We start from the raw sequence: 56,242 nt of genomic DNA, 5'->3' as shown, positions 1-56,242 counted from the left end.
AGACCTCTTCCTCGTCGGCGAGGCCGAGATACACCATGGTCTTCTTCAGCGGGTTACCCATCGTGTCCTCCGGTTCGAACGTTCGGGCTGGTCTGGTTGAAAGGCTAACCCCGGTCGGGGCGCGGTCCTGTGATTGCGGAACCGATCCGCAGGTGTGTCGCGCCCGCGTCGATCGCCGCCTCGAAATCTCCGGTCATCCCGGCTGAGATCCAGGTGGCCGCGGGGGCGAGGGCACGCACGCGATCGGCGACGTCGCGCAGCCGTGCGAAGGCGCGAGACGGCTCCTCGTCGAGCGGGGCGACCGCCATGACGCCTCGGAGCCGGAGCGACGGGAGGGAGAGGACGTGCTCGGTCAGCGCCTCGGCGTCACCGAGCGCACTGCCGCCTCGGCCGGTGTCCTCGGTCAGGTTGACCTGCACGAGCACATCCAGTGGGTCTCCGTCGACATCGGCCCGATGCAGCGCGTCCGCGAGCTTCACGCGATCGACGGAGTGGACGACGTCCGCGTCCCGACGGATCGCTGCGGCCTTGTTCGTCTGCGCCTGGCCGATGAAGTGCCAGCGTACGCCGAGCCCGTCGAGAGCGGCACGCTTGGCCGTCGTCTCCTGCTGGCGGTTCTCGCCGACGTCGGTCACACCGAGCTCGTGCAGCTCACGCACCAGGGAGGCGGGGTGGAACTTCGTCACCACGATCCGGGTGATCTCACCCGGATCCCGGCCTGCCCGGCGCGCGGCGTCGGCGATGCGCTCGTCTATCGCCGACAGCCGCGCGCTGAGCGTCACTTCAGGAACTCGGGGATGTCGATGTCGTCGTCAGAGAACGCCGGCTCGATGCTGGATGCCACCGGCGCGGGCGTCGCAGCCGGCCTGGCCGGCTCGGGGCGCTCCTCGGCGGCCTTCTCGTCCAGGCGCACCTCAGGCAGCGGGTTGGCCGCCGGACGCTCCACGACCATCGGCTCCAGCCGCGCAGCGGGCTCGCCGCCGTCGAAGCCGGCGGCGATCACCGTGACGCGCACCTCGTCGCCGAGACTGTCGTCGATGACCGTTCCGAAGATGATGTTGGCCTCCGGGTGCGCGGCCTCCTTGACGAGGTCGGCTGCATCGTGGATCTCGAAGATGCCGAGGTTCGAGCCACCCTGGATCGACAGCAGCACACCGTGGGCGCCCTCGATCGAAGCCTCCAGCAGCGGGGACTCGACGGCGAGCTCGGCCGCCTTGATGGCACGGTCGGCGCCGCGCGCCGAGCCGATGCCCATGAGCGCGGAACCGGCTCCTTGCATGACCGACTTCACATCGGCGAAGTCGAGGTTGATCAGACCCGGGGTGGTGATGAGGTCGGTGATGCCCTGCACACCGGCGAGCAGCACCTGGTCGGCGGTTGCGAAGGCCTCGATCATGGAGATGCCGCGATCGCTGATCTCGAGGAGCCTGTCGTTCGGCACCACGATGAGGGTGTCGACCTCCTCCTTCAGCTTCGCGACGCCGGCCTCGGCCTGGCTCTGGCGGCGACGACCCTCGAACGAGAACGGCTTGGTCACGACGCCGATGGTCAGCGCGCCGATCGACTTCGCAATCCGCGCGACCACGGGTGCGCCGCCCGTGCCGGTGCCGCCGCCCTCTCCGGCGGTGACGAAGACCATGTCGGCGCCGGTGAGCGCCTGCTCGATCTCCTCGGCGTGGTCCTCGGCGGCCCGACGGCCCACCTCGGGATCGGCTCCGGCGCCGAGGCCGCGAGTGAGCTCACGGCCCACGTCGAGCTTGACGTCGGCGTCGCTCATCAGCAGCGCCTGGGCGTCGGTGTTGACGGCGATGAACTCGACTCCGCGGAGTCCGAGCTCGATCATGCGGTTGACGGCGTTGACGCCGCCACCGCCGACGCCGACGACCTTGATCACGGCGAGGTAGTTCTGGTTCTGGCTCATGGCCGGCCTCCGTTATTCGAGCCTGACGAGGGATAAACCTTAAACCTCAACGAGAGGGTTAAACTGTTTCCCGGTATTGCGTTCTCGTCAACGACGCTATGCGCAACACCGTCATGCGCGCGCACCGACACGGCGTGTCGCCGCGATCTGCCCTCAACCCACCACAGGAACGGTCGGAGACGACACGTCGAACGTGCTCGACTGGGGCGCGGCGGCGATCAGGCGAACCAGCACCGCGGCCTTGCGAGCCGAGTCCTGCTCACTCCCCCAGACGATCGTCTTGCCGTCGGCGAGGCTGAGCGTCACATCATCGCCGGAGGCCGCACGCACCTGAGTCACCGTCGCGCGCAGGTCGGCGGGCAGCGACCGCATGACCAGTCCCGCGCTGTGGAACGCGGCCGAGTCGAGACCGCCGGTGATGTCGAGCTCCGGAGTGCTCTCGGGCCGTTCCGCACTCGTCGAGAGCACCACGCCGGCGGCGTCGACCACCGAGTAGGCGTCGCCGTCGCGGATCGCTCCCACCGGTGTGCGCTCCACGATGCGCACCAGCAGCTCGCGCGGCGGGCGGACCTCAAGGGCGTAGGACTCGATGATCGGGAACTCCGCCAGCGCCGACGCCACGCGGTCCGCGTCGACCAGCGCGAGCGGCGCGCCGATCTGGTCGGACAGCGATCGCTGCACGGCGGCCGGATCGATGCTCGTCGCGCCGGCGACGGTGATCTTCTCCACCGAGAACAGCGGACTGTACGCCGCGATCATGCTGCCCAGGACGAGAGCGACCAGAGCGGCCGTCGATCCCCATACGGCGAGACGCCGCCGCCGGGAGCGCTGGGTGAATCGACGGATCTCGGCGCGCAGCGCCTTGCGCCGTGCGCGCGCGGCGCGCCAGACTTCGCTGCTGCGCATCGCGGGCTGCCCGGCATCGCGTTCGCCGTCCTCGATCACCGCGGTCACGGCGTACCCGTCGCTGTCGGAGCCCGAGACGGGCTTCACTCCAGAAGCGTCCGGATCAGCGGCATCCGGGGCGCCGACGTCGGGGGCTCCGACCCGCGTGCCGGCGTCGCGCTGCCCCGTCGCGCCGAAACGCAGCAGGGGGCGGCGACGGCGTTCGGGCGATGCGCTGTCGGCGACATCGTCCGGAGTCGGCTCCTCGGGCGAGACGGGAAGCGGTGCCGGGCGCCGCACGTCAGTCCTCGGCGGGGCGGCGCAGTGCGTCGAGCACCTGCGGGATGATCTGGTACACGTTTCCGCAGCCCAGTGTCACCACGCAGTCGCCCTCGCGGGCGATGCGGGCGGTGTAGTCCGCCGCCTGCTGCCAGTCGGGCACGTAGCGCACGTTCGCCTGGTCGGCGAAGGCCCCGCTGACCAGCTCTCCCGTCACCCCGGGCACCGGGTCCTCGCGCGCGCCGTAGACGTCGAGCATCACCGTGTGATCGGCGAGCTCCTCGAGCACAGCGGCGAACTCCCGGAACATGTGCTGCGTGCGCGAGTAGGTGTGCGGCTGCTGGATCGCGATCAGGCGACCGGAGCCCGCGACCCCGCGCATCGCCTCGAGAGCGGCGCGCACCTCGGTCGGATGGTGCGAGTAGTCGTCGTACACCTGCACGCCGCGCGCCTCGCCGTGCAGCTCGAGCCGGCGCACCGTCCCGGCGAATCCCTCCACCGCGCGCGCCGCCTCGGTCAGCCCGTAGCCGAGCGTGAGCAGCACCGCGACGACGCCGCCCGCGTTGATCGCATTGTGCGCGCCGGGGACGGCCAGCTGCATGCGCACCGACTCGCCCTTGTGCACCAGTGTCGCGGACGCGCCGCCGGTGGTGACGATGTCGTCGATGCGCAGATCGGCGTCCGCCGCGCGCCCGAACGTGACGACCGCGCGGTGGCTGAGGCCGGCACGCACCCGCTGCGCTCCGGGGTCGTCGCTCGAGATCACCACGGCCTGTCGCGCCTCGTCGCCGAAGCGGACGAAGGCGTCGTAGAACGCCTGCTCGGACCCGAAGAAGTCGAGATGGTCGGGATCGACGTTGGTGATCAGGGCGACGGCCGTGTCGTACAGCAGGAACGTGCCGTCTGACTCGTCGGCCTCGATCACGAACAGCTCGTCGGCCCCCGTGCCGCTCGAGACGCCGAGCTGCTCGATGACGCCGCCGTTGACGAAGCTCGGGTCGGCCCCCAGCGCCTGCAGAGCGGTGACGAGCATGCCGGTCGAGCTGGTCTTGCCGTGCGCACCGGCGACGGAGACGAGGCGGCGCCCGCCGATCAGCCAGTGCAGCGCCTGCGAGCGGTGGATCACGTGCAGACCGCGGTGCTTCGCGGTGACGAACTCGGGGTTCTCGGGCCAGATCGCCCCGGTGTGGATGACCGTGTCGGCGTCGCCGAGGTGCGCGGCGTCATGTCCGACGTGCACGGTGGCCCCCGCGGCAGCGAGTGCCCGCAGGTTGTCGCTGTCGGCCCGGTCTGAGCCGGAGACGCGGATGCCCGCATCGAGGAACATCTTCGCGAGCCCACTCATACCGGAACCACCGATGCCGATGAAGTGCGCGGAGGTGATGGTGTCGGGGATCGGAAGGGAGAGGTCGGGTCTGATCATGTCGTTCCCAGTCTACTTTTCAGCGAGCGCGCGATCGATCAGCGCGATGAGGTCCTCGGTGCCCGTGCGGGAGCCGATGCTCACGGCCGCGGCCGCCATCGCGTCGATGCGCGAGCGGTCGCGGAGGAGCGGGATGATCTTCTCGCGCACGACCTCGCCGTCGAAGGTCGCGTCGTCGAGCAGCACGGCGGCTCCCGCCGCGACGGCGGAGGCCGCGTTCAGTCGCTGCTCGCCGTTGCCGACCGCGTACGGCACGTACACCGCCGGGATGCCCAGGGCGCTGACCTCGCTGACCGTCGCCGAGCCCGAGCGCGACACGATCAGATCGGCGAGGGCGAACGCGAGATCCATCCGGTCGATGTACCGGCGCATGGCGTATCCGGGCACCCCCGGATCGACCAGGTCGCTGCGCTCGCCCGTGGCGTGCAGCAGCTGCCAGCCGGCGGAGAGCACGTCGCCCCACGAGTCCGCGATCGCCTCGTTGAGGCGCAGGGCGCCCAGCGACCCGCCGAAGACAAGCAGCACAGGACGCTCCGCGTCGAGGCCGAAGTGGGCGGCGGCCTCGGCCCGCGTCGCCCGGCGGTCGAGGTCGACGATCTCGCGGCGCAGCGGCATGCCGACGACCTCCCCGCGCTTCAGCGGCGTACCCGCGAATGCGACGCCCACAGCGGCCGCCGAGCGGGCGCCGAGCACGTTCGCCAGGCCCGGTCTGGCGTTCGCCTCGTGCACCACGAAGGGGATGCGTTCGCGCCGTGCGGCGACATAGGCGGGCGCAGAGGCGTAGCCGCCGAATCCGACGACGACATCCACGCCGCGGCTGCGGATGTGCTGACGCACCTGCGACACCGCACGCTGGAAGCGCGCGGGGAACACGACCGCCGCACCATCGGGACGACGCGGGAACGGCACCTTGTCGACGATGAGAAGCTCGTACCCCCGCTCGGGGACGAGGCGCGCCTCGAGCCCCTCCCTCGTGCCGAGCACCAGCACGTTGCCGTCGGCGCGATCACGCAGCTGGTCGGCGACGGCGAGCAGCGGATTGACGTGGCCGGCGGTGCCCCCGCCGGCGAGGAGATACGAAATCACTTCGTCGCGCTCCGCTCGCTCAGTACATCGCTCTTCGCGACCCTACCCTGCGTCGTCGCGACCCGCCGGCGCGTCGGGTGAGCGCGGTCATCGGACTCTGCGGCGGGGAGCGTGCGTGCGAAGGCCAGCAGCACACCGCATGCGGCGAGAACCGAGATGAGCGCGCTGCCGCCCTGCGACATGAACGGCAGCGGCACGCCCATCACCGGGAACACTCGCAGCACGACGCCGATGTTGATGAGCGCCTGCCCCAGGATCCACACCCCGATGCCGCCGGCGGCGACCCGCGCGAAGGGGTCGGCTGAGCGGCGCACGATGCGGAAGACGCCGATCGCGAACACCGCGAACAGCGCGAGCACCAGAACGCAGCCGATCAGGCCGAGCTCCTCGCCGACGATCGCGAAGATGTAGTCGTTCTCCGCGGCGGGCAGCCAGCCGTACTTCTCCTGCGAGTTGCCCAGGCCGACGCCGAAGATCCCGCCGTTGGCCATGCCCCACATCCCGTGCACCGCCTGGTAGCACTCCCTCGTCGGGTCGCAGGACTCGGGGTTGAACGCCGAGAGGATGCGCTTCATCCGGTTCTCGCTGGTGAGCGCGTAGCCGAGCACGGCCACGATGCCGCCGATCAGGGGAAGGATGAACAGTCGCAGCTTGACGCCGGCGAAGAACAGGGCCCCGAGCACGATCAGCACGAGGACCATCGCGGTGCCGAGGTCCTCCCCGCCGATCACGGTGCCGATGGCCATGATCGAGACCGGGACGACCGGGATGAACACGTGGTGCCAGATGCCCAGGCGCGCGCGTTTGCGCAGCAGCACGAACGCGATCCACAGGGCGAGGGCGAGCTTGAGGAATTCAGAGGGCTGCAGCTGGAAACCGGCGATGTTCACCCAGTTCGTGTTGCCGTACGACGACACGCGAAGGCCCGGCACGAACACGAGCAGCTGCAGCGCGGTCGCGCCGATCAGCGCGGGCCAGGCGATCCGTCCGAGGAAGGCGACGGGCATCCTGCTGATCAGCAGCATCAGCGGGATGCCGAGCATCGCGAAGATCCCCTGCTTGAGCGCGCCGTCCCACGGGTCGGGCCTCGCGCTGGTGGCGGAGAGCACCATCACCCATCCGAAGACGGTCAGCACCAGGGCGGTCGACGCGATGAGCACGAACTCCGTCGTCGGCGGCGTGAACCGTCTGCCGAGGGAGACGCGGGCGGCGAGACCGCGGTCGCCGGCGCTCGGAGGGCTGGTCGTCTGCGTCATCCGCCCTCTCCGTCTACGTTCCGGATCGCTCGATCCATCCGCGCACCGCCTGTGCGAAGCGCTCTCCTCGGTCCGCGTAACTCGAGAACTGGTCGAAGGATGCCGCGGCGGGGGCCAGCAACACCGTGCCCTCGCCGTCGATGATCCCGGCCGCCAGTTCCACGACGCGATCCATGACCTCCCCAGTCTCGCCGGGGATGACCTCGAAGACGGGCACCTGCGATGCGTGTCGCTCGAATGCCGCGAGAACCGGAGCGCGCTCCACGCCGATGACGATCGCCGCAGCGGCCGTGCGGCCGGCGTCGGCGACGAGCGCGGCGAGGTCGACGCCCTTCAGGTCGCCGCCGACGACCCACACGGCGCCCGGGTAGGCGCGCAGGGACGAGGCGGCGGCGTGCGGGTTGGTCGCCTTCGAGTCGTCGATCCAGCGGACACCGCGATGCTCGGCGATGACCTGGATGCGGTGCGCGTCCAGGGCGAAGCTCTGGAGGGCGTCGTGGATGTCGGAGGGCGCGACTCCGAGCGAGCGGGCGAGAGCGGATGCCGCGAGGATGTTCTGCACGATGTGCGGCGCGTCGAGCCCGACCGCGCGCAGCTCGGCGACCGTCGTGAGCTCGAGGGCGCTGTTGCGCCTGTCGTCGTGGAACGCCCGATCGACGAGGATCCCGTCGACGACGCCCAGATCACTGGGCCCGGGGGTGCCGAGATCGAAGCCGATCGCCCTGGCGCCCTCGATGACATCCGCCTCCTCGACCATGCGCAGGGTCGCGGCGTCGGCCTTGTTGTACACGCAGGCGACCTTCGTGTGGCGGTAGACGAACGACTTCGCCTCGCGATAGGCATCTGCGCTGCCGTGCCACACCAGGTGGTCGTCCGCCAGGTTCAGGCAGACCGCGGCGTGCGGCACGAGCTGCCCGGCCGCCGCCGACTGCCCGATGTACCAGAGCTGATGACTCGACAGCTCGACCACGAGGACGTCGAAGCCGCCGGGGTCGCGCACGGCGTCGAGCACCGGGACGCCGATGTTGCCGCAGGGCGCCGCGCGCAGCCCGCCGGCCTGCAGCAGCGTCGCAGCGAGCTGCGTCGTCGTGGTCTTGCCGTTGGTCCCGGTGATGAGCACCCATTCGGCCGGGGTGCCGTCGGCCCGCAGAACCTTGTCGCGCACCCGCCAGGCCAGCTCGACGTCACCCCAGAGGGCGATGTCGTTCTGCTGCGCCCAGCGGATCACCGGATGCGACGGCGCGAAGCCGGGCGAGGCGAGGACGACATCGGGAGCGAAGTCGCTCAGTGCCGCCGGCACCTCCGACAGCGAGCCGAGTTCCAGGCGCGCGCCGATCACGGGAACGAGGCGGGCGTACTCCTCCGAGGCCTCTTCCGAGAGCACGAGCACATCGGCGCCGAGCTCGGTGAGCGTGTCCGCCGCGGAGAACCCCGTCATCGACAGGCCGAGCACGGCGACGCGCAGCCCCGACCAGTCCGCGTGCCAGCTGGTGAGCGAGTCGAGTCGCGTGCTCATGCCTGGATCAGCCAGTCGACGTAGAAGAGTCCGACGGCGGACACGGCGAGGAGCCCGGCGATGATCCACAGCCGCACGACGATCGTCACCTCGGCCCAGCCGCGCATCTCGAGGTGGTGATGGAACGGACTCATCAGGAACAGGCGCTTGCCGCGGGTGACCTTGAAGTACAGGCGCTGCAGGATGACCGAGCCGGAGGAGATGACGAAGATGCCCGCGATGATGAACAGCAGCAGCTCGGTGCGGGTGAGGATCGCCATCGCCGTCACGACGCCTCCGATGGCCATCGATCCGACGTCGCCCATGAACACCTTCGCCTTGGGCGCGTTCCACCACAGGAACCCGACCAGTCCACCCGCGAACGCGGCCGCGACCGTCGCCAGGTTGAGGGGCTCGCGCACCTCGTAGCATCCGGCCTGCGCCAGCAGCGATCCCACGCACGACTGCTTGAACTGCCAGAACGCGATGAGGCTGTACGCGCCGACGACGAAGACGCCCGCGCCTGCCGCCAGACCGTCGAGCCCGTCGGTCAGGTTCACGCTGTTCGACGTGGCGACGCCGATCACGGCGACCCAGATCAGATAGAGGATCCAGCCGAGCACCGCCCCGAACGCGAACAGGTTGAGCCAGGGGATGTCGCGGAACAGCGAGACGTAGCCGCTGGCGGGATACTGCCCGAGGCGGTTGGGGAAGTTCAGCGCCACGATGCCGAACGGCACGAGCACGAGCAGCTGTCCGACGACCTTGCGCCAGCCCGAGAGCCCGAGACTGCGCTGACTGCGGACCTTCATGTAGTCGTCGATGAAGCCGACGACGCCGAAGCCGACCATCAGCCACAGCACGAGGATGGCCGACAGAGCGGGCGTCGTGCCGCCGAACAGGCTGCCGGCGAAGTAGCCCACGATCGTGCCGAGGATGAAGATCACGCCGCCCATCGTGGGCGTGCCCCGCTTGGCCTCGTGGCTCGGGTTGGCGATGTCGTCGGGGGTGCGGATGACCTGCCCCCAGCCGATCCGGCGGAACACCTTGAGGAAGACCGGGGTCAGGAAGAGCGAGAAGGCGAGCGAGATCGCGGTCGCCATCAACAAAGACCTCACGAGAACGATTCTCCCAGACGATCGCCGAGATGGCGGAGCCCGGCGGAGTTGGACGACTTCACGAGCACCCGATCCCCGTCCCGCAGCTCGTGTCTCAGGTACTCGAACGCCGCGTCCTGATCGGGCAGATGCACGGCCTCGCCGTCCCACGAGCCCTCGCCGACAGCCGCGAGGTACAGACGCCTCGCCTCAGGGCCGACGACCACGATCCGCTGGATGTTCAGCCGCACGGCGAGCAGACCGATGCGATCGTGCTCCTCCCCTGCCGTCTCGCCGAGCTCGCTCATCGCGCCGAGCACGGCGACCGTGCGCTCACCCGGCCCGGAGATCTGCGCGAGCGTGCGAAGAGCCGCGGCCATCGAGTCGGGGCTGGCGTTGTACGCGTCGTTGATGATGCGCACGCGGTCGGAGCCCATCGGCTGCATGCGCCAGCGCTCGGCGATCCGCACCGTCTCCAGGCGGCTGATCGAGTCCGCGACCGGCACGCCGAGCACGCGGGCGGCCGCGATCGCGGCGAGGGCGTTGTGCACGTGGTGCGCTCCGAGCACCTGCAGCCGCAGCGGCGTCTCCTCGCCGTCGACGATGATGGCCGCGGTCGTGCCGTCGGACGCCACCTCGATGCGGTCGGCGCGGACCTCGGCATCCGGATGCTGGCCGAAACCGACCACCGACATGCCCCGCTCCTCGGCGATGCGACGCATCGCCCAGACACGCGGGTCGTCGACGTTCAGCACGGCGGTCCCGTCTGCTCGTGCGGCGGAGACCAGCTCGGACTTCGCCAGCGCCGTCTGCTCGATGCCGCCGAATCCTCCGGCGTGCGCCAGACCGACCATCAGCACGACCGAGACGTCCGGCTCGACGAGACCGGCGAGACGCGCGATGCTGCCGCGCCCGGCGGCGCCGAACTCGCTGACCAGGTAGCGCGTGTCAGGGGTCACGCGAAGCATGGTCAGCGGTGCGCCGACCTCGTTGTTGTACGAGCGCACCGGCGCGACCGTCTCGCCCTCATCCGACAGGATGCGCGCGAGGAAGTTCTTCGTCGTCGTCTTGCCGTTCGAGCCGGTGATGCCCACGATCCGCAGTCGGCCTGCCGCGCGCACGCGCGCGACCACCTCTCGCGCAAGGTCGGCCAGAGCGGTGACGGCATCGGCGACGACGATCTGCGTGATCGGCGCCTCGACGGGGCGCTCCACGATGGCGAGCACAGCGCCCGCATCGGCGGCGGCCGGCACGAACCGGTGCCCGTCGGTGGTCTCGCCGGGCTTGGCGACGAAGATCGCTCCCGGGGTCATCTCCCTGGAGTCGGTGTCGACGACCCCGTCCACGACGGTGTCAGCCGTGTCGGAGGCGTGCAGGCGCAGCTCACCTCGGAGGATCTCGGCGATCTGACCGAGCGGAAGGGCGATCATGTGGCATCTCCTTGCGCGGCGGAGCGCCGGCTAGTCGAATTTCGGAAGCAGCTCGTCCATGGGCTGCGAAGAGGGAGCGACGCGGTAGGTCTTGAGCACCTGGGTGAGCGCCTTCTGCAGAGCAGGCGCGGTCGCCGCGGACGATGTAATCCTAGTCGGCTCGTCGAGGGTGACCATCACGACGTACTGCGGATCCTCGATCGGAGCGACGCCGAGGATGCTCGTGAAGTACACCCCTGCCTTGTACCCGCCGCGCCCGTCCGGCTTCTGCGCGGTGCCTGTCTTGGACCCGATCCGGTAGCCGGGGACGGCGATGGTGTCGGCGAGCCCGCCCTGCACCGCCACGTTCTCGAGCATGCGACGGACCTGGGAGGCGGTGTCGGCGGAGATGACCTGCTCGCGCTCGGCGCGGGTCCGGTGCACCGTGCCGTCGCTGTCGGTGCAGGATTCGATCAGGCTCAGGCCGATCCGTTCGCCGTCGTTCGCGAGGGTCTGGTAGGCGCGCACCACCTGCGCGGGCGTGACGGTGAACGCCTGACCGAAGGTGGTCGTGTACAGGGTCTGGTTGTCCCAGGTCTGCGGTGCCGCCACCCCGCCCGGCTCCTCCAGATACCAGCCGACATCGGTCTTCTCGCCCACGCCGAACTTCTTCAGGTACTCGTAGCGGGTCTGCGGTGACACCATCGTGCCGAACTTCGACAGCGCCACGTTCGACGAGTCGATGAGCGCGCCGGCGAGGGTGTAGTCGTAGCGGGGGTGCGAGAAGGCGTCGCCGATGTTCGCGCCGTTGGGGAAGCGCTCCCGGCTCTCCGCCGAGACGGTGGTCTCGGGTGTCACGGCCTTCTCCTCCAGCAGCGTCGCCGCGGTGATCGGCTTGAACGTCGATCCGGGTTCGTAGGTGTACGTGAAGATCTGCGAGTTCCACAGCCGGGCCGGCACGCTGTCGACGTCGTTCGGGTCGAGCGCCGGCCACTCCGCCATGGCGCGGATCTTCCCGGTCTTCACCTCGACGACGGTGACCGTGCCGCTCTGGGCGCCCTGCTTCTGCGCCTCTTCGGCGATCATCTGCTGCAGGTACCAGTTCAGGTCGCTGTTGATGGTGAGCTCGACCGTGCCGCCGTCGACGGCGGGCGTGATCTGCTCGCTGCCCGGGATCTTCACACCGCCCTGACCGCTGAGGTAGGTCATCTCGCCGTTCTCGGGCGTGAGGCACTCGTTCGCGATGCGCTCGACGCCGTACTGGGGGGCGCCGGATCCGTCGAGGAAGCCGAGCGTGCTGCCGGCGACCGCTCCGTTCGGGTACACCCGCACCGACCGCGGCTTCATGGCGATATAGGCGAGACCCTGATCGGCCTTCAGCGAGCGCAGCTCGAGGTACTGCTCGGTGCTCAATCCGCTCGCCAGTTCGAGGTACTGCGAATCCGGATCCTCGGCGAGCTTCTCGGTGAGGCGCTCGCGCAGGCCGTCGGCGCTGATGCCCGCGATGCGGGCGATGCGCTCGCTGGCCTCATCCCACGCGAGCTTCGGCTTCTTCCGCTCGTCGGTCTGCTCCTCGAACTGGCGGATGAGCACCGGGGACAGCTCGGCGTCGTAGACGAGCACGCTCGAGGCGAGTACGGTGCCGGTGGCGTCGGTGATGTCTCCGCGCGCCCCGGCGATCACCTGGGTCGATCCGAGATTCCCGGTGTTCACCCCCTCGGCGACGTGGTCGTCGGCGTGCACCACCTGGATGTCGACGAGGCGGAACACGAAGGCGCTGAGAACCGTGAGGATCACCGCGAGAGCGACGACCGTGCGTCGGCGCTGTGAACGAGTGGCTCGAGTCGTCATTCGCGTCTCCGTGACGTGGGCTATCGGGTGACGGGGGTGGGGAGGCCGCCGGTGACGACCGGAGGGGCGGCAGGCTCGGACGGGACGGCCACGGCGTCAGCTGCGACGTCGGCGGGGGCGGCGGCGTCCAGAACCGGCACGGTGTCGGCGGCGGGTGGTGGCGGCGGCGGTGCGAGCAGTGCGTTGCCGATCGCGGTTCCCCCGTTCGGGTTGACGGTGGATGCCCAGCTGGCGCTGTCTCCGGCGCCGAGGACCTGCCCGTCGCTGAGACGCAGGTACGACGCGGATCCTGCCACGACGAGCCCCAGGGCATCCGCCTTCTGCGCGAGCGACTGCGGCGAGCTGATGCCGATGAGCTGCTCGTGCAGCGACTGCTTCTGCAGCCCGAGCTCGTGCTGCTGGGTGTTCAGGCCCGCGAGAACGAACGCGTCCTGAGTGGTGGCGAGCGAGATGCCCATCTGCGCGGCACCGATCGCCAGTGCACCGCCGACGGCGAGGGCGGCGTACCCCAGGCGTGGCCGGCGTCTGGGCGCGGGCGCGGTGACCGGGGTCAGCCGCCGCGACGGCTCTGCGCGCGGTGCGTCCACGTGCGGTGCGGGGCGCGGCAGGGCGCGCGCGGTCTGGAGGCTCATGCCGACTCCCTCAGCTTCTCAGCGGCGCGCAGCCGCACGGGTATCGCGCGCGGGTTGCGCGCCTTCTCTTCGTCGCTCGCCAGTTCCGCACCCTTCGTCAGGGCGCGGAAGCGGGGAGCGTGCTCGGGCAGCTCCACGGGGAGGCCGGCGGGCGCCGTCGACCTGGATGCCGCCGCGAACGCCTGCTTGACGAGGCGGTCCTCCAGGGACTGGTACGCCATGACGGCGATCCGGCCGCCGACGACCAGGGCGTCCATCGCCGCGGGGATGGCGTCGGCGAGCACGCTGAGTTCGGAGTTCACCTCGATGCGCAGCGCCTGGAAGACGCGCTTGGCGGGGTGCCCGGCGCGCTGCGCCGCTGCGGGCGTGGCGGCGACGAGCAGGTCGACCAGCTCACCGGAACGGGTGAGCGGATGCTCTTCCCTGGCCGCCACGATGAACCGCGCGTACCGGCCAGCGAGCTTCTCCTCGCCGAAGCGCTCGAAGATGCGTCGCAGCTGCCCCTCGCTGTACTCGGCGAGGATGGTCGCCGCGGTGCGCCCCTTCGTCTGGTCCATCCGCATGTCGAGCGGCGCATCCTTCGAGTACGCGAAGCCGCGCTCCGCCTCGTCGAGCTGCAGCGAGGAGACGCCGAGGTCGAACAGGATCGCCGAGGCGCCCTGCGCGTGCAGGCCGATCTCGTCGTAGACGGTGTGCACGAGCGTGACGCGATCGCCGAAGGGCGCCAGCCGTTCGCCCGCGATCCGAAGGGCGTCGGTGTCGCGGTCGAGTCCGATCAGGCGGATGCCGGGAAAGCGCTCCAGGAAGGCCTCGGAGTGCCCTCCCATGCCGAGCGTGGCGTCGACGAGCACCGCGCCGTCCTGCTGCAGCGCCGGTGCGAGCAGCTCGATGCAGCGCTCCAGCAGCACGGGTGTGTGGATGTCGCGGATGCTCATGATGTTCTCCCGTGACCTCCGGCTCTGATTCCTCTCCGCTCGACCCGGCACCGGGGAAGTGTGTCGGGGCGGAGCGGCGAGGCATCACAGCCGTGGTCAGAACAAGCCGGGAATCACCTCCTGTTCCAGATCGGCGTAGGACTCTTCGTTGCTCTCGAGATAGTCGTTCCAGGCGGCGGCGTCCCAGATCTCGGCGTGAGCGCCGACTCCGGTCACGACCAGCTCCTTCTCCAGACCCGCGTACTGACGCAGGTGGGCCGGGATGGTGATGCGGTTCTGGCTGTCGGGCATCTCGGCGCTGGCTCCGGAGAGGAACATGCGCAGGAAGCTGCGCGCCTGCTTGTCGGTGAGCGGGGCCTGACGGATCCGCTCGTGCTTCGCCTCGAACTCGGCGGTGCTGAACACGTACAGGCATCGCTCCTGCCCGCGGGTGACCACGATGCCGCCGGCGAGGTCCTCGCGGAACTTCGCAGGAAGGATGACACGGCCCTTGTCGTCCAGCTTCGGCGTGTGAGTACCCAGCAGCACCGGTCATCACCCCCTCTGCGTCCGGCCAACCCGAGGTGCGCACCACTTTACTCCACTTCGCTCCACTTTCCTACGAGAATTCGGCGCGGTACGCGTCGGGGTTCGCCCGCCCGCGCGCGCAGCGCCCGTCATTCCGGCGAAGTGAGCGGGTGGAGCGCGGTGGAGGCTGAGTGGAGGGATTGGGGCGGGCGGTGGACCGGACGCCGTCACGAGGGCATGAAAAAACCCGGATGCTCGGCATCCGGGTCTCTCGGGGGGTCAGGGTCGACGGTGCGACTCAGCGGTCGTCCTGCCGCCGATCCCAGCGGTCGTTCATGCGATCCATGAACGAGGAGTCGCGCGGCTTCGCACTGCGAGTGCTCGTCGGCGCGGGGGCCTGCGCGGTGCGGCGCACCGGCGTGAACGCGAGGATCGCACCGCCCAGCATGGCGAGGAAGGCGACGACGCCGAGGATGATGCTGCCGACGACACCGAGCTGTTCACCTGCGGCGACCGCGGCGACGAGACCGCCGATGCCCGCGAGCAGCAGCAGAGCGCCGTAGACCAGGTTCCGGTAGCTGAGAGCCCGGTCGCCGGACGGCGCGGTGACGACATCGGCATCGTGCTGGAGGAGATGGCGTTCCATCTCATCGAGCATGCGCTGCTCTTGTTCGGAAAGAGGCATGTCCAACCCCCTCGGTTCGGTCATCCCAGTCTACCCGCGCGCGGCGCGGTCGGCTAGCCGAGCGGCGCCCGATTGTCTGCATCTAGGCTGGGAATCGTGTCTTCCTCCCTCGTCATCGACGCCGTCACAGCGAGACTCGACCGATTCGTGCAGAGCATCCGCTCGCAGAGCGCGGAGTACGGACCCGACGCCGAGCTGTTCCTGGACGCCGCCGTCGCCACGCTGCAGGGCGGAAAGCGTCTCCGCGCGCGCTTCGCGCATGCCGGCTGGCTCGCAGCCGCCGGCGAGAGCACGACGGCGGACCCCGCGCTGTGGGGTCTCGGCGCGGCGCTGGAGGTCTTCCAGTCCGCGGCCCTCGTGCACGATGACCTGATCGACAACTCCGACACGCGCCGTGGGCGCCCTGCCTCGCATCGCGCGCTGGAAGCCGCGCATCGCGAAGCCGGCTGGCACGGCGACGCCGAGACCTTCGGCCGCGCGACGGCGGTGCTGCTCGGTGACCTCCTCGTCGCCTGGAGCGACGATCTGCTCGAGGAGTGCCTCGCCGGGCATCCGCACGCCGCGCCCACCCGCGCCGAGTACGCCCGCATGCGGCGCGACGTCACCGTCGGCCAGATGCTGGACGTGACCGAGGAGTCGGCCTGGGGCGTCAACCCGCCAGCCTCGCTCATCGAACGGGCGCTGCGCGTGGCCGCGCTCAAGTCCGCGCGCTACAGCGTCGAGCAGCCGATCCTCCTCGGCGCGACCCTCGGCGGCGCGGACGGGCGGCTGCTCACGCAGCTGCGCGCGTTCGGGCATCCGGTCGGCATGGCCTTCCAGCTGCGCGACGACGTGCTCGGCGTCTTCGGCGATCCCGTCGTCACGGGCAAGCCCGCGGGCGACGATCTTCGCGAGGGCAAGCGCACCGCGCTCATCGCGATCGCGCGCGAGGCACTGACTGCGGATGCCCGCGCTCATCTCGATGCGCGCATCGGCGATCCCGACCTCAGCGCCGACGAGGTCGCTCGTCTGCAGGAGCTGATCCACGAGACGGGCGCGGCAGCGCGCGTCGAGCAGATGATCGCCGACTACAGCGATGCGGCCGTGCGAGCGCTCCGCGACGCGGATCTGAACGAGACCGCGGCGCGGACGCTGCAGGGTCTGGCCGAGGCCGCGATCACCCGGTCGGCCTGAGCCGCTCCGGCAGCCCGGTCGGGCTGCACGCAGCCGTCATGCGGGCACACCGCCGGACGGACGGGCCCTCAGGCGAGGGTTCGGGCCACGCGGCGGACCTCGCTCTTGTGCCCGGCGAGAAGCGCGGCGATCGGCGAGCGGCCGAGCGTCTCCTCCTCCGCGAGCAGCCAGTCGATGATCTCGTCGTCCGAGAACGAGGCGTCCTGCAGTGCCATGATCGTGCCGCGCAGCGACGGCAGCGGCCGGCCCTCGACGACGAACACGGCGGGCACCGCGAACGAGCCGTGCCGACGCGAGCCGATCAGGTAGTGCTCGTCGAGCAGACGGCGGACGCGGCCAGGCGTCTCGTGAAGCGCCTCGGCGAGCTCGGGAATCGTCAGCCAGGCGGAGGGATCAGCAGCGTTCTCAGACACCCTCCCACTATCTCATCCGCAGCCGACCGCGGCGTCTCAGATCACATGAGCCACGCGAGTCACACTGTTCCCATCTGTTGACATCCGTTTACATGCGTGTCAGCGTTTCTGTGGATCGAAGCGCCTCTGGGAACCGGGCGCACCTGGGGACCACGGGAGAGAGACGACATGAACATGACCAACCCGCGCACCGCGGCCGTGCGGATCGCGGCACCGGCCGCCGTCGTCGGCACCCTGGCGGCCGCCCTCACCGCCGCGCCCGCCGGCGCCGCGGAGGTCCGCTCCGCCGCGGCGGCGAGCCACGCGCCGAGCGTGCGCACCGTGCCGACCGCCGCCAGCGCCCCGCGCACCGTCGTCCGCCCTGTCGTCGCGCGGCCGTCCGGCTACACGATCCGACCGGGTGACACCGTCTCGTCGGTGGCCGCGAGACACGGTGTCGCCACAGCCGACCTGCTCGCCTGGAACGGCCTGGGCTGGCGATCGGTGATCTTCCCCGGCCAGAAGCTGCGCCTCTCCCCCGCATCCGCACCGTCGACCACCGCACCGCCGGCTGCCGCGCCGGCCGCCACGCACACGGTCGTGCCCGGAGACACCGTGTTCGCCATCGCGAAGCGATACGGCACGACGGTCTCGGCGATCATGTCGATCAACGGCATCGCCGGCTCGGCCATCATCACCCCGGGCCAGACGCTGCGCGTCGCCGCCGGCTCGACACCGGCCCCCGCGCCCGTCTCCGCCGTGGCGCCCGCCGCTCCGCCCGCTGCCGCGGCGCCCGCCTCGCACACCGTCGCCGCGGGCGACACCCTCTTCGCGATCGCCCGGAAGTACGCCACGAGCGTCTCCCACCTGCTGCAGGTGAACGGCCTCGGCGAGGGCAGCATCATCTACCCGGGACAGGCGCTTCGGCTCACCGCCCCGGCGCCGGCGCCGGCCGCGGCGGCGACGGCCGCGGCGGCGACGGCACCGCAGCGCTCGGCTGCGCTGGATGCCACCCAGACCGCGCATGCGGCTCACATCGTCCGCGTCGGACGCGAGCTCGGCGTGCCCGATCGCGGCATCGCGATCGCGCTGGCCACGGCGATGGTCGAGTCGTCGATGCGCAACCTCGACCACGGCGACCGCGACTCCCTCGGCCTGTTCCAGCAGCGCCCGAGTCAGGGGTGGGGCACGACGGCGCAGGCGCTGGATGCCGACCGCAGCATCCGCGTGTTCTACGGCGGCGCCGACGACCCCAACGGCTCCGCGACCCGGGGGCTGCTCGACATCCCGGGGTGGCAGGACATGCCGTTCACCGCTGCCGCCCAGGCCGTGCAGGTGTCGGCGTACCCGGATCGCTACGGAATGTGGGAGCGGCAGGCGAATCAGTGGCTCGCCACGCTGCGATGACGCGCCCATCGTCACCGGATCGAAACCCGCCTGCGGTGCGCCGTTGCCTGTTCACCCAGCCTGTTCTTCATAGACTCGACCTGTGAACACTCCGCAGGCCGACCCGCTCATCGGGCGGCTTGTCGACGGCAGGTATCGTGTTCGCGCGCGGATCGCCCGTGGCGGCATGGCGACCGTCTACGTGGCCACCGACATGCGACTCGAGCGGCGCATCGCGCTCAAGGTGATGCACGCGCATCTCAGCGACGACTCGGCGTTCCAGAGCCGTTTCATCCAAGAGGCCAGAGCCGCCGCGCGGCTGGCCGATCCGCACGTCGTGAACGTGTTCGACCAGGGTCAGGACGGCGAGCTCGCCTACCTGGTGATGGAGTACCTGCCCGGCATCACCCTGCGCGAGCTGATGCGCGAGCAGAAGCGGCTCACGATCACGCAGACGATCACCATCATGGACGCGATCCTCTCTGGTCTCGCCGCCGCCCACGCCGCCGGGATCGTGCACCGCGATGTGAAGCCCGAGAATGTCCTGCTGGCCGAGGACGGCCGCATCAAGATCGGCGACTTCGGACTGGCCAGGGCGACGACGGCGAACACGGCCACCGGCGCCCAGCTGCTCGGCACGATCGCCTACCTCGCCCCCGAGCTCGTGACCCGCGGCACGGCGGACGCGCGCAGCGACATCTACGCCCTCGGCATCATGCTGTACGAGATGCTCGTCGGCGAGCAGCCGTACAAGGGCGAGCAGCCGATGCAGATCGCCTTCCAGCACGCCACCGAGCAGGTACCGCGACCGAGCGCGCGCAACCCGTCGGTTCCCGAGCCGCTCGACGAGCTGGTGCTCTGGGCCACGGAGAAGTCCCCCGATGATCGTCCCCTCGACGCGAAGGCGATGCTCACGCGACTGCGCGAGATCGAGCGCGAGATCGGCGTCGCCCCCGCCCCCACCGCGACCGATGCGCCGGCACGCGAATACGACTCCGGATCAGTCACGAAGATCCTGCCGGGCACCGCGCTGCTGCCGACCCCCGTCGAGGAGACGGAGGAGTCGGTCGACAACGCCACCCGGCTGCGTCGCCGGACCGCACGCCGTCGCTCCACCGGCGCGGCGCTGCTCACCGTCGTGCTGCTGCTCGCGGTTCTCGCGGGAGGTGTCGGATGGTGGTTCGGATCCGGCCCCGGCTCGCTCATCGCCGTTCCGACTGTCGCGGGGATGACCTACGAGGACGCCGCTGCCGCGGTCACCTCCGAGGGGCTCGTTCCCGAGCGGGCCGAGAAGTCGTCGATCGACGTCGACGCGGGGCTCATCATCGAATCCGCGCCCGGCGAAGGCGAGCGGGTCGAGAAGGACAGCACGGTGACGCTGGTCGTCTCGACCGGCCCCGCCAGGCACGACCTGCCGGCTCTGCGCGGCAAGAGCGCCGACGAGGTGCGCGCCATCCTCACCGAGAACGGCGTGAACGTCGCCGATGACGTCGAGGAGTACTTCGACGAGCTCGGGAAGGACCTGGTCCTCAATGTGCGCGTCACTCCGCGCGACCAGGGCGAGGCGTACGCCTGCGCCGACGGCTGCGAGGTGTTCGAGGACGACACGGCGCTCATCCAGCTCTCGCTCGGCCCGGTTCCCGACGTCACCGGGCGACCCGTCGACGAGGCGGTGCGCCAGCTCGAGGACGCCCGCCTGCAGGTCGCAGACGAGCGCCCGGAGGACTGGAGCGACTCGGTCGCCAGGGGGTCGGTCATCGCCCAGAGCGCTGAGCGTGCAGACGGAGGCCCCTGGCGCCCCGGCGACACCGTGACGCTGACCGTCTCGAAGGGACCGCAGCCGCTGCCGATCCCCGATGTGAAGGGCAAGACCGTGCGGCAGGCGGTCGACGCGATGCAGGGCGCCGGGTTCAAGGTGAATCCCACGATCGAGGACATCGAGCTGCCCCTCGGCGGCAAGTACTGGGACGTCTACAAGGTGTGCAGCTACGACCCGAACGGCAGCGCCGCGCGCGGCACGACGGTGACGCTCACGCCCGGGTTCTTCTGCTGACCGGACGTCTCCCGACATGACGAGAGCGGCCGCCCCGGGGGGCGGGCGGGCCGCTCTCGTCATGCTCGCGGGCTCAGCGCTTCTCGAGCTCCTCCGCGACGAGGAAGGCCAGCTCGAGACTCTGCATGTGGTTCAGACGAGGGTCGCACAGGCTCTCGTAGCGGGTCGCGAGGCCGGCCTCATCGATCTGCTCCGAGCCGCCGAGGCACTCGGTGACGTCATCGCCGGTGAGTTCGACGTGGATGCCACCGGGGAACGTGCCCACCGCGCGGTGCGCCTCGAAGAAGCCGCGGACCTCGTCGACGACGTCGTCGAAGCGCCGCGTCTTGTAGCCGCTGGGCGTCGTGATGCCGTTGCCGTGCATGGGGTCGGTGACCCAGAGCGGCACGGCACCGGAGTCCTTGACCGCCTCGAGCAGCGGCGGAAGGGCATCCCGGATCTTTCCCGCACCCATCCGCGTGATGAAGGTGAGCCGGCCCGGCTCGCGATTCGGGTCGAGCTTGTCGATCAGCGCGAGCGCGGTGTCGGGGGTCGTCGTCGGGCCGAGCTTCACGCCGATGGGGTTGCGGATGCGCGAGAAGTAGTCGACATGCGCGCCGTCGAGCTCACGCGTGCGCTCCCCCACCCAGAGGAAGTGCGCCGACGTGTTGTACGGAGTGCCCGTGCGCGAGTCGATGCGGGTCATCGGGCTCTCGTAGTCCATCAGCAGACCCTCATGGCCCGTGAAGAACTCGACGCGCTTGAGCTCCTCGAAGTCGGCGCCGGCCGCCTCCATGAACTTGATCGCCCGGTCGATCTCGGCGGCCATCCGCTCGTAGCGCTGGTTCGCCGGGTTCTGCGCGAAGCCCTTGTTCCACGAGTGCACCTCGCGGAGGTCGGCGAAACCACCCTGCGTGAACGCACGGATCAGGTTCAGGGTCGACGCCGCCATGTGGTAGCCCTGCAGCAGCCGACCGGGGTCGGCCTGGCGCGAGTTCTCGGTGAAGTCGTAGCCGTTGACGATGTCACCGCGGTACGCGGGCAGCGTGACCTCGCCCCGGGTCTCGGTGTCGCTGGAGCGCGGCTTGGCGAACTGACCGGCCATGCGGCCCATCTTCACGACCGGCATCGACGCACCGTAGGTGAGCACGACCGCCATCTGCAGCACGGTCTTGATCCGGTTGCGGATCTGGTCTGCGGTGGCACCGGCGAACGTCTCGGCGCAGTCGCCTCCCTGCAGCAGGAAGGCGTTTCCGGATGCGGCCCGGGCGAGCCGCGCGCGCAGGTTGTCGACCTCACCCGCGAACACCAGCGGCGGGAGCGCCGCGAGCTGGGTCGACACCTCGGCGACTCGCTCGGCGTCGGGCCACTGCGGCTGCTGCTTGATGGGAAGGGATCGCCACGCGTCGAGTTCGGGGTGCGAGGGAAGCATGTCCTCAAGCTTAGTGTCCGCTGACAGCGCCGATCGGCCCTGTGACGAGGGGGCGGCTGAACCGCCGGAGGTCAGGGACGCCCGGGTGCGCCCGGTGGCAGACGATCCTTCACGGTGGAGGCGTACACGTCGTCGTAGCGCTGTGCACCCAGGCGCTGCAGCGCGATCATGATCTCGTCGGTCACGGACCTGAGGATGTAGCGGTCGTTCTCCATGCCCTCATAGCGCGAGAAGTCCAGCGGTTCGCCGATCACGATGCCGACGCGCATGATGTTGGGGATCCGCTGGCCGATCGGCATGGCCGTGTCGGTGTCGACCATGACCACCGGGATCACCGGGACCTTCGCCTCCAGCGCCATGCGCGCGATCCCGGTCCGCCCGCGGTAGAGGCGCCCGTCAGGACTGCGGGTTCCCTCGGGATAGATCCCGAGCAGATCGCCGCGGCCGAGGATCTGCAGGCCGGTGTTGAGCGAGGCCTCGGATGCCTTGCCTCCGGAGCGGTCGATCGGGATCTGGCCCGTGCCCTTCATGAAGAGCCTGGTCGCCCAGCCCTTCGGACCGCGGCCGGTGAAGTAGTCGCTCTTGGCCAGGAACGACATGGGCCGGTCGATGAGCAGCGGCAGGAAGATCGAGTCGGCGAAGGACAGATGATTGCTCGCCAGAATGGCCGCGCCGCTGGTGGGGACGTTGTCGCGCCCCACGATCCAGGGTCGGAAGATCGCCTTGACCAGCGGACCGATCGCGATGTACTTCATCAGCCAGTAGAACATCGTGGGAAGTCTAGCGCCGAGGTGACATCGGCGACCGAGTTTCTCTCAATCTGCGACTGAGTCTCATGGCATAGACTTTAGGGACACCCGTCCGATCGGTGCCGAAGGAGCTGCCGTGGCCCAGTTCGAAGTCCCCGCAATCGTCCCTGCCGACCCGGAGGGGAACGTCAGCGATCTGCTCGCCGACCGGGTGAAGAAGACCCCCGATCTCGCGTTGTTCAGCGTGCCCGAGGGCGACGGATGGCGCGACATCTCCGCGAAGGATTTCGAGACCGCGGTGATCGCTCTGGCCAAGGGGTTCGTCGCCGCCGGCATCCAGCCAGGCGAGAAGATCGGCTTCATCGCGAAGACGACCTACGACTGGACCCTCATCGACTTCGCGCTGTTCTACGCCGGCGCCGTGATGGTCCCCATCTACGAGACGAGCTCCCCCGCGCAGATCCAGTGGATCATGGAGGACTCCGGAGCGACCGCGCTGATCGTCGAGTCCGCCGAGCACTTCACGCGTGCAGACGAGGTGCGCGGCGATCTGCCGCTCGTGCGCGAGATCTGGCAGCTGCACCTCGGCGCGATCGACACCCTCACCGCACGCGGGGCCGAGGTCGATGACGCTGAGATCGAGCGCCGTCGCGGCATCGCCGTGGGCTCCGACATCGCCACGCTGATCTACACGTCGGGCTCGACCGGGCGCCCGAAGGGCTGCGTGCTGACGCACAGCAACTTCGTCGAGCTCTCGCGCAACTCCGCGAAGGCCCTCGACGAGGTCGTCTCGGCACCGGGCGCCTCGACGCTGCTGTTCATCACGACCGCGCACGTGTTCGCGCGGTTCATCTCGATTCTCGCCGTGCACTCCGGTGTGCGCACCGGGCATCAGCCCGACACGAAGCAGCTGCTCCCCGCGCTGGGCTCGTTCAAGCCGACCTTCCTGCTCGCGGTGCCCCGCGTGTTCGAGAAGGTCTACAACTCCGCCGAGCAGAAGGCGGAGGCCGGAGGCAAGGGCAAGATCTTCCGTGCCGCGGCTGCAGCGGCCATCGAGCACTCCACCCTGCTCGAAGAGGGCAAGCCGATCCCGTTCGGCCTGCGGATGAAGTTCGCCCTCTTCAACAAGCTCGTCTACAGCAAGCTGCGCGAGGCGATGGGCGGCAACGTGTCCTACGCCGTGTCCGGCTCGGCTCCTCTCGGCGCCCGACTCGGTCACTTCTTCCACAGCCTCGGTGTGGTGATCCTCGAGGGCTACGGCCTGACCGAGACGACCGCGCCCGCGACGGTGAACCTCGCTCACAAGTCGAAGATCGGCACGGTGGGCCCGGCCCTTCCCGGTGTGGGCGTGCGCCTCGCCGACGACGGTGAGATCGAGGTCAGGGGCATCAACGTCTTCAAGGAGTACTGGAACAACCCCGAGGCGACCGCGGCCGCGTTCGACGACGGCTGGTTCCGCACCGGCGATCTCGGCAGCTTCGACTCCGAGGGCTTCCTGACCATCACCGGCCGCAAGAAGGAGATCATCGTCACGGCCGGCGGCAAGAACGTCGCGCCGGCCATGCTCGAGGACCCCATCCGCTCGAACCCGATCGTCGGTCAGGTCGTCGTGCTCGGCGATCAGAAGCCGTTCATCTCAGCCCTGGTCACGCTCGACAGCGAGATGCTGCCCACCTGGCTGGCGAACAACGGGCTCCCGGCAGACATGTCGCTGAGCGAGGCGAGCCGCCACCCCGCCGTCCGCGAGGAGGTGCAGCGAGCGGTCGACCGCGCCAACAAGACGGTCTCCCGCGCCGAGTCGATCCGCAAGTTCATCATCCTCCCCGTGGAGTGGACCGAGGCGAGCGGGCATCTGACCCCGAAGATGTCGATCAAGCGCAACGTCATCCTCGACGACTTCGCCGACGCGGTCACCGAGATCTACGACGCTCCGGTGCAGACGACCACCACTCCGCTCGGCTGAGCACACGACGAAGGGCCCGCGCCCCGCGCGGGCCCTTCGTGTTCGTGGAGACGCCCGTCGAGAACGGGGGGCGCCCGCCGGAGGCGTACGGGGTCAGAACCAGTCGCTCTCGCGCACCTGACGCATGGCCAGCTTGCGGGTCTCCCCCTCCAGCCGGCTCAGGTAGACGCGCCCGTCGAGGTGGTCCGTCTCGTGCTGCAGCGCCTGTGCGAGCAGGCCATCCCCCTCGAGCACCACCGGTTCGCCGTCGAGGTCGATTCCCTCGACGCGGGCCCACGGATGGCGCGGGGTGTCGTGCCACAGACCGGGTACCGACAGGCACCCCTCGCCCGTCGGCACGGCCTCGCCGCGAACCTCGGTGAGCACGGGATTGATGACGTAGCCGATCTCACCGTCGACGTTGTAGCTGAAGGCGCGCAGGGCGAAGCCGATCTGATTCGCCGCCACGCCGGCGCGACCGGGGAGCTCGACGGTGTCGATCAGGTCGGCGATCAGCGCGCGCACCCCGTCGTCGATGTCGCCGATCGGCTCGCAGACGGTGCGCAGCACGGGGTCGCCGTACAGCCGGATCTCGCGGACGGTCATCAGGCCGCCTTCTCCCGCAGGCCCTCGACGAGGACCGCGGCGATCTCGCGAGCCGCCCGCCGGGTGGCCGGCTGCAGGCTGCCGAAGTCGATCGCGCCTCCCCCGGCGATCTGCGGGTCGTACGGGATGCGCAGAACGTGCGCGGCGCGGGAGGAGAAGTGTGCCTCGAGCTCGTCGAGGCGCACCAGCGGCGCACCGGGGTTCGACTGGTTCAGCACGACGATCGCCTCGCGGGCGAGTGCGGCGTGGCCGTTCGCCTCGAGCCAGGTGATGGTCTCGGATGCCAGTCGCGCCTCGTCGACACTCAGCCCCGACACGATGACCAGCTGGTCGGCGAGGTCGAGGGTGGCGTTCATCACGGAGTGCACGATGCCGGTGCCGGAGTCGGTGAGCACCAGCGAGTAGTACTGCGCGGCGACGGCGGCGACATCGCGGTAGTCGGCGTCGCCGAATGCCTCGGAGACATGCGGGTCGGCGTCGGATGCGAGCACGTCGAGGCGGGTCTCGTCGCGCGCGACGAGGGCCGAGACGTCGTGGAACCCGCGGATGTCGCGCTGCGCGCGCACGAGGTCGCGGACGGACCTGGTGTGCGAGCCCACCACGCGCTCGGCGAGGGTGCCGCGATCGGGATTGGCGTCGACGGCGATGACGCGGTCATCGCGCGCGTCTGCCAGCGCCATGCCAAGCAGCGCGGTGACGGTCGTCTTGCCCACGCCGCCCTTGCGGGAGAGGACGGGCACGAAGCGCGCGGTGCCTGCGAGCGGCGCGGCGATCCGAGCGCTCAGCTGCTTGCGCTCGCGTGCCGTGCGGCTGTCGCCGACGTTGATGCGGCCGCCGGAGAGGGAGTAGAGCAGGTGGCTCCAGGTGCCCTCGGGCTCGGGCTTGGCGACGCGTGCGGGGTCGAGCAGCCGGTCTGCGGTGAGCAGGTCGGCGCTCTCGCTGGTGGCCGCGGCACCGAGGTCGTCGAGACGCTTCGAGGTCAGTGCGACCTCGGCCGGCTGTGGCGCAGGCGACCGCGGCGCAGGTGCAGGTGCAGGGACAGCCACGGGATCGGCCTCCTCGGCGGGTTCGGGGAGTCGGGGCGGATCGACCCGGGCGGGCGGGCTCGCCGGCGCCGGAGCGGGGAGGACGGAGTCCGAACTCTCCTGTTCGACGTCGATGATGTCCGCACTCAGGTCGATGAGGCCGTCGTCGGCGTCGTCCTCGTCATCGTCGTGGACGTGGTCGGCATCGTCGACGTCTTCGCCTTCGTCTTCTTCGTCGTCGTCGTCATCGTCGTCATCGTCGTCATCGTCATCGTCATCATCGTCGTCGTCATCGTCATCGTCGTCGTCATCATCATCGTCATCGTCGACGTCGTCGCTCCCGACGGCGATGACGCTCACATCAGGCTCGAGAGCCTCGGACGCGGCCTCGGCCTCCGCATCCGCCTCGGTCTCGGAGACCTGCTCGTCGATGATCTCCGCGACGACCGCGGCCTCATCCGCTGCAGGCGACTCCGACTCGGCGCCGCCTGGCGCCTCCGGAGCGGCGGACGGGAGGTCTTCGGCCGGCAGCTCGATGATCACGTCCGGCGCGTCCTGCTGGATCCGCGCGAGCACCTCGGCGTCGGCGACGGCCGACGTGTCGATGATCAGGTCGGTGACCACCGCGGCCACCTCGCCGCCGACGACCTCGTCGTCCACGGCCTCGTCGTCGGCGTCGTCGTCGTACGTGCCGGTGGGGAGGATGACGTCGACGTGCGCGGTGCTGCCGATCAGGCCGATTCCCGTGGTGTCCGATGACGGGGTGTCGTCGAGGACGCCCAGCGAGTCGTCATCCTCGGGATCGACGTTGTTCTTCGGGTTCACGGTTCACTCCCAGCTCGCGCCCCTGTGGGCGCCCGACAAGGTTAGTGCTCCCGCATGATCGCGAGCAAAAGGGCGCCCGGTGCGAACGCACCGCCCGACGCTGAGCGCCGCCCGAAGGAGCGCACGGTAACGTGTAGGACGTGCACGTACTCAGCGTCAGCTCCCTCAAGGGAGGCGTCGGCAAGACGACCGTGACTCTCGGTCTCGCCTCCGCCGCCTTCGCCCGTGGCATCCGGACCCTCGTCGTCGACCTCGACCCGCAGTCCGATGTGTCCACCGGCATGGACCTCCAGATCGCCGGACGGCTGAACATCGCCGACGTCCTCGGCAACCCCAAGGAGAAGGTGGTGCGCCAGGCGATCACCACCAGCGGGTGGGCGAAGGTGCACCCCGGCACGATCGACGTGCTCATCGGCAGCCCCTCCGCCATCAACTTCGACGGCCCGCACCCGAGCGTGCGGGACGTCTGGAAGCTGGAAGAGGCGCTCGCGACCGTCGAGAGCGAGTACGACCTCGTGCTCATCGACTGCGCCCCGTCGCTGAACGCACTCACGCGCACCGCATGGGCCGCCAGCGACCGCGTGATGGTCGTGACCGAGCCGGGTCTCTTCTCGGTCGCCGCGGCCGACCGCGCCCTGCGCGCCATCGAGGAGATCCGTCGCGGCCTCTCACCCCGCCTGCAGCCGCTCGGGATCGTCGTGAACCGCGTGCGTCCGCAGTCGATCGAGCACCAGTTCCGCATCAAGGAGCTGCGCGACATGTTCGGTCCGCTCGTGCTCTCGCCCCAGCTGCCCGAGCGCACGTCGCTGCAGCAGGCGCAGGGTGCCGCGAAGCCGCTGCACATCTGGCCAGGAGACTCCGCGCAGGAGCTCGCGGCCGACTTCGACGCGCTGCTCGACCGCGTCATCCGCACCGGCCGCGTGCCTGTGCCCGAAGGCGGCGCGACGGCCTGAGCACCGCACCTGCGCACAAGAGAGAAGCCGCCCCTCGGGGCGGCTTTCTTCGTCTGTGCCCGGGATCTTCCGGGGCTGATGCTCAGGCGGTGCGCTTGGAACGGCGGGCCGCGAGCTCGTCGACGGGGTCGGGAGCCGTCGGGTCGAATTCGACGAGCGTCGACTCGACCTCGCGCAGCACCTTGCCGACCGCGATGCCGAACACGCCCTGCCCGCGGCTGACGAGGTCGATGACCTCATCGTTCGACGTGCACAGGTAGACCGAGGCGCCGTCGCTCATCAGCGTGGTTCCGGCGAGATCCCGGATGCCCGCTGCGCGGAGCTGCTCGACCGCGGTGCGGATCTGCTGCAGGGAGATCCCGGTGTCGAGAAGTCGCTTGACGAGCTTGAGGACGAGGATGTCGCGGAAGCCGTACAGCCGCTGCGAACCGGAGCCGGAGGCGCCGCGCACGGTCGGGACGACCAGCTCGGTGCGCGCCCAGTAGTCGAGCTGGCGGTACGTGATGCCCGCAGCTCGAGCGGCGACCGCACCGCGGTAGCCGACCTCGTCGTCCATTGCCGGCAGACCGTCGGTGAACAGAAGCTCGGTCACGAACCGCGGGTCGCCTGCACGCCCATCCGCACTCATATTCTGTCCCTCCTGAACGGCTTATTCCCCACGGTAGAGCAGGACCCCTGCCCCGGCAATGACATCCGACCCGCAGGGGAGGTGTGTCGCAACCCGTTCGTTACGTAAGCACGCGCTCGAGCGATTGCGCGACGAGCTGACGTCGCACCTCGTCGATGTGCGAGGCGAGTTCGGGGGCGAGCTCTGCCGCTCTGCCGCGCGATGCGGCATCGGTGCGGCGCAGCAGCGTCGACAGCGCCGACTCGATCAGCGCCGCCTCGCGCTCGGCGTTCTGACGCATGCTGCGCAGGTGACGCGGTTCGATGCCGTGCCGCGCGAGCGCCACCAGCCCGGACAGCATCGTGGCCGCCTGGTCGGTGTAGTGCTCGGCTCCCACGATCAGTCCCGCGCTGATGGCGTCGTTGAGCAGCTGCGGCGTCGCGCCGGTGTGCAGCAGCAGCTCGTCGCGTCGACGGCGTCGGGCCGCCGGGGAGATCGACGGAGGGGCGATGCTGCCCCACCCTTCGCCCTTCGCCTCGGCTTCGTCGAGCTGCTCGCGGATCACGCTGAGCGGCAGGTAGTGGTCGCGCTGCAGGGTGAGCCCGGCTCGCAGACGCTCGACGTCGGAGGCCGAGAACTTCCGGTAGCCGGATTCCGTGCGCGACGGGGTGACGATGCCCTGCACCTCGAGGAAGCGGAGCTTGCTGGAGGTGAGCTGCGGGAACTCGGGGGTGAGGCGGGCGAGAACCTGACCGATGCTCAGGAGACCCGGCGATGCGGAGCGGTCCCTGGCGGCGCCGGCCGCCGCCATCAGTCGGTCGCCGTCGCGAGATCGATCGGCGACGCGAAGAAGTTCATCCGGAACTTGCCGATGCGCAGTTCGTAGCCGTTGGCCAGCTCGCTGCGATCGACCCTCTCCCCGTTGACATAGGTGCCGTTCAGCGAGCGCTGATCGACGATCTCGAACGCCGTTCCCGAGCGGGTGATCTCGGCGTGACGGCGCGAGACGGTGACGTCGTCGAAGAAGATGTCCGCCTCGGGGTGTCGCCCGACGGTGGTCACATCGGAGTCGAGCAGGTAGCGCGCACCCGCCAGCGCACCGGCGCGCACGAGCAGCAGCGCGGACCCGGAAGGCAGTGCGGAGATCGCTGCCGCCTCGGGCTCGGTGAGGTCGGCGCCGAAGGGCACGAAGGAGAGATCGGAGTCATGTCCGAACGTCTGTGTCACGTCGTGGCGCTTCTCGCCGCTGCTGCGGTGGATCGCGCCTCCGGCGCCGATGCTGTCGTCTGTCACGGTTCTCCCTCCTCCGGCATTCCAGACTATCTGATGAGCGGGTGCGGGAGGAGGCCCGATACAGGCTCGCCCGCCGCTTTCTGTCGGATCCCGCGCCCGCGCCCACCGTCGCCCAGGGATTAGGCTGTGGGCATGCCACACTACGATGTCGTCATCCTCGGCGCGGGCCCGGGCGGATACGTCGCCGCCGTCCGCAGCTCCCAGCTCGGCCTGTCCACCGCGATCATCGAGGAGAAGTACTGGGGCGGTGTGTGTCTGAACGTCGGATGCATCCCCTCCAAGTCGCTCCTCAAGAACGCCGAGGTCGCCCACACATTCACGCACAAGGCCGAGTTCTTCGGCATCTCCGGTGACGTGAGCTTCGACTTCGGAGCGGCGTTCGACCGCAGCCGCAAGGTGGCGGAGACGCACGTCAAGGGCATCCACTTCCTGATGAAGAAGAACAAGGTGACCGAGTACGAGGGTCGCGGCACCTTCACCGGCCCGAAGGCGATCACCGTCGCGAAGAGCGACGGATCGTCCGAGGAGATCACCTTCGACAACGCGATCATCGCCACCGGTTCGACGGTGCGTCTGCTGCCGGGCGTCGAGCTCAGCGACAACGTCGTCACCTACGAGGAGCAGATCCTCTCGCGTGAGCTTCCCGAGTCGATCGTCATCGTCGGCGCCGGTGCCATCGGCATGGAGTTCGGCTACGTCATGACGAACTACGGCGTCAAGGTCACCATCATCGAGTTCCTCGACCGCGCCCTCCCCAACGAGGACCCCGAGGTCTCGAAGGAGATCCAGAAGCAGTACAAGAAGCTCGGCGTCGACATCCTCACCTCCACCGCGGTGAAGACCGTGACCGACAACGGCTCGTCCGTGCGCGTCACGTACGAGACCCGTGACGGCCAGCCGGGCGAGATCACCGCGGGCAAGGTGCTCATGTCGGTCGGCTTCGCACCGAACATCGAGGGCTTCGGCCTCGACAAGACCGGCGTGAAGCTCACCGAGCGCGGTGCGATCGACATCGACGACCACATGCGCACCAACGTCGAGGGCATCTACGCGATCGGCGATGTCACGGCGAAGCTGCAGCTGGCCCACGTGGCCGAGGCCCAGGGCGTCGTCGCGGCGGAGACCATCGGCAAGGCCGAGACCCAGACGCTGGGCGACTATCGGATGATGCCGCGCGCCACGTTCTGCCAGCCGCAGGTCGCGAGCTTCGGGCTCACCGAGGAGCAGGCCAAGGCCGAGGGCCGCGAGATCAAGGTCGCGAAGTTCCCGTTCAGCGCGAACGGCAAGGCCAATGGGCTGGGCGAGCCGGTCGGCTTCGTCAAGCTGATCGCCGACGCCGAGCACCTGGAGCTCATCGGCGGTCACCTGATCGGACCGGACGTGTCGGAGCTGCTGCCCGAGCTGACCCTGGCGCAGAAGTGGGACCTCACCGCCCTCGAGGCAGCACGCAACGTGCACACCCACCCGACGCTGTCGGAGGCGCTGCAGGAGGCCTTCCACGGTCTCACCGGTCACATGATCAACATGTGACATCCCGTCTCGAGAAGGGGGCCCGGTCCGCATGGACCGAGCCCCCTTCCGCGTTCGGCGGCGGCGCTGTCAGATCACGTGACCCTCGTGCACCAGCAGCAGACGCGACGGGAAGCCGCGCTGAACCCGCCACTGCGACGGCGGCGCCTCGGCAGCCAGCTCGGCTGCGGTGTACGAGCGGCGGATGCTGATCAGCCCGTCCTCGCGGATGAACGAGCTCTTCAGCAGGGTGCCGGCGATCGGCCGGGTGAGCGCATCGAAGAGCGCGTACGCGGTGCGGCTTCGGGCGATGTCGCTGTGCACCGCGATCCCCCCGGGTGCGGTCAGACGCGCGGAGTCGTCGAGCAGGCCGGCCAGCTGGGCGGAGGTGAGATGGTGCAGCACGTGGTTGGAGAGCACGACGTCGAACTGCTCCCCCTCCGAGACGAGCTGGGCGCTCGACGCGCAGCGCCACCGCACGAGGCCGTCGTCATCGGCATCCGACGCCCAGCGCACCGCCCTCGGGTCGATGTCCGCGCCGACCACCTCGGCGCGGATGCCGTCTCTGCGCAGTCGCCGGGCCACGTATCTGGCGATGTCTCCCCCGCCGCAGCCGATGTCGAGCACCCGGATCCGGCCGTGCCTGGCGCGCGGGTCGATCTCTCGGCGGTGCACGCCGCTGCGCCCAGACAGGATCGCGTTGACCTGTTCGAAGCGGGCGTAGGTGCGCGCGAGCATCTCGGGGTCGGCGTCGTCGGCATCCATCCGCTCGGGCAGATCGACGGCGCGCCGACGCAGATCCACCCCGCGGCGGCGCTCAGCGCTCATCGTCGCGACCGGCGACGGTGAGCAGCGCGCTCTCTGCCGTGAGCCCGGGTCCGAACGCCATCGCGGCGACGCGCTCTCCCGACCGCGGTCCCTCGTGCTCGAGGATGCGCTGCAGCACGAACAGCACGGTGGCGCTGGACATGTTGCCGTGGGTGCGCAGGACCTCGCGCGCCGGCCGCAGCTGCGCGTCATCGAGCGCGAGACGCTCCTGCACCCGATCGAGGATGCTGCGCCCACCGGGGTGGATCGCCCAGTGCTGGACGATCTCGCCGATGGACTGCCCGTCGAGCCGGCCGGCGATGTCGGCGTCCCCCTGCCACAGGTCGCCCAGCGCATCGTGGATGTGCATGCCGATCAGCTGCGGCACGCGCGTGGAGAGCACCATCTCGAAACCGGTGTCGCCCACCGTCCACGCCATGTCGCCCTCCCCGTCCGGGATGAGTGCGGTGTGGAACGCGTCGATGACGAGACCGGGGACGGCGGTGGGCAGGCGACGAGCGGTGACGAGAGCCGCGGCAGCGCCGTCGGCGAACAGCGAGGACGCGATGATCGCGTCCGGGTCGTCCGACGAGCGCAGGTGCAGGGTGCACAGCTCCACGCTCGCCACCAGGACGACCGCGTCGGGGTCGGCCCGGCAGAACTGGGCGGCGGCGCGCAGCGCCGGCAACGCGGCGTAGCAGCCCATGAAGCCGAGATGGTAGCGCTGCACGGCGGCGGGGAGTCCCAGCCCCCGCACGACGGCGTAGTCGGGCCCCGGGGCGTGGAAGCCGGTGCAGGACACGGTGACGACGTGTGTGATGTCGGATGCCGAGATGTCGGGGTCGGCGTCGAGGCTGCGCCGGGCGACCTCGACGAAGAGCCGGTCGGCCTCTCTGGCGTAGATGTCGTTGCGGGCGGCGGTGCCGGGCTCGAGCAGTGCTCCGGTGGTGCGATCGAGGAACTGCGGCGCGTCGATCTCCGCCGTCGGGTCGAGCTCGTCGAGCACCGTGTGTCGCGTCTCGACCCCGGCGCCGTCGAACGACGTGGCGATGAGCCGTCGAGCGAGCCGGGAGAGGCCGGGCTGCGCGGCGAACATGTCGCGGACCGTGTGCTGCTCGAGTGTCGCGTCGGGTACGAGCGTCTGGATGGATCGCAGCTGCACGGCGGGGTTCATGGTGCGACCCAATCATGTCCGGCGCAGCGGATGAAAGGGGTTGCGCCGTCGACGGTGTTCGGGTCAGAGACCGAGGGCCCTGGCGAGCTTCGACCCCGACGAGGGCTCACGACCTCCGGCCGCGAACACGGCCGTCTCGACGGCGGTGAAGAAGGCCGCACGCTGAGCGGCGTCGGCCGGCGCGGCGGGTCCGAGCTCCATCTCCCACTCGCGCCATTCGCGGCGCGTGCCGGTGCGCAGGTCCGTCGCCCGCACGTGGTCGTCCACGAACTCGGCGATCACGCCGTCCGCACCCTGCAGGTAGAAGGCCGTGCGGGAGTTCTCGATGCGCGCGAGCGGGTGCAGCTCGGCATCCGTCCACTGCGCGACGGTCTCGGCGACCGCCTCGGGCATCTGGTCGGTCTCGCCGAGCGGCCAGCCCAGTTCGAGGCGTCCGTCACCCTGCCGCGGTCCTTTGATGTGCCAGCCGGCGTCGGGGCCGCCGGCGCGCCGGCGCAGGGCGACACCGTGGCGTGCGAGCGCGGCATCCGCCGTGTCGAAGTAGCGCGCGTCGAGCTCTCTCGGATCGCCGTCGCTCACCGCGACGACGCCGGGGATCCCCGACCAGTCGGGGAGGCGCGTGTCGGCATCCGCGTCGTACTTGCGCTCGACCTCGAAGGAGCGCTGCGGTTCTGCACTCACGTGCGTCGCGCGGTCAGTCGTCGCCGGGGCTGATGTCGTCGCCCGACTCGACGAACGAGAAGACGGCCTCGGTGGGCCCGTCGTGCTCGCCGGTATGGGACGGCTCTCCCTCGCGCCGGTAGGTGAGCTGGGTCTCGCTGTAGGGCAGGATCAGCGAATCCTGATCCGCGTCGTCGAGCGGGATGATCTGCCCGTCGAGCGGGCCGCCGTGAAGTCGTGCGATTGCCATGTGCTCACCCTATCCCCACCCGCCGACCGCACGTCCGACGCGCTCAGGCGAGCCCGATCGCCAGGACGGCCCCGATGATCATCCACGGCCCGAACGCGATGCGCGTGTGCCTGGTGGCCCGCCGGAGCGCCATCAGCACCAGGGCGTGCAGAGCACCGAGCAGGAAGGCCGCGGCGGCGCCGAGCAGGAGGTGCGACCAGCCGTGCCAGGCCAGCACCAGCCCGATCGCCGCGGCGAGCTTCACATCGCCCCCGCCCATCCCTCGTCGCGACGAGAGCCGCAGCACGGCGAAGAACGCCCCGAGCGCGAGACCGCCCAGCAGGGAACGGGTCAGCCGCTCCCCGCTGCCCGTCGCCAGGGCCTCGATGATCAGGATCACGATCAGGGCGCCCAGCGCGGGCAGCACGATGCGGTTCGGCAGGCGGTGCGTGCGCGCATCGATCGCGATGAGCCAGGCGCCGACCACGGCGAGCGCGAGGTGCGCGATCAGCACGGCGACGGAGTGGGGTGTCACGCTCGCAGGCTAGGCGAAAAGCGCTGCGCGCCGTCGGTGCCTGTGGAGAACCTCGCTCACCGGGCACGACGCGGTCGAACAGGACGAGACCGGCGATGTCGGATGTCCGAATTAGCATCGCAGGACGACTTGAAGTGTTCGAAGATCTATTCGAGGATGGATGCATGGGGATCAGAACGACCGCGGCACTCTCCCCTGCCGACGAACGGGCAGGGGACATTCTGCGCCTGCGCCGCGAGATCGGCCGCATGCAGCGCCGTCGCAGCGACGACGCGCATCTGCCGATGCCGGCCGCGCTGCAGGATCTGCTGCCCCAGGGCGGGCTGCAGACGGGCGCCGTGTACTCGGTGTCGCCTTCGCCGAGCCTGATCTTCGCGCTGATGAGTGCGCTCTCGCAGCGCGGCGGCTGGTGCGCCGCCGTCGGCATGCCCACCCTCGGCCTCGAGGCGGCGACCGCCTTCGGCATCGATCTGTCGAGGTTGATCCTCGTGCCCGAGCCCGGCGAGCGCTGGCTCGCCGTCGTCTCGGCGCTGGCCGAGGTGGTGCCGCTGATCGCGATGAATCCCGGTTCCCGCGTGCGGGATGCCGATGCCGCACGCCTCGCGGCCCGATTGCGCGACCGCGGCTGCACGCTGCTCACCACCTCGCCCTGGCCGCAGGGCGAGGGGCTGATCACCCTGCACGACCCGCACTGGGAGGGGCTCGGCGAGGGGTGGGGGCTGCTGTCGGATCGCACGGTGACGGTGACCGCGCAGACCCGCTCCACGCCGGTGCCGAAGAGCCTGCGGGTGCGGCTGCCCGACGATCTCGGGCGCATCGACACCGCAGCCGAGCCCGCGCTCGATCCGCGTGAGGCGCTGCCCAGCCACCCGAGCTGGGCGGTGGCGTCATGAGTGCGGCCGAGCCCACCCCGAGCGAGGCGATGCGCGTGCACGTGCTGTGGTTCCCCGACTGGCCGCTGCGGGCCGCGCTGGGCACCGCTCCCCCGCATCCGCCCACCGCTCTCGTGCGCGCCGGCGTCGTCTCGGCGTGCACCGACTCCGCCCGGGCGCACGGCGTGCGGGTCGGGCAGCGCAAGCGGCAGGCGCAGAGCAGCCTGCCGTCGCTGCGGATCCTGCCGCACGACGAGACGGCGGACGAGCGCGCCTTCCTGCCCGTGCTGCGGCTGATCGAGGCGCACGCACCCGGCGTGCATCTGCTGCGCCCAGGGCTCGCCGCGCTGCGCTCTCGGGGCATCTCCCGCTACCACGACGGCGAGGTGGGCGCGGCAGCAGCTCTCGTGCGGATGCTCGCGGATGCCGGATTCGGCGACGTGCGCATCGGCGTGGGCGACGGCATGTTCACCGCCGAGCTCGCCGCGCGTGCGGCTCGGCCCGGTGGCGACGGGGCCGAGCCATGGGCGGTGATCCCGCCGGGGTCGTCCCGCGAGTTCCTCGCCCCGCTCCCCCTGCACGTGCTCGGCGAGCCCGACCTCGCCGACCTGCTGCGGCGGCTGGGGGTGTCGACCCTCGGCGAGTTCGCCGCACTCGACGCCCTGTCGGTGCGCTCGCGGTTCGGCGAGCACGGGGCGCGGCTGCACGACCTGGCATCCGGAGCCGACTCCCGGCCGCTCACGCCCCGCCCGCCCGACCCGCAGCTGGCGCGCGAGGTGCAGTTCGAGACCCCGCTCGGGCAGTCCGACCAGATCGCGTTCGCCGTGCGGCAGACGGCGGATGCCGTGCTGCTCGCGCTGGCCGACGTCTCGGCCGTGTGCACCGAGGTGCGCATCGACCTCACCGACGACGACGGGGCGGTCTTCTCACGCAGCTGGCTGCATCCGACCTGCTTCGACGCCGGCGACCTGGTCGACCGGGTGCGCTGGCAGCTCGAGACGATCGTCGACGACGCGCCAGACGATGCCGCGCACGCCTTCCGCGGCATCGTCGGGGTGCGGCTCGCTCCGGTCGCCGTCGACGACGCCGCCCATCATCAGCCCGGTCTGTTCGGCTCGGGCACCGACGAGCGGCTGCACCATGCCGTCTCGCGTGTGCAGACGCTGCTCGGGCACCGCGGGGTGAGCACGGCGGCGATGGCGGGCGGGCGGATGCTGGCCGACCGTCAGGTGCTCACGCCGTGGGGCGAGCGGCCTCTCGTGCAGCGCGATCCCTCGCAGCCGTGGCCGGGCAGCCTGCCGGATCCGCTGCCGACCGAGGTGTACACGCCCATGCGCCCGGTGCGGGTGAGCGGTGCGATGGGCGCCGAGATCCGCATCGACGAGCGCGGTGCCCTGTCGACACCGCCCGCGCTGATCGAAGACAGCGAGGTGGTCGGCTGGGCGGGTCCGTGGCCGGTGCACGAGCACCGGTGGGATGCCGAGCGCGCCCGCTCGGGGCATCGCTTCCAGCTGCTCGATGCTGGGCACCGCGCCTGGCTGGTGTTCCATTCCTCAGGCGGCTGGTGGGCCGAGGGGCGGTACCGCTGATGGGCTTCAGCAACCCGCCGCAGACCTGGAAGGACCTCGAGCGCACCCTCAACATCGACGGCCCTGCTCCGGTGCAGGGCGAGCCGGTGCGTCCTCGCGCCGATCCGGGTCCGGTGAGCCGACGTCGCCGCACGTCGGCTCTTCTCGGGGTGCAGCGGCCGACCGATGCCGTGCCCTACGCCGAGCTGCACGCGCACTCGTGGTACTCGTTCCTCGACGGCGCCTCCTCACCCGAAGACCTGCTGGCCGAGGCCGAGCGGCTGGGCCTCAGTGCCCTCGCGATCACCGATCACGACGGCTTCTACGGGGCATCGCGCTTCGCCGAGGTGGCCGAGGCGATGGATGCCGGGGTGCAGACCGTGTACGGCGCCGAGCTCTCGCTCGGCATCGCCGACGACCCGCCTGGTGCCCGATCCCGCGTCCGGGCCGGCACCCCCGACCCGGAGGGCGATCATCTGCTCGTGCTGGCCCGCGGCGCCGAGGGCTATCACCGCCTCTCCGGAGCCATCTCCGCCGCCCAGCTGCGCGGTGGCGAGAAGGGCCGTCCGGTGTACGACCTCGATGAGCTGGCCGCGCGGGCGGACGGGCACTGGACGGTGCTGAGCGGATGCCGCAAGGGAGCCGTGCGCCGCGGCCTGGAGGCCGGAGACGCCCGGGCCCCGCTGCAGCGGCTCGTCGACCTGTTCGGGCACGACCGGGTGGCGGTGGAGCTGTTCGATCACGGCGATCCGCTCGACACCCGCCGCAACGACGCCCTCGCCGATCTCGCCGCGCGCATGCGACTGCCGGTGGTGGCGACGAGCAACGCGCACTACGCCTCACCCCAGACCGCCCGTCTGGCCGAGGCGGTGGCCGCCGTGCGGGCGGTGCGCAGCATGGACGACCTCGATGGCTGGCTGCCCGCGCACGGCGGGGCGCATCTGCGCAGCGGCGCCGAGATGGCGGCGCGGTTCCGCCGCTACCCCGGCGCGATCGAGCACGGACTGCGGCTGGCATCCGAGTGCGCCTTCCCGCTGCGATCCGCCCGCCCCGCGCTGCCGAAGCAGGAGGTGCCCGACGGGCACACGCCGATGACGTGGCTGCGCCACCTCGTGTGGCACGCGGTTCCCGAACGGTATCCGCGTCTCGACGCGGCAGGACGCGCCAGGATCGAGCGCGAGCTCGATGTCATCGACGAAAAGGACTTCCCCGGCTACTTCCTCATCGTGCACGGCATCGTGCAAGAGGCCAGGCGCCGGGGCATCCTGTGCCAGGGGCGGGGGTCGGCCGCGGCGAGCGCGGTCTGCTATCTGCTGGGCATCACCGCGGTCGATCCGATCCTGTACGGGCTGCCGTTCGAGCGCTTCCTCGCGACCACCCGCACCGAGGAGCCCGACATCGACGTGGATTTCGACTCCGACCGCCGTGAGGAGATCATCCAGTGGGTGTACGAGACCTACGGCCGCGAGCGCGCCGCCCAGGTCGCGAACGTGATCCAGTATCGACCGAAGAACGCCGTGCGCGACATGGCGCGGGCGCTGGGATACTCCCCCGGTCAGCAGGATGCCTGGTCGAAGCAGGTCGACGGGTGGAGCTCGGGACTGCAGCCGGTGGAGGGCCACGACATCCCCGACGACGTGCTGGGCTACGCCGATGACCTGCTGCGAGCGCCGCGGCATCTCGGCATCCACTCCGGCGGGATGGTGCTCACCGACCGCCCGGTCGGCGAGGTGGTGCCGGTCGAGCACGCCCGCATGGAGAAGCGCACGGTGATCCAGTGGGACAAGGACGACGCGGCGTCGATGGGTCTGGTGAAGTTCGACCTGCTGGGGCTCGGGATGCTCGCAGCCCTCCAGCACTGCTTCGACCTCATCCGGGCATCCACCGGTGAGCACTGGACGCTCGAGACGATCCCCAAGGAGGAGCCGGGGGTGTACGACATGCTCTGCCGGGCCGATTCGATCGGGGTGTTCCAGGTCGAGTCGCGCGCGCAGATGGGGCTGCTGCCCCGGCTGCAGCCGCGCTGCTTCTACGACCTCGCCATCCAGATCGCCCTCATCCGCCCCGGTCCCATCCAGGGCGGGGCGGTGCATCCGTTCGTGCGCCGCAAGCTCGAGAAAGACAGGGTGGATGCCGAGAACCGCGAGCGGCTGCGTCGGGGCGAGCAGCCGGTGCCGTTCGACATCCCCTATCCGCACCGCGACCTGGAGCCGATCCTGAAGCGCACGCTGGGGGTGCCGATCTTCCAGGAGCAGCTGATCCAGATGGCCACCGCGATCGGCGACTGCACCGCCGACGAGGCGGACCTGCTGCGCCGGGCGATGGGATCGAAGCGCGGGCTGGAGAAGATCGAGAAGGTCAGAGCGAAGCTGTACGCGGGGATGAGCAGGAGAGGGCTGAGCGCAGAGGTCTCGGATCGCATCTACGCGCAGATCCAGGCGTTCTCGAACTTCGGCTTCGCCGAATCGCATTCGCTGTCGTTCGCACTGCTGGTCTACGCCAGCTCGTGGATCAAGCTGCACTACCCGGCGGCGTTCCTGGCAGGGCTCCTTCGGGCGCAGCCCATGGGGTTCTACTCTGCGGCCTCCCTCACCGCGGATGCCCGCCACCACGGCGTGCAGGTGCGCCGACCCGACCTGCATGCCTCCGGGGTGATGGACGGGCTCGAGCCGATCGACGCGGACGCGGGTTCAGACGGCGACGCGGGGCCGACCGGCAGGGAGTCCTGTGCGGCGTTCGACCAGCCGGCCCCTCTGCGGTTCGACATCTCCGCCCCGGATGAGTCGGCCGAGCACCGCCGCGACGGCCGGTTCGCCGTGCGGCTCGGGCTCTCCGGGGTGCGCGGGATCGGGGTGAAGCTGGCCGAGCGGATCGTGGCGTCGCGCGCCGAGCACGGCCCGTTCCGCGACCTGCACGATCTGGTGCGACGCACCGACGCGACGACGGCGCAGATCGAGGCGCTGGCGACGGCCGGGGCCGTCGAGTGCCTGGGGCTCAGCAGACGCGAGGCCATCTGGCTGGCAGGCGCCGCAGCCGAAGACCGGGCGCGCTTCCTGCCCGGCACTGCTCTGTCGGTGCAGCCGCCGCTGTTCTCCGATCAGTCCGGCTACGAGCGGCTGGCAGCCGACCTGTGGGCGACGGGCGTCTCGATCGACGATCACCCGATGTCGCACCTGCGGGCCGCGCTCGACGAACGAGGTGTGCTGACCTCCGCCCGGCTGCGCACCCACGAGACGGGACGGCGCATCGAGGTCGCCGGAGTGGTCACGCATCGCCAGCGCCCGGCGACGGCCAGCGGCGTCACCTTCCTGAACCTGGAGGACGAGCACGGTCTGGTGAACATCATCTGCACGACGGGCGTCTGGGCCCGCTACCGTCGGGTGGCCCGCGACTCCCCCGCACTCATCGTGCGCGGGCTCCTGGAGCGCTCCCCGGAAGGCGTCACCAACGTGCTCGCCGATGCATTCGAAGATCTGCGCACCGGTCTCGCGCACCGCTCGCGCGACTTCCGCTGAGCGTGCGCTCCATGCCCATCACCAGAACCGCTCGGGCGCCTCGGTGGGCTGTCTGTCGGCACCGCCCCAGCGATCGGACTCCGCCTTGGCCGCGGCAGCTGCGGCATCCGCCTCGCTGAGCGCCTCCTCGGCCGCCGAGGCCGCATCCGAGAACCCGACGACGAGTACCGTGCGCGGCTCACGCGCCGTCTCGGTCACGCGGCAGTCGCGTACGACCGCTCGCCAGATGTCGAGCTGTTCGCGCGTCGTGTCTCGCACCTCGTACTGGATGCCCCGGTCGAGGTCGCGCACGGCGATGACCGTCCCGTCGGCGGCCTGAGCGATCTCGACGTGATTGCCTCTCGGCACCGGAGCGGATGCCGCGATGACGAGTGTTCTCTGCATGCCCTCATGCTAGGCCTGTCAAGTCCTCGGTCGACCTTTCTCCTGCCCGGTACCGTTGTTCTGACGAGAGGACCCCGATGAACACGCGAGCGCAGCTCCGCCAGCAGCAGCAGCAGAAGAAGAAGCCGAAGACGCTGTTGCGCGTACTGATCTCGTCCGCGCTCATCCTCCTCTGGCTCACCGGCGCGGGGCTCGGCGGACCGCTGTTCGGCAAGATCGACGAGGTCTCCTCGAACGACCGCACGGCCTACCTGCCCGACTCGGCCGACGCGACCGAGGTGCAGTCCGCGCTCGACGATTTCCTCGGCTCCGATTCGATCCCGGCGGTGGTGGTCTTCGACTCCGACGACGAGATCGACGACGCACTGCGGGACGACCTGGCATCCGCGCTCGAGGATGCGACGACCGCCGAGGGTGTGAAAGACGGCTCCTCCCCCGTGATCGTCTCCGACGATGGCCTCGCCGCACAGGCGTTCGTGCCGATCGACGCCGACGCCGACATCGGCGAGATCTCGACCGCGCTGTCGACCGACCTGCGCGAGAGCGTGCCCGACGGCGTCGACGTGTACATCACCGGGCCCGCCGGCTTCACCGCCGATCTCGTCGCCGGATTCGCCGGCATCGACGGCATCCTCCTGCTCGTCGCCCTCGCAGCCGTGCTCGTCATCCTCGTGATCGTGTACCGCTCGCTGCTGCTGCCCGTGGTCGTGCTCAGCACCAGCCTGTTCGCGCTGTGCGTGGCGCTGCTGGTCGTGTGGTGGGCGGCGAAGCTCGGCATCCTGCTGCTGAGCGGTCAGACCCAGGGCATCCTGTTCATCCTCGTCATCGGCGCCGCGACGGATTATTCGCTGCTGATGGTCGCGCGCTTCCGGGAAGAGCTGCAGATCACCGAGAACCGGTGGACGGCTGTGGCTTCGGCCTGGCGCGGTTCGTTCGAGCCGATCCTCGCCTCGGGCGGCACCGTGATCGCTGGCCTGCTGTGCCTGCTGCTGAGCGACCTGAAGTCGAACAGCACGCTGGGCCCGGTGGCGGCGATCGGCATCGTCTTCGCGATGCTCGCCGCGCTCACGCTGCTTCCCGCCCTGCTCGGTCTGTTCGGCCGGGCGGCGTTCTGGCCCAGGCGTCCGAAGTACGAGCCCCGGCGGGTCGCCGACGCGAGCCCGCTGGAGGGACGCGGCCTGTGGCCGCGACTCGCGCGCAGCATCCGGCGGCGCCCTCGCCTGATCTGGATCTCCACGGCCATCGTGCTTGCGGTCGCCGCCGTCGGCGTCGTGCAGCTGGATGCCAAGGGTGTGCCGCAGTCGGATCTCGTGCTCGGCGCCTCGGAGGCGCGCGACGGCCAGAAGGTGCTCGGCGAGCACTTCCCCGGAGGGTCGGGCAGCCCCGCGTACGTGCTCGTCGACGAGAGCCGACTGCAGGATGCCGCCGATGTGCTGCTCGCCGATGACGGCGTCGACGGCGTCAGCGTGACCGCCGAGGACTCCCCCTCGGGCAGCGCGCCGGTCACCGAAGACGGCATCACCGCGTTCGGCCCTCCCGGCACCCCGGCACCCGAGCCCACGGTCGTCGACGGGCGTGTGCTGCTGCAGGGCACGCTCACCGACGCCGCCGACTCGGCGGATGCCGAGGCGACGGTCGACCGGCTGCGCGGCGAGCTCGATGCGACGGGCGCCAAGGTCGGCGGCGTGACGGCCACCGCGGTAGACACGAACACGGCGTCGATCCACGACCGAAACCTGATCATCCCGGTGATCCTCGTCGTGATCCTCATGATCCTCATGCTGCTGCTGCGGGCGGTGCTCGCCCCCGTGCTGCTGATCCTGACCACCGTGCTGTCGTTCGGCTCGGCGATGGGCGTGGCCGCACTGCTGTTCAACGGCGTCTTCCAGTTCCCGGGCGCCGACCCGGCGGTGCCGCTGTTCGGCTTCGTGTTCCTGGTCGCGCTCGGCATCGACTACAACATCTTCCTGATGACCCGCGTGCGCGAGGAGTCGAAGCGCCACGGCACGCGCGAGGGCATCCTCCGCGGTCTTGCGGTGACCGGCGGCGTGATCACCTCCGCCGGACTCGTGCTGGCCGCGACGTTCGCGGCGCTGTCGGTGATCCCCATCCTGTTCCTCGTGCAGCTGGCGTTCATCGTCGCCTTCGGTGTGCTGCTCGACACGTTCGTCGTCCGCTCGCTGCTCGTGCCGGCGCTCAGCTACGACATCGGCCGGGCGATCTGGTGGCCGTCGAAGCTCAGCCGGAGCGATGCCGAGCCGGCGGCGGCGCCCGTGGCCGCGCCGGCCGCCTCGAGCTCGGAGGACCCGGGCCGCGGGTGAGGATCTGGTCGCTGCACCCCGCGCACCTCGATCGGGCAGCTCTCGTCGCCTGCTGGCGCGAGACGCTGCTCGCGCAGGCGGTGCTCGCGGGGCGCACGAAGGGGTACACCAGGCATCCGCAGCTCGAGCGGTTCCGCGCGCAGGCCGACCCGCTCGCATCGATCGGGGCGTACCTGTCATCCGTCGCGGATGAGGCGGATGCGCGCGGCTACCGCTTCGATCGCACGCGAATCCTGCGTCCCGGCTCGGCCGTGCTCGTCATCCCGGTGACCGAAGGACAGCTGGCGCTGGAGTGGCAGCATCTGGGTGCGAAGCTCGAGCAGCGCAGCCCGTCCGACGCGACCCGCTGGCGTGCGGCGACGCCCACCCCGCATCCCCTCTTCACCGTCGTGGCCGGCGGTGTGGAGCCGTGGGAGCGGGCCGTCTGACGCCGCGGTCGAAGAACCCCTCGCCGTGGGGCGGCGACGAGCGTACCGTCGAGATATGACCATCGACGCATCGGATCGCGCGGCCGTCGCGCACTTCGTCCGTGTGTGCGGATCGGGCGTGGTGGCCACGGTCGGACGTGACGGTGCGCCCCAGGTCGCCCACATCGCGCTCACCGCCACAGACGAGGGCATGCTCGTCTTCGATGCGGCGAGCGATTCACGGGAGGCGCGCAGCATCCGCGAGCGCCCGCACGTCGCCGTGGCGGTCACCGGAGCGGACACGTCGGTGCAGCTCGAAGGCCGCGCCCGCATCACCCACGATGAGGAGCGGTGGCGGCTGGGTGAGGCGTGCAGCGAGCGCTTCCCCGGCTCACGGGCGCTGGATGCCGGGTTCGAGATCATCGCCGTCGACGTGCACGGGGTGCGAATCCACGACGCGAGCGAGCATCCGCCGCGCGTCATCGACGCAGCCTGGACCTGAGGCGACGAGCCCGGCCGGGTTCGTGTCAAGGCCGTTCGATCGGTCCAGCGCCGTGGGTATGGTCTCCTCGAGTCGCAGTGAGCGACGTCCGACGACCCGAGGAGGCGGCCATGCCGGGCCAACCAGAGCTCAAGGACGAAGAGCTGTACGAGAAGCTGCGCGACGACGGCGCATCGAAGGAGAAGGCGGCGCGCATCTCGAACGCCGCCGCCCGCGACGGCCGCTCGGCGGTCGGGCGCCGCGGGGGAAGGTCGGGTGACTACGACGACTGGACGGTGGCCGAGCTGCGCAAGCGCGCGAAGGAGCTCGGCCTCGAGGGGTACTCCCGCAAGCGCAAGGCCGAGCTCATCGCCATGCTGCGCGAGCACTGAGCGCTCGGCGCCGGCGCCGTCGGGCGGCCGTACGATGACGGGGTGACTGTCACCTCCCCCATCCGGACGCTCGGCATCATCGGCGCCGGTCGGCTGGGACGGGTGCTGGCGGCACTCGCGGTCGCTGCCGGCTACCGGGTGGTCGTCGCGCGATCAGGGGATCCCGCGCCCATCGCCCGCGCGATCGCGGCGATCGGGGCGGAGGCGGTGACCGTCTCCGACCTCATGGCCGTGTCGGATGCCGTCGTGCTGGCGCTTCCGCTCGGCCGCTACCGAACGCTGCCGGCTGAGAAGATGCGCGGCACGCTGGTCATCGACGCGATGAACTACTGGTGGGGCGCCGACGGAGATCGGCCCGACCTCGACGACCCGCGCACCTCGACGAGCGAGCTCGTTCAGCGGCACCTGGCCGGTGCGCGCGTCGTGAAGGGGCTGGGGCACATGGGGTACCACGACATGGAGGATGAGGCGCGCCCCGCCGGGGCGCCCGGGCGCAAGGCCATCGCGATCGCCGGGGACGCGGCCGCCGACCTGGATGCCGTGTCTCGACTGATCGATGATCTGGGCTTCGATCCCGTGATCGCCGGGCCGCTGGCATCCGGCATCATGCTCGAGCCCGGAGCCGACGCGTTCGGCGCAGACGTCGGCGCTGAGGAGCTGCGCGAGATTCTCGCCGGATTCGACACGTCCAGGCGCGGCCTCGTCGTCGCACGCGCGAGGCGCGCCGCGTCGTCCTGACGGGTCGCTGCGGCGACCGTGCCGGGATGGGTCAGCGCGGCGACCGTGTCGGGCCGGGTCAGCGCGGCGACCGTGTCGGGCCGGGTCGCCGCCCGCCGGGCATCCGTCACCGTGCGCTCCCGGCGTGGCCGCCGCAGGGAGGCGCCGACCGGCGACGGGGACCCGTGCCGGTGCGCGCTCTGCTCGAGAAGGTGCACCCACCACAGGATGATCGCGAACGCGATCGCCTCGAAGACCGTCAGCGAGATGACCTCGGCCTTCAACGCCGCGAGCGCGACGATCATCGTGACCGCGCTGATCATCGTCGCGCGGCGCAGCGCCCCCTCGAGCTGCCACAGCAGAACACGGTGCGAGAGCAGCAGGACGGCGAACGACAGCACGGCGCCGTTGGTGGCGCGCTCGTGGGCGATCGGATCCACCGACAGCGGATAGGCGCCGATGGCGAGCAGGCTGATGCCGAGGCCGGCGATCGCCGGGGGCATCACGCGCATCGCGATGCGCGAGCGCAGGGCGAACGGCATGACGCCGGTCAGACGGATCCTCAGCATCCACGATGAACCGGCGATGATCGCGCCGCTGGCGACGAGTCCGCCGTTGAAGGCGAAGCTGGAGAAGTCGCCCATCATGCCGAGTCGACTGAAGTAGAGGTGCCACCAGTCCGGATCGGTGGTGGTCGTCATCGAGACGAGGATGCAGCCGCACAGCAGCAGAGCAGCGCACAGCACCCAGGTGAGCCGAGGCACCCGGTCGACGATGTCCGCGTCGTCCTGTTCGCGCACCGGTGCGCCGCCCAGCACGATCACCGGTTCTGCCCGCAGTGTCTGCGCAGTCATGCATCCGCCCCATCCCCGCGCGTATGGGTCGGACAAGGCAGTTGCCGCCGGGGGCGCGGACTCGCACGCGGCGCCGCTGAGGCTATCCGCTCCTCGAAGCCTATTGGGCGCAGCGGAAAATCGCGCATCGATTCATCCATATATGACTGCTCGAGCGGAACGACGCGATCGCGGATCGACCGTCGGGCAGGTCAGCGGGAGCGATCCACCGGAACCAGGGTGACCTCGAGCACGCCGGCGTGGGCCCGGGCCGTCATCATCGTGCACACGGGCTGACGGCGACGATCGGTGGGCGAGCCGGGGTTGAGCAGCCGCATACCGGCGGGTGTCTCGGTGTCCCACGGGATGTGCGAATGGCCGAAGACCAGCACATCGGTGTCGGGGAAGAGCTCGTCCATGCGCTCCTCGCGCCGCCGTGCTGGGCCGGTCTCGTGGATGACCGCGAACCGGAGGCCGTCGACGGTGAACCGGGCGACCTCGGGCAGCCGTCGGCGCAGCTCGGGCCCGTCGTTGTTGCCGTACACGCCGTGAAATCTGCTGGTTCGCGATTCGACGAGGTCGAGCGTCGCCGCATCGACCCAGTCCCCCGCGTGCACGACCACGTCGGCGGCGTCGATCGCCTCCAGGACGGCCGTGGGAAGACGCCTGGCGCGAGCCGGGATGTGCGTGTCGGCGAGCAGCAGGAGAGAGGTCGACATAGGGCTGCCAGTATCGCATCCACCGGCTCAGGACGTCAGATGCACCGTTTCGTGCGCAGCGGAGCCACCGGGCGACGCGAAGCCATTGGGACAGCGGTTACACTTGTCACCGCAAGGGGAGTACTCCCGCGCGGTGGCTCGTCACCACGGATGCACTCGCATCCCGGACCACCGGTTCCCGATTCGGGCATGGAGAAGACCTTGGCGTCGATACGTTCGCCTCAGGTCAGGAGACCCCTTTGGAAGTCACGCCCCTCGTCTGGATCATCACGGTCGCGGTGACCGTCGCCTTCTTCGTCTACGAGTTCTTCACGCATGTGCGAAAGCCCCACGAGCCGACGATCGCGGAATCCGCGCGCTGGTCGGCGTTCTACATCGCTCTCGCACTGATCTTCGGCGTCGGAGTCGGCGTCGTCTCGGGCTGGACCTTCGGCGGTGAGTACTTCGCCGGCTACCTGACCGAGAAGGCGCTGTCGATCGACAACCTGTTCGTCTTCCTCATCGTCATGTCGAGCTTCGCCGTGCCGAAGATCTACCAGCAGAAGGTGCTGATGATCGGCATCGTCATCGCGCTCATCCTGCGGGGCGTCTTCATCGCCGTCGGTGCAGCGCTGATCGAGAACTTCACCTGGGTCTTCTACCTCTTCGGCGCGCTGCTGCTGGTGCTCGCCTGGCACCAGGCGTTCTCGCACGGCGACTCGAACGTCGTCGACGGCAAGTTCATGCGCTTCGTCCGCCGGCATCTGCCGGTGACCGATGAGTACCACGAAGACAAGCTCACCGTGCGGAAGGACGGCCGACGCTGGGTCACGCCGATGATGCTGACCATAGTCGCCATCGGCTTCGTCGACCTCATCTTCGCCGTCGACTCCATCCCCGCGATCTACGGGCTGACCGAGGAGGCGTACCTCGTCTTCACCGCCAACGTGTTCGCGCTGATGGGGCTGCGGCAGCTCTTCTTCCTGATCGGCGGACTGCTCGAGCGCCTGGTGTACCTCGCCCAGGGGCTGGCCGTGATCCTCGCCTTCATCGGAGTGAAGCTGCTCATCCACGCGCTGCACAAGAACGAGCTGCCGTTCATCAACGGCGGCGAGCCGATCACGGTGATACCCGAGATCCCGATCTGGCTGTCGCTGCTTTTCATCGCCGGGACGATCGCGGTGGCGACGGTCGCGAGCCTCCGCAAGACGCGTGACCGGGCACTGCACTCGGCGGGCGACCGACGCTGAGACGACCACGTCACGGTGCGGCGCCCCGACCGCGCCACATTCGACGGTGTTAGATGAAGCGCATGACGAACACGTCCGGCGGGAGTCTTCTGGTTCACGTGCAGCGCGCGCTGCGCACCGTCTGGGCCAGAGCCATCGCGTTCACCGCGTTCGCTGTTCTGTTCGCGTTGGCGGCCGGGTTGGTGGGCGCCTGGATCCCGTTCGAGGTGACGGTGGAGCTGGGTCAGAACTCGGTCGACGCGATTCTGCAGATCATCGCGACCGCCATGCTCACCGCGACGACCTTCTCGATCACGGCGATGGTGACCGCCTACTCGTCGGCGACCACGATCGCGACGCCACGGTCGACCAAGCTGCTCATCGCCGACCCGACCTCGCAGACCGCGCTGTCGACCTTCACGGGCGCGTTCGTGTTCGCGTTGGTCGGAATCATCGCCCTTTCCACCGGGTACTACACCGAGCAGGGCCGCACCATCCTGTTCTTCGGCACCCTCGTGGTCATCGGCGTCATCGTGATCACGCTGCTGCGCTGGATCGGTCACCTCGCCCGATTCGGACGGATGGCCGACGTCATCGACCGGGTCGAGGATGCGGCCACTGCGGCGCTGGTCGCGTATGTCCGTCGACCGACCCTCGGCGCCCGCGAGCTCACGCGACTGCCTGAGCCCAGCTTCCCCGTCGCCGTCGATGACGCTCGGTACGTCCTCACCGTCGACGTCGCGCGACTCGATGCTCTGGCGCACGAGCACGACTGCGAGGTCTACGTCGGAGCGATGCCCGGTTCGATCGCCGACGTCCTGCATCCGCTGGTGCACGTGAGCACCCCGCCCACGGAGTCGATGCGCGATCGGATCCGGGCCGCGTTCACCCTGGAACGCCACCGCGACTACGACCAAGACCCTCGTCTGGGCGTCATCGCGCTCGCAGAGATCGGAAGCCGCGCGCTCTCTCCCGGCACGAACGATCCGGGCACCGCCATCGAGGTGACCGCAGCGCTGCAGCGTGTGTTCACCAGCGCGTTCCGAGTCGACGACGGTGAGATCGCTCCCCTAGAACACGACCGAGTGTGGGTGCCGCGCACGCACATGCACGACCTCCTCGTCGACGCCTTCCGGCCTCTGACCCGAGACGGCGCCGGATTCGTCGAGGTACTCATCCGCCTGCAGAAGTGCCTCGGCGCGCTCGCCGCGACCGCACCCGAGCATCGAGCGCTCCTGCGCCGTCTGAGCGCCGAGGTGGAGGCACGTGCTCGCGGCGCCCTGCCTCGGCGGGAGCGCGCCGCCGTGCGCGACGCCTGGCCATCATGACGGTCAGCCGCTGAGCGAGAGCGGCCGTCGGTGCGACCTCACCTGCTTGTGCTGCGGATATACGAAGAGGGCCCCGATCTTCGCGCATCGAGGGCCTTGTCGTACGTCTACTGTGTCGGGCTGCATCCCCGCGGCGCCCTCCACCCGCCGCTCGTCATCGAGATCGGCATGGGTTGGGCGATACGGCGGCGCGCGGAGCCTCTCGGCGCCGCGTGGCCCCGCTTTACGAGCGCGAGTAGACGCAAAGAGGAGGGTGTCTCGATCCTCGCGGATCGAGACACCCTCCTCTTTGCGTCTATGTCGGGCTGACAGGATTTGAACCTGCGACCCCTTGACCCCCAGTCAAGTGCGCTACCAAGCTGCGCCACAGCCCGTGGCAGTCCGCGCTTTCGCGCGGGCAACTCCACTATCGTAGCCGACGGATTCGGCCACCGCGAACCGGCACCGCCGGGCGTGGCGGACGCCGTCTCGAGCATGCATCCGTTGCCGATGTCCGCACCCCGGCGTAGCGTGCCGGCATGGCGAGGATCATCACAGAACCGGCCACGATCGCCCGATGGGACGACGTGCAGCACTCCCTCTCCGGCGGCGGCGACGGCGTCGGCTGCCAGTGCATCTGGCCCATCGTGCGCAACAGGGTATGGCAGACGACGACACCCGAGCAGCGACGCGACATGCTGCGGGACGAGATCGCGTCCGGCCCTCCCCCGGGGCTCATCGCGTACGCCGACGGCGAGGCTGCGGGATGGGTCCGGGTCGGACCGCGCACCGTGCAGCAGCGCATCCCGCACACCCGCGCCATCGTCTCCGCGACCACCGAACCACTCGATGACGAGTCGGTATGGGCGGTCACGTGCTTCGTCGTCCGGCGGGAGCATCGCGGGAGGGGACTTACCGCTCGACTGCTGGCATCCGCTCTCGACTACGCCCGCGAGTCCGGCGCACGCCTGATCGAGGCGTATCCGGTCGACACCTCCACCGGCTCGCACCGATCGAACGACCTGTACCACGGCACCGCCACCACCTTCCTCGCGGCCGGTTTCGAACGAGGCCGCGACCTCACCGCACGGCGAGTCCTGATGACGCGCGGGCTGGCCGACTGATCGTGGAGCGCTCAGGCGCTACGGTAACCGCATGAGCACCACGCATCCGACCATCGAAGATCCGGAACTCGGCATCCTCTCCCGCGCCGAGACCACGCTCGACGATGGCGACGTCGTCACGCACGACTGGTTCTCGGGTGCGCTGACGATCGACGGTCGCGAGATCGAGCTGATGATCGACGGCGCCGACGTCGAAGCGGTGCGCACGCTCGTCCCCCGCGCGCACCGTGTGGTCGAGGATCTCGATGAGATCCGGCGCCGGGCATCCGACGCTGTCATCACCCACTTCAGCGACAGCGCGCCGTCCACCACCGAGCTCGATGAGGGAGCCGCCGATCTCGTGCTCGACACCGTCGAGATCACCGACGACGCGACGGTGCTGCACTTCACCGACTCGTGCGGGCGGCACTTCCCCGAGGGGTACTGGCCCGCCGTGCACCTCGGCGTCGACGGCAGCATCGGCGAGGTCACGGTCGAGGGCTGATCGCTCCTCACCCCTGTTTCCGACCGATGATGGATGCCATGAAACCCGTGCGCGTCGACAGCTGGCTGTGGGCGATACGCATCTACAAGACCCGTTCGGCCGCCACGACGGCATGCCGTGCCGGTCACGTGCGTGTCGGCGGCGAGCGCACGAAGGCCGCGCAGACGGTGAAGCCGGGCGACGAGGTGCGGGTGCGCATGTCGGGGTTCGATCGGATCCTCGTCGTCAAGCAGACGCTGTCGAAGCGCGTCGGCGCCCCCGTCGCGGTGACGGCGTACGAGGACCGCACTCCCCCTCGCGAGCCGTCGGCCATGCTGGCCGTGCGCGACCGTGGAGCCGGGCGGCCGACCAAGCGCGAGAGGCGCGAGATCGACCGGCTGCGCGGTCGGGATTCGCACGAGGACTGACCCCGAGTTATCCACAGATCCGTACCGACCCCGACGAATGTCGTAGGTATGTTCTAATCTGGATGCATGGACGACGGGTGGAACGCACTGATCGAACGGCGCACGGCGCTGCTCGACGAGTGGTCGGCCAAGCAGCGCGAGATCGCGATGCTGCAGGCCGAGGCGTCGACGCTGCTCGCCCGCCGGTGGGAGCTCTGGCAGGAAGAGGTGGCGGCCGCTCCGCAGCATCGGGATGCCATCGAGCGCTCGATGATGGCCGAGTACTCGGCCGCAGGCCACGTGTCGCAGGGTTCGATGACCTTCGCGTTCACCGACGCTCATCTGCTGGCGACCGAGTTCGGCGCGGTGCGTGAGTCGTTCGCGGCCGGTCGGATCACGCCGGGGCATGTGCGGGAGATCCTGCGCGAGGCCGCGCCTGTTCGCGAGGCGATCGAGACGGGTGTCGTCGAGGCCGGCACCCTGATGCTCTACGAAGCTGCGGCTCTCGAGACAGCGGAGAACGACACCGCAACGCGCACCCGCGCGCAGGCGCGACGCCTCGCCGCCGCGCTAGCCGGGTCGACCGTCGTCGAGCAGCATGAGCGAGCCGCCACCGAGCGCACGATCACCGTGCGCTCGATCGGCGACGGGCTCGTGCTGCTGCAGGCGGTGCTGCCCGAGCACCTGGGACTGGCCATCGTCGACCGGCTCACCAAGATGGCTCGGCATATGCTGAAGCACCCGGAAGACCGCCGACCGGAATTCGGTCCGTCGGAGCCGGAAGAAGTCGGCCTCGACCCCGAGACCCTGCTTCCGGTGGGCGACGGGATGCCGGACGCCGATCCGACCGAGGGCGCGATCTTCGGATCGCACACCTTCACCGCCGATCCGTTCGATCTGCCTCCCGACCCGAGATTCCACGACGACAGCCCGTGCATCATCCACGTGCCGGATGACGCAAGGACGATGGATCAGCTGCGCGCCGACCTGTTCACCGACCTGCTGCTCGCGTCGACGCCGACCGAGGCGCACGGTACGGGGCTCGAGAGCATCCGCGCGACGATTCAGGTGACGGTCGCCGCCACGACGCTCGCCGGCGAAGACGATCGCCCTGCCGAGCTCGATGGAGTAGGGCCGCTGCTGCCCGAGGTGGCGCGGTCACTCGCCGGCCAGCGCACCGGCTGGACTCGCCTCTTCCTCGATCCCTCCGGAATGGTGGTCGAGACCGACACATACACCCCGACCGAGCAGATGCGGCGATTCCTGCGAGCGCGTGACCAGTACTGCCGCTTCCCGGGATGCCGTACCCCGATCCACCGGTGCCAGACCGACCACAACGAGGACTGGGCCCTGGGCGGGAAGACGCACATCGACAATCTCGCGCACTTCTGCGGCAGACACCATCCGATCAAGCACCCCGACATACCCGACAGTCATCGGTGGTACGCCCGTCAGCTTCCGGATCGCTCGGTCGAATGGATCAGTCCGAACGGACGCCGCTATCGAGACAGACCCAGCCGGCGAGTGATGTTCGTGCCGTCGGTCGACCATCCGGATCCACCTGGATCGTCACACGACGCCGATCAGGATCCGACCGAGCGGCCGCCGTTCTGATCGAGAGCCTTCGCAGGTCAGCCGCGGGCATCCATCTGGCGCAGCAGCCAGCCGGCCGACTCGACCCTCGCACGGGTCTCGTCGAGTCGCACGGCCAGGCCCCGGTCGCTGGTCACGGCGATCACCTCGGAACCGTCTGCGACGAGACGGCGGGCCTCCTCGACGATCGCATCATCTCCGGCCCCGGCGGCTCGCACGATTGCGACGCGGGCCCCGTGTGCCTGATGCCGGGCATCCGGGATCGCGCGCGCCGCGCCCTCGACGACCATCGACACGGGCGGGAACCAGCGGTCGGCCTCGAGGCCGAGCGATCCGGCATCCACGCCGTCCGCGGCCCAGCTCGACAGCCGCTCATGCAGGCGCGTCGCGGCACCCGCGCGGTCCTTCCACCAGCCGTCTGGCACCGACCCCGCGACGTTTGCTGCGTCCACGACGATCGCGGGGTGCACGCTCAACAGCGAACGCAGCAGCGGCCACGACGCGGCGAAACCGGGGTGCAGCGGACGCCTGTCGACCTCCTCGACCGGCACCCAATCCAGGGCGAGGCTCTCGGGATCGCTGATCACCGGATCGAACGGCGCGAGAACGTCGGCGACGACGGTCGTGTACGACCAGATCTGCAGGTCGAGCACCCGCGCGAACCGCGCGTGCAGCGCGCCGTCGGGAATACCCGCCTCCTCCTGCGCCTCCCGCAGGGCGCCGTCGAGTGCGGACTCGCCCTCGTGCAGCGCCCCTCCGGGAATGCCCCAGGTGCCGCCGAAATGACTCCATCCGACGCGGTGCTGCAGCAGCACCCCACGCTCAGGATCGACGGCGAGCACGCCCGCCGCTCCGAACCTGCCCCAGTACTTCTCGCCCGTCGGCGCGACGACCCACGCGTCACCCGCGTTCTGCGGGCCGAGCGGGCGTCGCGGCTCATCAGGGGCCGGGGGAACGATCGTCACTCCCCCAGCTTTTCATGCCGCGACGCCCTTCGGCACGATGAGCGCGAACACGAGAGCCCGCGTCCGGCCCGCACGACGGTCCCGGGCGAGGCCGGAAGAGTCAGCGCGCGCCGACCGCTGCCCCGGCACGCAGTCGCGACGCGGCGAGCTCTTCGGCGGCGAGCAGCGGCGTCACGCCGCGGGCATCCGCGTCGTCGAGGATCCGGCGCACCGTGTCGCCGATCCCGGCGACACGGTGCATGATCTCCTCGCTGGATCCGATGCGCTTCGCCTCCAGATCGAGGTAGATGACCCCTCCGGCGTTCACGACGAAGTCGGGCGCGTACAGCACACCGCGCTGCGCGAGCCGATCGGCACCCGAACGATCGGCGAGCGGGTTGTTCGCCGGGCCGCACACGGCCTTCACGTCGAGGGCGTCGATGATCTCGTCGGTCAGCACGCCGCCGATGCCGGCGGGCACGAACACGTCGCCTGCGACGAGATGCTCGGTGCCCGGCTCGACCCAGGTCGCACCGATCTCGTCGGCGAACGCCCGGCGCGCGGGGTTGATGTCGGTGACGGTCAGCTGCGCGCCCTGCTCGGCGAGTCGCGCCGCCAGGCGGCCACCCACCTGACCGAGACCGGAGATCGTGATGTGCCGCCCGGCAGCATCCGCCGATCCGGTCACCCGCTCGAGAACCGCCTGCAGCGAGGCGTACACCCCGAGGCTGGTGGGGCCTGCCGGCTCCCCCGATCCGCCGACGGCGGAGGGCAGGCCGACGACGTGCTGCGTGCGCTCGCTGACCGTCAGCATGTCATCGGTCGTCGACCCGACGTCCTCCGCGGTGCGGTACAGACCGCCCATCAGCTCGACGGCGTCGCCGAGGTCGAGGAACGCGTCCCGCCGACGCTCGGCGTCGAGGGTCTCGCCGGGCGCGAGCCCGATCACCGACTTGCCGCCCCCGGCATCCAGCCCCGCAGCGGCGTTCTTCAGCGTCATCGCCGCCGACAGCCGCAGCGCGTCGCCGAGGGCGTCGCTCCAGTGCGGGTAGGTCCACAGGCGCGCGCCGCCCAGGGCGGAGCCGAGAACCGACGAATGCAGCGCCACGGCGATGAACAGCCCGCTGCGTCGTCCGGTCGTCACCTCCACGCGCTCGTGGGTGAAATCGGGCAGGGGCAGCGTGTGCGACATTGCATCCTCGAATCGTGCGGGGCCTCGTGGGCGATGCGTCGGATGCCGCGGTGTTGCGGCACCCGACGCCATTATCCCTTCGACGGGCTCAGGGACCCAAGAGGCGTGCTCGAGGAGCCGACCGATCAGCGCTGTCGGCGCTCGCGTACCCGCATGTTGATGACGATCGGGGTTCCCTCGAACTCGTACAGCTCGCGCAGGCGACGCTGCACGAACCGGCGGTAGCCCGGGTCGAGGAATCCGGTCGTGAAGAGCACGAACGTCGGCGGACGCGTCGACGCCTGGGTGCCGAACAGGATGCGCGGCTGCTTGCCCCCACGCAGCGGGTGCGGGTGCGCGGCGACGAGCTCGGTGATGAACGCGTTGAACTTGCCGGTGGGGATGCGGCGGTCCCAGTTCTCGAGCGCCTGCTCGAGAGCAGGCACGAGCTTGTCGAGGTGCCGACCGGTCTTCGCGGAGATGTTCACCCGCGGAGCCCACGCGACGTGCGCGAGGTCCTGCTCGATCTCGCGCTCGAGGTAGCGGCGACGATCGGAGTTCTCCATGTCGTCGTCAGACAGGCGATCCCACTTGTTGAACGCGAGCACGAGCGCACGGCCCGACTCGAGCACCATGTCGATGATGTTCAAGTCCTGCACGCTGATCGACTGCGAGACGTCGAGCACGACGACGGCGACCTCGGCCTTCTCGAGGGCGGCCGAGGTGCGCAGCGACGCGTAGAAGTCGGCTCCCTGCTGCAGGTGCACACGCCGACGGATGCCCGCGGTGTCGACCAGACGCCACATCCGGCCGCCCATCTCGACGATCTCGTCGACCGGGTCGCGGGTGGTGCCGGCGAGGTCGTTCACGACCACGCGCTCCTCGCCCGCGGCCTTGTTCAGCAGCGACGACTTGCCCACGTTCGGGCGCCCGATGATGGCGACGCGACGCGGGCCGCCGATCTCCGCCTTCGCGACAGCCGACACTTCGGGCAGCTTCGCGATCACGAGGTCGAGCAGGTCGGCC

At 70.1% G+C, this 56,242-nt stretch carries 54 protein-coding genes, 1 tRNA gene and 1 pseudogene (2 of these 56 running past the window's edge); 22 read left to right on the top strand and 34 right to left on the bottom strand.

Annotated elements, in window-relative coordinates; translation table 11 throughout:
- The 15 genes from H9633_RS11575 to H9633_RS11505 form a co-directional block, all read right to left on the bottom strand.
- Positions 1–61: the 5' portion of a cell division protein SepF gene (locus H9633_RS11575; protein ID WP_071642547.1), read on the bottom strand. It extends 413 nt beyond the left edge of the window; the window shows 61 of its 474 coding nt (coding positions 1–61); the start codon lies at positions 59–61; its stop codon lies off the left edge, out of view.
- 43 nt (positions 62–104) lie between these two features.
- The gene (locus tag H9633_RS11570; protein ID WP_191713269.1) at positions 105–782 is read right to left on the bottom strand and encodes a YggS family pyridoxal phosphate-dependent enzyme; all 678 of its coding nucleotides are present in this window, start codon (positions 780–782) and stop codon (positions 105–107) included.
- Entirely contained in the window at positions 779–1,921 is a 1,143-nt protein-coding gene (gene ftsZ / locus H9633_RS11565) for a cell division protein FtsZ (protein ID WP_071642543.1), read from the bottom strand. Before ftsZ ends, H9633_RS11570 begins: the two co-directional genes overlap by 4 nt.
- A gap of 153 nt (positions 1,922–2,074) precedes the next feature.
- Positions 2,075–3,106, bottom strand: a complete 1,032-nt coding sequence (locus H9633_RS11560; RefSeq protein WP_318247270.1) for an FtsQ-type POTRA domain-containing protein — start codon at positions 3,104–3,106, stop codon at positions 2,075–2,077.
- A gap of 1 nt (position 3,107) precedes the next feature.
- Entirely contained in the window at positions 3,108–4,508 is a 1,401-nt protein-coding gene (gene murC / locus H9633_RS11555; RefSeq protein ID WP_191713268.1) for a UDP-N-acetylmuramate--L-alanine ligase, read from the bottom strand.
- Between the two features lie 12 nt (positions 4,509–4,520).
- On the bottom strand, positions 4,521–5,594 hold the full coding sequence (locus H9633_RS11550; protein WP_191713267.1) for a UDP-N-acetylglucosamine--N-acetylmuramyl-(pentapeptide) pyrophosphoryl-undecaprenol N-acetylglucosamine transferase: 1,074 nt from the start codon (positions 5,592–5,594) through the stop codon (positions 4,521–4,523).
- Positions 5,591–6,850 carry a peptidoglycan glycosyltransferase FtsW gene (locus H9633_RS11545; RefSeq protein ID WP_191713266.1) on the bottom strand — a complete coding sequence of 420 codons (1,260 nt, stop codon included), beginning with the start codon at positions 6,848–6,850 and terminating at the stop codon, positions 5,591–5,593. Before H9633_RS11545 ends, H9633_RS11550 begins: the two co-directional genes overlap by 4 nt.
- A 13-nt stretch (positions 6,851–6,863) precedes the next feature.
- Positions 6,864–8,366, bottom strand: a complete 1,503-nt coding sequence (murD, locus tag H9633_RS11540) for a UDP-N-acetylmuramoyl-L-alanine--D-glutamate ligase (protein WP_191713265.1) — start codon at positions 8,364–8,366, stop codon at positions 6,864–6,866.
- Complete coding sequence (mraY, locus tag H9633_RS11535) at positions 8,363–9,463, bottom strand: phospho-N-acetylmuramoyl-pentapeptide-transferase (protein WP_191713264.1); 1,101 nt, start codon at positions 9,461–9,463, stop codon at positions 8,363–8,365. Before mraY ends, murD begins: the two co-directional genes overlap by 4 nt.
- Positions 9,460–10,872 (bottom strand): UDP-N-acetylmuramoyl-tripeptide--D-alanyl-D-alanine ligase, encoded by a 1,413-nt coding sequence (locus H9633_RS11530; RefSeq protein ID WP_191713263.1) that lies wholly within the window; start codon positions 10,870–10,872, stop codon positions 9,460–9,462. The genes mraY and H9633_RS11530 overlap by 4 nt, the downstream gene beginning before the upstream one ends.
- Before the next feature lie 30 nt (positions 10,873–10,902).
- Positions 10,903–12,702: a peptidoglycan D,D-transpeptidase FtsI family protein gene (locus H9633_RS11525; protein WP_191713262.1), complete on the bottom strand. Its 1,800-nt coding sequence runs from the start codon at positions 12,700–12,702 to the stop codon at positions 10,903–10,905.
- A 20-nt stretch (positions 12,703–12,722) separates the two neighbouring features.
- A complete protein-coding gene (locus H9633_RS11520) occupies positions 12,723–13,334 on the bottom strand; it encodes a hypothetical protein (RefSeq protein ID WP_225211529.1) in 612 nt (203 codons plus the stop codon).
- Positions 13,331–14,269: a 16S rRNA (cytosine(1402)-N(4))-methyltransferase RsmH gene (rsmH, locus tag H9633_RS11515; RefSeq protein WP_071642523.1), complete on the bottom strand. Its 939-nt coding sequence runs from the start codon at positions 14,267–14,269 to the stop codon at positions 13,331–13,333. The genes H9633_RS11520 and rsmH overlap by 4 nt, the downstream gene beginning before the upstream one ends.
- 96 nt (positions 14,270–14,365) lie before the next feature.
- Positions 14,366–14,797, bottom strand: coding sequence for a division/cell wall cluster transcriptional repressor MraZ (gene mraZ / locus H9633_RS11510; RefSeq protein WP_071642521.1), 432 nt, complete (start codon positions 14,795–14,797; stop codon positions 14,366–14,368).
- Between the two features lie 277 nt (positions 14,798–15,074).
- Entirely contained in the window at positions 15,075–15,461 is a 387-nt protein-coding gene (locus tag H9633_RS11505) for a DUF3040 domain-containing protein (RefSeq protein ID WP_071642519.1), read from the bottom strand.
- A gap of 96 nt (positions 15,462–15,557) precedes the next feature.
- Between H9633_RS11505 and H9633_RS11500 the strand changes: the two genes are divergently transcribed.
- On the top strand, positions 15,558–16,634 hold the full coding sequence (locus H9633_RS11500) for a polyprenyl synthetase family protein (RefSeq protein ID WP_318247269.1): 1,077 nt from the start codon (positions 15,558–15,560) through the stop codon (positions 16,632–16,634).
- A 68-nt stretch (positions 16,635–16,702) separates the two neighbouring features.
- Here the strand turns inward: H9633_RS11500 and H9633_RS11495 are convergent, their stop codons facing one another.
- Complete coding sequence (locus H9633_RS11495; RefSeq protein ID WP_071642517.1) at positions 16,703–17,047, bottom strand: Rv2175c family DNA-binding protein; 345 nt, start codon at positions 17,045–17,047, stop codon at positions 16,703–16,705.
- Between the two features lie 174 nt (positions 17,048–17,221).
- Between H9633_RS11495 and H9633_RS11490 the strand changes: the two genes are divergently transcribed.
- The gene (locus H9633_RS11490) at positions 17,222–18,433 is read left to right on the top strand and encodes a LysM peptidoglycan-binding domain-containing protein (protein WP_191713261.1); all 1,212 of its coding nucleotides are present in this window, start codon (positions 17,222–17,224) and stop codon (positions 18,431–18,433) included.
- An 82-nt stretch (positions 18,434–18,515) separates the two neighbouring features.
- Positions 18,516–20,465, top strand: coding sequence for a Stk1 family PASTA domain-containing Ser/Thr kinase (gene pknB, locus H9633_RS11485; RefSeq protein ID WP_191713260.1), 1,950 nt, complete (start codon positions 18,516–18,518; stop codon positions 20,463–20,465).
- A gap of 73 nt (positions 20,466–20,538) precedes the next feature.
- Here pknB and H9633_RS11480 read toward each other — a convergent pair whose 3' ends face one another.
- A complete protein-coding gene (locus H9633_RS11480; RefSeq protein WP_191713259.1) occupies positions 20,539–21,876 on the bottom strand; it encodes a class II 3-deoxy-7-phosphoheptulonate synthase in 1,338 nt (445 codons plus the stop codon).
- Positions 21,877–21,947: 71 nt separating this feature from the next.
- On the bottom strand, positions 21,948–22,646 hold the full coding sequence (locus tag H9633_RS11475; RefSeq protein ID WP_071642512.1) for a lysophospholipid acyltransferase family protein: 699 nt from the start codon (positions 22,644–22,646) through the stop codon (positions 21,948–21,950).
- A 115-nt stretch (positions 22,647–22,761) separates the two neighbouring features.
- Here H9633_RS11475 and H9633_RS11470 point away from each other — a divergent pair, with 115 nt between their 5' ends.
- Positions 22,762–24,588 carry an AMP-dependent synthetase/ligase gene (locus tag H9633_RS11470; RefSeq protein WP_191713258.1) on the top strand — a complete coding sequence of 609 codons (1,827 nt, stop codon included), beginning with the start codon at positions 22,762–22,764 and terminating at the stop codon, positions 24,586–24,588.
- Between the two features lie 93 nt (positions 24,589–24,681).
- Here the strand turns inward: H9633_RS11470 and def are convergent, their stop codons facing one another.
- Both def and H9633_RS11460 read right to left on the bottom strand, forming a co-directional pair.
- The gene (gene def / locus H9633_RS11465; protein ID WP_071642508.1) at positions 24,682–25,173 is read right to left on the bottom strand and encodes a peptide deformylase; all 492 of its coding nucleotides are present in this window, start codon (positions 25,171–25,173) and stop codon (positions 24,682–24,684) included.
- A complete protein-coding gene (locus H9633_RS11460; RefSeq protein WP_191713257.1) occupies positions 25,173–27,023 on the bottom strand; it encodes a MinD/ParA family ATP-binding protein in 1,851 nt (616 codons plus the stop codon). Before H9633_RS11460 ends, def begins: the two co-directional genes overlap by 1 nt.
- A gap of 140 nt (positions 27,024–27,163) precedes the next feature.
- On the opposite strand from H9633_RS11460, the gene H9633_RS11455 reads away from it, so the two are divergent.
- Positions 27,164–27,976 carry a ParA family protein gene (locus tag H9633_RS11455; protein WP_071642505.1) on the top strand — a complete coding sequence of 271 codons (813 nt, stop codon included), beginning with the start codon at positions 27,164–27,166 and terminating at the stop codon, positions 27,974–27,976.
- 82 nt (positions 27,977–28,058) lie between these two features.
- Here the strand turns inward: H9633_RS11455 and H9633_RS11450 are convergent, their stop codons facing one another.
- The 3 genes from H9633_RS11450 to H9633_RS11440 form a co-directional block, all read right to left on the bottom strand.
- Positions 28,059–28,604, bottom strand: a complete 546-nt coding sequence (locus tag H9633_RS11450; protein WP_071642503.1) for a MerR family transcriptional regulator — start codon at positions 28,602–28,604, stop codon at positions 28,059–28,061.
- 100 nt (positions 28,605–28,704) lie between these two features.
- The gene (gene ftsR, locus H9633_RS11445; RefSeq protein WP_071642501.1) at positions 28,705–29,394 is read right to left on the bottom strand and encodes a transcriptional regulator FtsR; all 690 of its coding nucleotides are present in this window, start codon (positions 29,392–29,394) and stop codon (positions 28,705–28,707) included.
- Complete coding sequence (locus H9633_RS11440) at positions 29,394–29,876, bottom strand: FHA domain-containing protein (protein WP_071642499.1); 483 nt, start codon at positions 29,874–29,876, stop codon at positions 29,394–29,396. Before H9633_RS11440 ends, ftsR begins: the two co-directional genes overlap by 1 nt.
- Before the next feature lie 132 nt (positions 29,877–30,008).
- Between H9633_RS11440 and lpdA the strand changes: the two genes are divergently transcribed.
- Positions 30,009–31,406: a dihydrolipoyl dehydrogenase gene (lpdA, locus tag H9633_RS11435; RefSeq protein ID WP_071642497.1), complete on the top strand. Its 1,398-nt coding sequence runs from the start codon at positions 30,009–30,011 to the stop codon at positions 31,404–31,406.
- 69 nt (positions 31,407–31,475) lie between these two features.
- On the opposite strand, the gene H9633_RS11430 is transcribed toward lpdA, so the two are convergent.
- The 5 genes from H9633_RS11430 to H9633_RS11410 form a co-directional block, all read right to left on the bottom strand.
- Positions 31,476–32,213, bottom strand: a complete 738-nt coding sequence (locus tag H9633_RS11430; protein WP_191713256.1) for a methyltransferase domain-containing protein — start codon at positions 32,211–32,213, stop codon at positions 31,476–31,478.
- Positions 32,203–33,366, bottom strand: coding sequence for a type III polyketide synthase (locus H9633_RS11425; protein ID WP_191713255.1), 1,164 nt, complete (start codon positions 33,364–33,366; stop codon positions 32,203–32,205). The genes H9633_RS11430 and H9633_RS11425 overlap by 11 nt, the downstream gene beginning before the upstream one ends.
- Positions 33,367–33,429: 63 nt before the next feature.
- Entirely contained in the window at positions 33,430–34,047 is a 618-nt protein-coding gene (locus H9633_RS11420) for a CYTH domain-containing protein (protein WP_191713254.1), read from the bottom strand.
- Between the two features lie 13 nt (positions 34,048–34,060).
- Positions 34,061–34,276: a response regulator gene (locus tag H9633_RS11415; RefSeq protein ID WP_071642491.1), complete on the bottom strand. Its 216-nt coding sequence runs from the start codon at positions 34,274–34,276 to the stop codon at positions 34,061–34,063.
- A gap of 43 nt (positions 34,277–34,319) precedes the next feature.
- Positions 34,320–34,790 (bottom strand): prepilin peptidase, encoded by a 471-nt coding sequence (locus tag H9633_RS11410; protein ID WP_191713253.1) that lies wholly within the window; start codon positions 34,788–34,790, stop codon positions 34,320–34,322.
- Positions 34,791–34,954: 164 nt separating this feature from the next.
- Here H9633_RS11410 and H9633_RS11405 point away from each other — a divergent pair, with 164 nt between their 5' ends.
- Genes H9633_RS11405 through H9633_RS11395 form a run of 3 tightly spaced genes read left to right on the top strand, consistent with a single transcriptional unit; the run spans position 34,955 to position 40,745 of the window.
- Positions 34,955–35,683, top strand: a complete 729-nt coding sequence (locus tag H9633_RS11405; protein ID WP_191713252.1) for a hypothetical protein — start codon at positions 34,955–34,957, stop codon at positions 35,681–35,683.
- Entirely contained in the window at positions 35,680–37,251 is a 1,572-nt protein-coding gene (locus H9633_RS11400; RefSeq protein ID WP_225211420.1) for a DNA polymerase Y family protein, read from the top strand. Before H9633_RS11405 ends, H9633_RS11400 begins: the two co-directional genes overlap by 4 nt.
- Positions 37,251–40,745: an error-prone DNA polymerase gene (locus H9633_RS11395; RefSeq protein ID WP_191713251.1), complete on the top strand. Its 3,495-nt coding sequence runs from the start codon at positions 37,251–37,253 to the stop codon at positions 40,743–40,745. The genes H9633_RS11400 and H9633_RS11395 overlap by 1 nt, the downstream gene beginning before the upstream one ends.
- A gap of 18 nt (positions 40,746–40,763) precedes the next feature.
- Here H9633_RS11395 and H9633_RS11390 read toward each other — a convergent pair whose 3' ends face one another.
- Complete coding sequence (locus H9633_RS11390; protein WP_191713250.1) at positions 40,764–41,129, bottom strand: hypothetical protein; 366 nt, start codon at positions 41,127–41,129, stop codon at positions 40,764–40,766.
- 77 nt (positions 41,130–41,206) lie between these two features.
- On the opposite strand from H9633_RS11390, the gene H9633_RS11385 reads away from it, so the two are divergent.
- The 7 genes and pseudogenes from H9633_RS11385 (at position 41,207) to H9633_RS11355 (ending at position 46,113) form a co-directional block, all read left to right on the top strand.
- Positions 41,207–43,450, top strand: coding sequence for an MMPL family transporter (locus H9633_RS11385; RefSeq protein WP_191713249.1), 2,244 nt, complete (start codon positions 41,207–41,209; stop codon positions 43,448–43,450).
- Positions 43,447–43,878: a pyrimidine dimer DNA glycosylase/endonuclease V gene (locus H9633_RS11380; RefSeq protein ID WP_071642476.1), complete on the top strand. Its 432-nt coding sequence runs from the start codon at positions 43,447–43,449 to the stop codon at positions 43,876–43,878. The genes H9633_RS11385 and H9633_RS11380 overlap by 4 nt, the downstream gene beginning before the upstream one ends.
- A gap of 55 nt (positions 43,879–43,933) precedes the next feature.
- Positions 43,934–44,359 carry a pyridoxamine 5'-phosphate oxidase family protein gene (locus tag H9633_RS11375; RefSeq protein ID WP_191713248.1) on the top strand — a complete coding sequence of 142 codons (426 nt, stop codon included), beginning with the start codon at positions 43,934–43,936 and terminating at the stop codon, positions 44,357–44,359.
- A 110-nt stretch (positions 44,360–44,469) separates the two neighbouring features.
- A complete protein-coding gene (locus H9633_RS11370) occupies positions 44,470–44,730 on the top strand; it encodes a DUF7218 family protein (protein WP_071642472.1) in 261 nt (86 codons plus the stop codon).
- 42 nt (positions 44,731–44,772) lie between these two features.
- Positions 44,773–45,048: pseudogene (locus tag H9633_RS13070) on the top strand (NAD(P)-binding domain-containing protein); the annotation flags it as partial.
- Positions 45,049–45,675: 627 nt separating this feature from the next.
- A complete protein-coding gene (locus tag H9633_RS11360) occupies positions 45,676–45,900 on the top strand; it encodes a hypothetical protein (RefSeq protein WP_071642470.1) in 225 nt (74 codons plus the stop codon).
- A gap of 6 nt (positions 45,901–45,906) precedes the next feature.
- The gene (locus tag H9633_RS11355; protein WP_191713247.1) at positions 45,907–46,113 is read left to right on the top strand and encodes a hypothetical protein; all 207 of its coding nucleotides are present in this window, start codon (positions 45,907–45,909) and stop codon (positions 46,111–46,113) included.
- 379 nt (positions 46,114–46,492) lie between these two features.
- Here the strand turns inward: H9633_RS11355 and H9633_RS11350 are convergent, their stop codons facing one another.
- The gene (locus H9633_RS11350; protein ID WP_191713246.1) at positions 46,493–46,999 is read right to left on the bottom strand and encodes a metallophosphoesterase family protein; all 507 of its coding nucleotides are present in this window, start codon (positions 46,997–46,999) and stop codon (positions 46,493–46,495) included.
- Between the two features lie 239 nt (positions 47,000–47,238).
- On the opposite strand from H9633_RS11350, the gene H9633_RS11345 reads away from it, so the two are divergent.
- Positions 47,239–48,228, top strand: coding sequence for a TerC family protein (locus H9633_RS11345; RefSeq protein WP_191713245.1), 990 nt, complete (start codon positions 47,239–47,241; stop codon positions 48,226–48,228).
- A 62-nt stretch (positions 48,229–48,290) separates the two neighbouring features.
- Positions 48,291–49,535: a DUF2254 domain-containing protein gene (locus H9633_RS11340; protein WP_191713244.1), complete on the top strand. Its 1,245-nt coding sequence runs from the start codon at positions 48,291–48,293 to the stop codon at positions 49,533–49,535.
- Positions 49,536–49,835: 300 nt separating this feature from the next.
- On the opposite strand, the gene H9633_RS11335 is transcribed toward H9633_RS11340, so the two are convergent.
- Positions 49,836–49,909 (bottom strand) — tRNA-Pro (locus H9633_RS11335).
- 144 nt (positions 49,910–50,053) lie between these two features.
- Here H9633_RS11335 and H9633_RS11330 point away from each other — a divergent pair.
- The 4 genes from H9633_RS11330 to H9633_RS11315 all read left to right on the top strand — a co-directional run bounded on the left by H9633_RS11330 (position 50,054) and on the right by H9633_RS11315 (position 53,122).
- Positions 50,054–50,638: a GNAT family N-acetyltransferase gene (locus H9633_RS11330; RefSeq protein ID WP_191713243.1), complete on the top strand. Its 585-nt coding sequence runs from the start codon at positions 50,054–50,056 to the stop codon at positions 50,636–50,638.
- Between the two features lie 31 nt (positions 50,639–50,669).
- Positions 50,670–51,122 (top strand): hypothetical protein, encoded by a 453-nt coding sequence (locus tag H9633_RS11325; protein ID WP_071643549.1) that lies wholly within the window; start codon positions 50,670–50,672, stop codon positions 51,120–51,122.
- A 38-nt stretch (positions 51,123–51,160) separates the two neighbouring features.
- On the top strand, positions 51,161–51,529 hold the full coding sequence (locus H9633_RS11320) for an RNA-binding S4 domain-containing protein (RefSeq protein WP_225211419.1): 369 nt from the start codon (positions 51,161–51,163) through the stop codon (positions 51,527–51,529).
- Positions 51,530–51,595: 66 nt separating this feature from the next.
- Positions 51,596–53,122, top strand: coding sequence for an HNH endonuclease signature motif containing protein (locus H9633_RS11315; protein ID WP_191713242.1), 1,527 nt, complete (start codon positions 51,596–51,598; stop codon positions 53,120–53,122).
- Between the two features lie 17 nt (positions 53,123–53,139).
- Here H9633_RS11315 and H9633_RS11310 read toward each other — a convergent pair whose 3' ends face one another.
- From H9633_RS11310 to der, 3 genes are all read right to left on the bottom strand, one after another.
- The gene (locus H9633_RS11310) at positions 53,140–54,066 is read right to left on the bottom strand and encodes an NUDIX domain-containing protein (RefSeq protein ID WP_191713241.1); all 927 of its coding nucleotides are present in this window, start codon (positions 54,064–54,066) and stop codon (positions 53,140–53,142) included.
- Between the two features lie 100 nt (positions 54,067–54,166).
- Positions 54,167–55,237, bottom strand: coding sequence for a Glu/Leu/Phe/Val dehydrogenase family protein (locus H9633_RS11305; RefSeq protein ID WP_191713240.1), 1,071 nt, complete (start codon positions 55,235–55,237; stop codon positions 54,167–54,169).
- A 125-nt stretch (positions 55,238–55,362) separates the two neighbouring features.
- Positions 55,363–56,242: the 3' portion of a ribosome biogenesis GTPase Der gene (gene der, locus H9633_RS11300; RefSeq protein WP_191713239.1), read on the bottom strand. The gene runs 641 nt beyond the window's last position; only the last 880 of its 1,521 coding nucleotides appear in the window; its start codon lies beyond the right edge, outside the window — the gene reads right to left on this strand; its stop codon occupies positions 55,363–55,365.

This window comes from Microbacterium commune, from assembly GCF_014836945.1.
In the GTDB taxonomy this organism is placed as follows: Bacteria; Actinomycetota; Actinomycetes; order Actinomycetales; family Microbacteriaceae; genus Microbacterium; species Microbacterium commune.
Note: the sequence above shows the minus strand (reverse complement) of the source record. Positions and strands in the feature narration are given on the sequence as shown.

Coding starts and splice junctions, on each gene's coding strand:
- lpdA (WP_071642497.1), top strand. CDS start 30,009: ATGCCACACTACGATGTCGTCATCCTCGGCGCGGGCCCGGGCGGATAC.
- H9633_RS11480 (WP_191713259.1), bottom strand. CDS start 21,876: ATGCTTCCCTCGCACCCCGAACTCGACGCGTGGCGATCCCTTCCCATC.
- H9633_RS11505 (WP_071642519.1), bottom strand. CDS start 15,461: ATGCCTCTTTCCGAACAAGAGCAGCGCATGCTCGATGAGATGGAACGC.
- H9633_RS11385 (WP_191713249.1), top strand. CDS start 41,207: ATGAACACGCGAGCGCAGCTCCGCCAGCAGCAGCAGCAGAAGAAGAAG.
- H9633_RS11415 (WP_071642491.1), bottom strand. CDS start 34,276: ATGGCAATCGCACGACTTCACGGCGGCCCGCTCGACGGGCAGATCATC.
- H9633_RS11400 (WP_225211420.1), top strand. CDS start 35,680: ATGAGTGCGGCCGAGCCCACCCCGAGCGAGGCGATGCGCGTGCACGTG.
- def (WP_071642508.1), bottom strand. CDS start 25,173: ATGACCGTCCGCGAGATCCGGCTGTACGGCGACCCCGTGCTGCGCACC.
- H9633_RS11360 (WP_071642470.1), top strand. CDS start 45,676: ATGATCGCGAACGCGATCGCCTCGAAGACCGTCAGCGAGATGACCTCG.
- H9633_RS11320 (WP_225211419.1), top strand. CDS start 51,161: ATGAAACCCGTGCGCGTCGACAGCTGGCTGTGGGCGATACGCATCTAC.
- H9633_RS11325 (WP_071643549.1), top strand. CDS start 50,670: ATGAGCACCACGCATCCGACCATCGAAGATCCGGAACTCGGCATCCTC.
- H9633_RS11370 (WP_071642472.1), top strand. CDS start 44,470: ATGCCGGGCCAACCAGAGCTCAAGGACGAAGAGCTGTACGAGAAGCTG.
- H9633_RS11315 (WP_191713242.1), top strand. CDS start 51,596: ATGGACGACGGGTGGAACGCACTGATCGAACGGCGCACGGCGCTGCTC.
- H9633_RS11330 (WP_191713243.1), top strand. CDS start 50,054: ATGGCGAGGATCATCACAGAACCGGCCACGATCGCCCGATGGGACGAC.
- ftsR (WP_071642501.1), bottom strand. CDS start 29,394: ATGGCGGCGGCCGGCGCCGCCAGGGACCGCTCCGCATCGCCGGGTCTC.
- H9633_RS11490 (WP_191713261.1), top strand. CDS start 17,222: ATGACCAACCCGCGCACCGCGGCCGTGCGGATCGCGGCACCGGCCGCC.
- H9633_RS11545 (WP_191713266.1), bottom strand. CDS start 6,850: ATGACGCAGACGACCAGCCCTCCGAGCGCCGGCGACCGCGGTCTCGCC.
- murC (WP_191713268.1), bottom strand. CDS start 4,508: ATGATCAGACCCGACCTCTCCCTTCCGATCCCCGACACCATCACCTCC.
- H9633_RS11405 (WP_191713252.1), top strand. CDS start 34,955: ATGGGGATCAGAACGACCGCGGCACTCTCCCCTGCCGACGAACGGGCA.
- H9633_RS11530 (WP_191713263.1), bottom strand. CDS start 10,872: ATGATCGCCCTTCCGCTCGGTCAGATCGCCGAGATCCTCCGAGGTGAG.
- H9633_RS11375 (WP_191713248.1), top strand. CDS start 43,934: ATGACCATCGACGCATCGGATCGCGCGGCCGTCGCGCACTTCGTCCGT.
- H9633_RS11525 (WP_191713262.1), bottom strand. CDS start 12,702: ATGACGACTCGAGCCACTCGTTCACAGCGCCGACGCACGGTCGTCGCT.
- rsmH (WP_071642523.1), bottom strand. CDS start 14,269: ATGAGCATCCGCGACATCCACACACCCGTGCTGCTGGAGCGCTGCATC.
- H9633_RS11350 (WP_191713246.1), bottom strand. CDS start 46,999: ATGTCGACCTCTCTCCTGCTGCTCGCCGACACGCACATCCCGGCTCGC.
- H9633_RS11305 (WP_191713240.1), bottom strand. CDS start 55,237: ATGTCGCACACGCTGCCCCTGCCCGATTTCACCCACGAGCGCGTGGAG.
- ftsZ (WP_071642543.1), bottom strand. CDS start 1,921: ATGAGCCAGAACCAGAACTACCTCGCCGTGATCAAGGTCGTCGGCGTC.
- H9633_RS11475 (WP_071642512.1), bottom strand. CDS start 22,646: ATGTTCTACTGGCTGATGAAGTACATCGCGATCGGTCCGCTGGTCAAG.
- H9633_RS11390 (WP_191713250.1), bottom strand. CDS start 41,129: ATGCAGAGAACACTCGTCATCGCGGCATCCGCTCCGGTGCCGAGAGGC.
- H9633_RS11395 (WP_191713251.1), top strand. CDS start 37,251: ATGGGCTTCAGCAACCCGCCGCAGACCTGGAAGGACCTCGAGCGCACC.
- H9633_RS11430 (WP_191713256.1), bottom strand. CDS start 32,213: ATGAGCGCTGAGCGCCGCCGCGGGGTGGATCTGCGTCGGCGCGCCGTC.
- H9633_RS11425 (WP_191713255.1), bottom strand. CDS start 33,366: ATGAACCCCGCCGTGCAGCTGCGATCCATCCAGACGCTCGTACCCGAC.
- H9633_RS11520 (WP_225211529.1), bottom strand. CDS start 13,334: ATGAGCCTCCAGACCGCGCGCGCCCTGCCGCGCCCCGCACCGCACGTG.
- H9633_RS11355 (WP_191713247.1), top strand. CDS start 45,907: ATGGCGAGCAGGCTGATGCCGAGGCCGGCGATCGCCGGGGGCATCACG.
- murD (WP_191713265.1), bottom strand. CDS start 8,366: ATGAGCACGCGACTCGACTCGCTCACCAGCTGGCACGCGGACTGGTCG.
- H9633_RS11450 (WP_071642503.1), bottom strand. CDS start 28,604: ATGAGTGCGGATGGGCGTGCAGGCGACCCGCGGTTCGTGACCGAGCTT.
- H9633_RS11340 (WP_191713244.1), top strand. CDS start 48,291: ATGACGAACACGTCCGGCGGGAGTCTTCTGGTTCACGTGCAGCGCGCG.